This is a genomic window from Streptomyces sp. SID5464 (genome assembly GCF_009862985.1).
GTDB lineage: Bacteria > Actinomycetota > Actinomycetes > Streptomycetales > Streptomycetaceae > Streptomyces > Streptomyces chartreusis_D.
The window spans coordinates 14,104-65,528 of record NZ_WWIQ01000076.1 but is presented as its reverse complement, the minus strand read 5'-3'; the positions used below and the strand labels follow the sequence as shown (position 1 = coordinate 65,528).

At 70.5% G+C, this 51,425-nt stretch carries 36 protein-coding genes, 2 tRNA genes and 2 pseudogenes; 8 read left to right on the top strand and 32 right to left on the bottom strand.

From position 1 onward, the window contains the following. The first annotated feature begins 258 nt into the window (after window positions 1-258). Entirely contained in the window at window positions 259-2,331 is a 2,073-nt protein-coding gene (locus GTY47_RS37720; protein WP_010041956.1) for a hypothetical protein, read from the top strand. Window positions 2,332-2,398: 67 nt separating this feature from the next. On the opposite strand, the gene GTY47_RS37715 is transcribed toward GTY47_RS37720, so the two are convergent. The 13 genes and pseudogenes from GTY47_RS37715 to GTY47_RS37655 all read right to left on the bottom strand — a co-directional run. Then, window positions 2,399-3,607: a glycosyltransferase family 2 protein gene (locus tag GTY47_RS37715; protein ID WP_029181310.1), complete on the bottom strand. Its 1,209-nt coding sequence runs from the start codon at window positions 3,605-3,607 to the stop codon at window positions 2,399-2,401. 201 nt (window positions 3,608-3,808) lie between these two features. After that, complete coding sequence (locus GTY47_RS37710) at window positions 3,809-5,920, bottom strand: CDP-glycerol glycerophosphotransferase family protein (RefSeq protein ID WP_231911179.1); 2,112 nt, start codon at window positions 5,918-5,920, stop codon at window positions 3,809-3,811. Between the two features lie 172 nt (window positions 5,921-6,092). Beyond that, window positions 6,093-7,589, bottom strand: coding sequence for a bifunctional cytidylyltransferase/SDR family oxidoreductase (locus GTY47_RS37705; RefSeq protein WP_010041950.1), 1,497 nt, complete (start codon window positions 7,587-7,589; stop codon window positions 6,093-6,095). A gap of 602 nt (window positions 7,590-8,191) precedes the next feature. Then, the gene (locus tag GTY47_RS37700; RefSeq protein WP_010041948.1) at window positions 8,192-9,742 is read right to left on the bottom strand and encodes an alkaline phosphatase D family protein; all 1,551 of its coding nucleotides are present in this window, start codon (window positions 9,740-9,742) and stop codon (window positions 8,192-8,194) included. 179 nt (window positions 9,743-9,921) lie between these two features. Continuing rightward, window positions 9,922-11,406 carry an FG-GAP-like repeat-containing protein gene (locus GTY47_RS37695; protein WP_010041945.1) on the bottom strand — a complete coding sequence of 495 codons (1,485 nt, stop codon included), beginning with the start codon at window positions 11,404-11,406 and terminating at the stop codon, window positions 9,922-9,924. A gap of 155 nt (window positions 11,407-11,561) precedes the next feature. Beyond that, complete coding sequence (gene obgE / locus GTY47_RS37690; RefSeq protein WP_010041942.1) at window positions 11,562-12,998, bottom strand: GTPase ObgE; 1,437 nt, start codon at window positions 12,996-12,998, stop codon at window positions 11,562-11,564. Between the two features lie 126 nt (window positions 12,999-13,124). Further along, complete coding sequence (gene rpmA, locus GTY47_RS37685; protein ID WP_010041940.1) at window positions 13,125-13,379, bottom strand: 50S ribosomal protein L27; 255 nt, start codon at window positions 13,377-13,379, stop codon at window positions 13,125-13,127. Between the two features lie 14 nt (window positions 13,380-13,393). Continuing rightward, a complete protein-coding gene (rplU, locus tag GTY47_RS37680) occupies window positions 13,394-13,714 on the bottom strand; it encodes a 50S ribosomal protein L21 (protein WP_010041937.1) in 321 nt (106 codons plus the stop codon). Between the two features lie 267 nt (window positions 13,715-13,981). Continuing rightward, window positions 13,982-18,130 carry an Rne/Rng family ribonuclease gene (locus GTY47_RS37675; protein WP_010041935.1) on the bottom strand — a complete coding sequence of 1,383 codons (4,149 nt, stop codon included), beginning with the start codon at window positions 18,128-18,130 and terminating at the stop codon, window positions 13,982-13,984. Between the two features lie 254 nt (window positions 18,131-18,384). Beyond that, entirely contained in the window at window positions 18,385-19,167 is a 783-nt protein-coding gene (locus tag GTY47_RS37670) for a TIGR03936 family radical SAM-associated protein (protein ID WP_010041932.1), read from the bottom strand. Window positions 19,168-19,215: 48 nt separating this feature from the next. After that, window positions 19,216-20,403: a hypothetical protein gene (locus GTY47_RS37665; RefSeq protein ID WP_010041929.1), complete on the bottom strand. Its 1,188-nt coding sequence runs from the start codon at window positions 20,401-20,403 to the stop codon at window positions 19,216-19,218. Between the two features lie 96 nt (window positions 20,404-20,499). Further along, window positions 20,500-20,967 (bottom strand): GNAT family N-acetyltransferase, encoded by a 468-nt coding sequence (locus GTY47_RS37660; protein WP_010041927.1) that lies wholly within the window; start codon window positions 20,965-20,967, stop codon window positions 20,500-20,502. Then, window positions 20,967-21,098: pseudogene (locus GTY47_RS37655) on the bottom strand (helix-turn-helix domain-containing protein); the annotation flags it as partial. The pseudogene GTY47_RS37655 and the gene GTY47_RS37660, both read right to left, overlap by 1 nt. Window positions 21,099-21,270: 172 nt before the next feature. Between GTY47_RS37655 and GTY47_RS37650 the strand changes: the two are divergent. The 3 genes and pseudogenes from GTY47_RS37650 to GTY47_RS37640 all read left to right on the top strand — a co-directional run. Continuing rightward, window positions 21,271-21,528 carry a hypothetical protein gene (locus GTY47_RS37650; RefSeq protein WP_029181308.1) on the top strand — a complete coding sequence of 86 codons (258 nt, stop codon included), beginning with the start codon at window positions 21,271-21,273 and terminating at the stop codon, window positions 21,526-21,528. 47 nt (window positions 21,529-21,575) lie between these two features. After that, window positions 21,576-23,231 carry a tetratricopeptide repeat protein gene (locus GTY47_RS37645; protein WP_158688420.1) on the top strand — a complete coding sequence of 552 codons (1,656 nt, stop codon included), beginning with the start codon at window positions 21,576-21,578 and terminating at the stop codon, window positions 23,229-23,231. Window positions 23,232-23,270: 39 nt separating this feature from the next. Further along, window positions 23,271-24,077: pseudogene (locus GTY47_RS37640) on the top strand (tetratricopeptide repeat protein); the annotation flags it as partial. Between the two features lie 24 nt (window positions 24,078-24,101). On the opposite strand, the gene GTY47_RS37635 reads toward GTY47_RS37640, so the two are convergent. From GTY47_RS37635 to GTY47_RS37585, 11 genes are all read right to left on the bottom strand, one after another. Continuing rightward, window positions 24,102-26,066, bottom strand: a complete 1,965-nt coding sequence (locus tag GTY47_RS37635; protein ID WP_010041921.1) for a TIGR03960 family B12-binding radical SAM protein — start codon at window positions 26,064-26,066, stop codon at window positions 24,102-24,104. An 87-nt stretch (window positions 26,067-26,153) separates the two neighbouring features. Then, entirely contained in the window at window positions 26,154-27,674 is a 1,521-nt protein-coding gene (locus GTY47_RS37630) for a CYTH and CHAD domain-containing protein (RefSeq protein ID WP_010041920.1), read from the bottom strand. A gap of 55 nt (window positions 27,675-27,729) precedes the next feature. Then, the gene (rodA, locus tag GTY47_RS37625) at window positions 27,730-28,932 is read right to left on the bottom strand and encodes a rod shape-determining protein RodA (protein WP_010041918.1); all 1,203 of its coding nucleotides are present in this window, start codon (window positions 28,930-28,932) and stop codon (window positions 27,730-27,732) included. Then, window positions 28,929-31,175: a penicillin-binding protein 2 gene (gene mrdA, locus GTY47_RS37620; protein WP_010041916.1), complete on the bottom strand. Its 2,247-nt coding sequence runs from the start codon at window positions 31,173-31,175 to the stop codon at window positions 28,929-28,931. The genes rodA and mrdA overlap by 4 nt, the downstream gene beginning before the upstream one ends. Window positions 31,176-31,341: 166 nt before the next feature. After that, on the bottom strand, window positions 31,342-32,013 hold the full coding sequence (gene mreD, locus GTY47_RS37615; protein WP_010041914.1) for a rod shape-determining protein MreD: 672 nt from the start codon (window positions 32,011-32,013) through the stop codon (window positions 31,342-31,344). A gap of 13 nt (window positions 32,014-32,026) precedes the next feature. Next, window positions 32,027-32,974: a rod shape-determining protein MreC gene (gene mreC, locus GTY47_RS37610; protein WP_010041910.1), complete on the bottom strand. Its 948-nt coding sequence runs from the start codon at window positions 32,972-32,974 to the stop codon at window positions 32,027-32,029. A 144-nt stretch (window positions 32,975-33,118) separates the two neighbouring features. Next, complete coding sequence (locus GTY47_RS37605) at window positions 33,119-34,138, bottom strand: rod shape-determining protein (protein WP_004001297.1); 1,020 nt, start codon at window positions 34,136-34,138, stop codon at window positions 33,119-33,121. Window positions 34,139-34,403: 265 nt separating this feature from the next. Continuing rightward, the gene (ndk, locus tag GTY47_RS37600) at window positions 34,404-34,817 is read right to left on the bottom strand and encodes a nucleoside-diphosphate kinase (protein WP_010041905.1); all 414 of its coding nucleotides are present in this window, start codon (window positions 34,815-34,817) and stop codon (window positions 34,404-34,406) included. A gap of 64 nt (window positions 34,818-34,881) precedes the next feature. Beyond that, window positions 34,882-35,238: a DUF4233 domain-containing protein gene (locus GTY47_RS37595; protein WP_010041902.1), complete on the bottom strand. Its 357-nt coding sequence runs from the start codon at window positions 35,236-35,238 to the stop codon at window positions 34,882-34,884. Between the two features lie 5 nt (window positions 35,239-35,243). Further along, window positions 35,244-36,767, bottom strand: coding sequence for a folylpolyglutamate synthase/dihydrofolate synthase family protein (locus tag GTY47_RS37590; RefSeq protein WP_010041901.1), 1,524 nt, complete (start codon window positions 36,765-36,767; stop codon window positions 35,244-35,246). 166 nt (window positions 36,768-36,933) lie between these two features. Beyond that, entirely contained in the window at window positions 36,934-39,558 is a 2,625-nt protein-coding gene (locus GTY47_RS37585) for a valine--tRNA ligase (protein ID WP_010041900.1), read from the bottom strand. A 138-nt stretch (window positions 39,559-39,696) separates the two neighbouring features. Here GTY47_RS37585 and GTY47_RS37580 point away from each other — a divergent pair, with 138 nt between their 5' ends. After that, window positions 39,697-40,656 (top strand): hypothetical protein, encoded by a 960-nt coding sequence (locus tag GTY47_RS37580; RefSeq protein WP_010041899.1) that lies wholly within the window; start codon window positions 39,697-39,699, stop codon window positions 40,654-40,656. 59 nt (window positions 40,657-40,715) lie between these two features. Here GTY47_RS37580 and clpX read toward each other — a convergent pair whose 3' ends face one another. From clpX to GTY47_RS37555, 5 genes are all read right to left on the bottom strand, one after another. Then, window positions 40,716-42,002, bottom strand: coding sequence for an ATP-dependent Clp protease ATP-binding subunit ClpX (gene clpX, locus GTY47_RS37575; RefSeq protein WP_010041898.1), 1,287 nt, complete (start codon window positions 42,000-42,002; stop codon window positions 40,716-40,718). Window positions 42,003-42,183: 181 nt separating this feature from the next. Further along, the gene (locus GTY47_RS37570) at window positions 42,184-42,891 is read right to left on the bottom strand and encodes an ATP-dependent Clp protease proteolytic subunit (RefSeq protein ID WP_010041897.1); all 708 of its coding nucleotides are present in this window, start codon (window positions 42,889-42,891) and stop codon (window positions 42,184-42,186) included. 110 nt (window positions 42,892-43,001) lie between these two features. Beyond that, window positions 43,002-43,607 carry an ATP-dependent Clp protease proteolytic subunit gene (locus GTY47_RS37565; RefSeq protein WP_010041894.1) on the bottom strand — a complete coding sequence of 202 codons (606 nt, stop codon included), beginning with the start codon at window positions 43,605-43,607 and terminating at the stop codon, window positions 43,002-43,004. Between the two features lie 335 nt (window positions 43,608-43,942). Next, window positions 43,943-45,331: a trigger factor gene (tig, locus tag GTY47_RS37560; protein WP_010041891.1), complete on the bottom strand. Its 1,389-nt coding sequence runs from the start codon at window positions 45,329-45,331 to the stop codon at window positions 43,943-43,945. Between the two features lie 193 nt (window positions 45,332-45,524). Continuing rightward, a tRNA-Pro gene (locus GTY47_RS37555) sits at window positions 45,525-45,601 on the bottom strand. Between the two features lie 165 nt (window positions 45,602-45,766). On the opposite strand from GTY47_RS37555, the gene GTY47_RS37550 reads away from it, so the two are divergent. Continuing rightward, a tRNA-Gly gene (locus GTY47_RS37550) sits at window positions 45,767-45,840 on the top strand. An 82-nt stretch (window positions 45,841-45,922) separates the two neighbouring features. Then, complete coding sequence (locus GTY47_RS37545) at window positions 45,923-46,390, top strand: ASCH domain-containing protein (protein WP_010041889.1); 468 nt, start codon at window positions 45,923-45,925, stop codon at window positions 46,388-46,390. On the opposite strand, the gene GTY47_RS37540 is transcribed toward GTY47_RS37545, so the two are convergent. The 3 genes from GTY47_RS37540 to GTY47_RS37530 form a co-directional block, all read right to left on the bottom strand. After that, window positions 46,378-46,782, bottom strand: coding sequence for a hypothetical protein (locus GTY47_RS37540; RefSeq protein WP_010041888.1), 405 nt, complete (start codon window positions 46,780-46,782; stop codon window positions 46,378-46,380). The two genes, GTY47_RS37545 and GTY47_RS37540, sit on opposite strands and share 13 nt — an antisense overlap. 68 nt (window positions 46,783-46,850) lie before the next feature. Then, window positions 46,851-49,223: a serine/threonine-protein kinase gene (locus GTY47_RS37535; RefSeq protein WP_010041887.1), complete on the bottom strand. Its 2,373-nt coding sequence runs from the start codon at window positions 49,221-49,223 to the stop codon at window positions 46,851-46,853. A gap of 86 nt (window positions 49,224-49,309) precedes the next feature. Next, window positions 49,310-49,504 (bottom strand): hypothetical protein, encoded by a 195-nt coding sequence (locus tag GTY47_RS37530; protein ID WP_010041885.1) that lies wholly within the window; start codon window positions 49,502-49,504, stop codon window positions 49,310-49,312. 622 nt (window positions 49,505-50,126) lie between these two features. On the opposite strand from GTY47_RS37530, the gene GTY47_RS37525 reads away from it, so the two are divergent. Continuing rightward, window positions 50,127-51,308: an acyltransferase family protein gene (locus tag GTY47_RS37525; protein WP_040903426.1), complete on the top strand. Its 1,182-nt coding sequence runs from the start codon at window positions 50,127-50,129 to the stop codon at window positions 51,306-51,308. Window positions 51,309-51,425: the final 117 nt, after the last annotated feature.

The following is a 51,425-nucleotide window of genomic DNA, read 5'->3' as shown; positions in this document are numbered from 1 at the left end:
GCCACCGCCCGGCAGACCACGCAGGCCGCGACCGAACACCCCCCCCCCGGCGTCCACCGCACACGCCCCCGGAACACACCCGCGGCACACCGCGCACGCCCCCGGAGTCCGCCTGCGGCACACGCGCACGCCACCCCCGAACACATGCACCGCGCACCCCGCACGCCACCCCGGGACACGCGCGTGTCGTCGGGAGGTCGCCGCGCGTTAACCCGGACGGCCGACCTGCGCCGACCCGACGCTCCTGGAGTGACCGCAGTGCCCCTACCTCTCCCCCGCCCACCGGCCCTGCTGAAGGGGCTGGTCACCATCGTCCTGGCCGCCGCGTTCGCCGCTCAGGCGGTCGCGGCGCTGCTGCCCCACGTACCCCTGCTGCTCGCCGCGACCACCGTCTCCCTGGCCACCGAGGGCGCCTTGTACCGGTGGCAGCGCGGGGTGCTGTCGCTGTTCGCCAAGTCGCACGCGGACATCACCGTGCGGCACGTCCTGCGGGACCTGCTGCTGGTCGTCGGCCTGCTGCGGCTCGGCGAGCAGGACCGGGAGACGGTGTACGCCCCGCTGGTGGCCGGACTGCTCGCCTTCTACGTGCTGCACTGCGCGATCCAGGCGCTCTCCGTGCTGGTGCGCCGCACCCGCACGCTGCCGGTGGTGACCCGCAACATCGACGCCTCGGCCCTGCGGCTGTCCCCGGCCCCGTCCGGGCTGCTGCGCCGCCCCGGCCACCGGCTGCTGGTGTTCGGCCTGCCGGCGACGGCCGGACTGCTGGCCGCCGCGCCGCGCGACGAGCCGGTGTTCGCCGCCGCGGGCATCGCGCTGTCCCTGCTGCTCGCGCTGACCGGCCTCGGCGCACTGCTCCTCCGGCTGCTGCCGGGACGCCGCCCGGCCGGCGAGCAGGAGGTGCTCGCCTGGTTCGACGCGTGGCTGGCCGAGTACCGGCCGACCGTGGGCCTGTACTTCTCCGGCGGTGCCTCCTCGGCCTACCAGGCGAACATGTGGCTGGAGCCGCTCGCCAAGCTCGACGGGAAGCCGGTCATCGTGCTGCGCGAGCGGTTCATGGTGCAGAAGATCGCGGCGACGGACATCCCGATCGTCTGCCTGCCGAAGGTGTCCACGCTGATGCGGCTGGAGCACTCCACGCTCCAGGTCCTCATCCACCCGTCGAACTCCGGCAAGACCTCCCAGGTACTGCGCATCCCCACGATCAGGCACACCTTCGTCAACCACGGCGAGAGCGACAAGCTGTCCTCCTGCAACCCGTACGCGAAGGCGTACGACGAGGTCTGGGTGGCCGGGCCCGCCGCGCGCGAACGGTACGCGCTGGCCGAGGTCGGCGTCGAGGACAAGGACGTGGTGGAGACGGGCCGTCCGCAACTGGACGCCGTACGGCCGTACGCCGGACCGCCGCGGAGGACGAACACGACCGTGCTGTACGCGCCGACCTGGGAGGGCTGGGACGGCAACCCCGGCAACACGTCGGTGATCGCGGCCGGTGAGAACCTGGTGCGGGCGCTGCTCGCGGATCCAGGTGTGCGGCTGCTGTACAAGCCGCATCCGCTGACGGGGTCGGTGGACCCGCGCGCGGGCGCGGCCGATCTGCGCATCCGGGAGCTGATCCGGGCGGCCAACCGGGAGCGCACGGGGGCCCGTCGCCCCACGGCCGGTGCCGAGCTGACCCGTCTCACCGAGGAGCTGGACCGCCTCACCACGGCCGACTTCCGGGCCGGGGCCGACACGCTGGAGCGGATGCTCGTGCAGTCGGCGCCGGAGCCGGGCCGGGCGGAGGCGGTGGCACGGGCGACGGCGGCCTGGGAGGAGGCCTACTGGGCTTCGCTGCCGGAGGGCGAGCACCAGATCATCACGGACGCCCGGCCCGCGCTGTACTCCTGCTTCAACGTGGCCGACCTGCTGATCAGTGACGTGTCGAGCGTGATCAGCGACTTCCTGGCGAGCGAGAAGCCGTACGCGGTGGCGAACACCAGTGGGCTGCCCGAGGAGGCCTTCCGTACGGCGTTCCCGACGGTGGCGGCGGCGACCGTGCTGACGCCGGACGCGGCCGGGGTGCCGGGCCTGCTGGAGACGGTCCGGTGCCCGGAGAAGGACGTGCTGGCCGAGGCCCGCGCCGAGTTGAAGCTGCGCCTGCTGGGCCCGGCCGATCCGCCGTCGCAGGAGCGCTTCAACGCGGCCGTGCAGGCCCTGTGCGCTCAGGCCCGGGACCACCGGGCACGGGTGGCGGAGCGCCTGGCGGCGGAGCGGCCGACCGCGGAACTGCCCGGCCAGCGCACGGAGCCGGCGAGCGACGGAGCCGGCCTGCCGACGACCGCACAGCACTAGGGACTTCGCGGACACCCCCCAGCACCGCGGGGCCGTGGGCGATCAGCCCACGGCCCCGCGTTCGCGTTCACGCCGCCGGACGCACCTCACGCGACGTCAGCACCCGCCGCGCCTTGCGCACCGCCCGGCGTACGAACGTGTCGACGCCGCCCTCACGGTAGCCCGGGAAGACGCGGGCCTCGCGCGGCTCGGCGAGGTACACCGAGTCGGGGATGCCCGCGGCGCGGTCGCGGAAGTGCGGATAGGCCAGGTAGACGCGGCGGCCCTTCCGCTCCAGCAGGGCCGCCGCCTGCTTCTTGGCCTTGACGAACTTCACGACGTCCAGCAGCAGGTCGGGACGCTGCTCGGCGACCAGGTGCAGCCGCAGCCGCTCGTGGACCTTGAGGCGCTGGGCGACGCCCTCGGTCCAGTACGCGTCCATCAGAGGCTTGGCCAGCTCGAACTTGTGCCGGCGTATCTCCTCGCTGTCCGTCAGGTACTTGGGCCCGAACTGCGGCAGCAGCGTGACGAGGAAGGGCCGGACCATCAGCTGGTCGCGCCGGCCACCCGCGGGGACGAGCTCGGCGATGAGGTTCATCAGGGCCCGCGCGGAGTCGAAGCGCAGCGTGTAGCTGCCGCTCTTGGTCACGTGCTTGCCGTCGTCACGGCCCACCAGGTAGTAGCAGGTGTGGTCGGCGACCACGGAGACGCCGTCCGCCCGCAGGTACGCCTCCATCGTGAACAGGGCGTCCTCACCGGTGAACAGCGACTCGTCGAACCGCATGCCGTGCCGCTCGAGCAGGGCGCGGCGGAACAGCTTCTGCGCGCTGAGGGTGAACTTGATGTTGGACGAGTACACGTCCGCGCGCTCCACCGTCTTGCCCCACATGGACTTCGGTGCCGAGCGGTTGACGCCCTCGACCTTGCCCAGGACTACGTCCGTCCCGGCGCGGTCGGCCATGTCGACCATCCGCTCCAGGGCCTCGGGGCCCAGCCGGTCGTCGGCGTCGAGGAAGAAGACGTAACGCCCGGTCGCCTTGCCCAGACCGACGTTGCGCGGGCCGCTGGGTCCGCCGGAGTTCTCCTGCCGGATCACCAGGACGTGCATGGGAGCGCGCTCGGCGAACTCCTCCAGGTACTCCCCTGTGCCGTCCGTCGATCCGTCATCCACCGCGATGACCTCGATGCGCTCCGGATCGAGTGTCTGCGCCTCGACGGAGGCGAGGCACTCGATCAGATACGGCATCGCTTCGTACGCCCCGATGATCACGCTCACATCAGGCTGCGCAACGGTCACGTTTCCCCCTAGTCAATGGGATATTCCCCCCGTATCGCCTCATTCGCTACTTGGTAGACGAGTGATCGGGGCAAGCGGTTGCCCCAAACACACGTATTAGTGAGTCACATCACATGCTGAACCGACAGGAAGCGGGAACGAGAAAGAGTTCGGCCCCCGAGGAGCGCTCCTCGGGGGCCGAACTCTGAAGCGGCCGGCGGCTCAGCCCGTGCCGACGCCGTCCGTGTCACCGGCGGAGGACACCCGCTGCCCGGGCACGGCGTTCGCCAGTTCTCCCTCGGCGGTGGCGGCCGCGATCCGTGACTCCTGGCCGACATTGCGCGTCTCGGCCTTGAGCGCGAGGTTCGCGACGGCGGTGTTGAACTGGTCGATGGAGGCCGGCTCGTCCGGGCCCAGCAGGTACTGCTTGAGCTCCTTGCGGTCCTCGGCCAGCGGGTCGGCGGCCGGGTCGCGGACGGCGCTCAGCAGCTCGCCCAGCTCGTCCGCGCTGTTGGACAGGATCACCGCGGCACGCACGGCCGTGTTGTTCCGCTTGAACTCCTCGACGCCCACCTCCGCGGAGTCGGTGACCGCGTACGGCTTGCCGCTCGCGATGAAGTCGGAGACCACGCTGGAGATGTCGGAGACCATCGCGTCGGAGACGTTGAAGCAGTCGTACAACCGCGGCTCGGCGCCGGTGATGACGCGGTGCTCCCAGGTGGGGAAGGAACGCCAGTAGGCGGCGTTCCACTCGGCGCGCAGCCGGGCGACCTCCTCGTGCCGGGCGACGTCGACCTGCCCGTCACGGGTGGCCTCGGCCTCGTCGCGGCCCTTGTCGCCGCCGGTGCCGGCCAGCTGGGCGATCCGGGCCTCGATCCGGGCCAGCTCGGTCCTGGCCTGCGCCTGGGCGGCGCTGTCGGTGACGAAGCGCGAGTCGGTTGCGCGCTCGGCGGCGGCCTTCCGGACCAGGGCGGTGATGCGCTCGTGGGCGGCCTTGGCCTCCTTGCTGCGCGTGCCGGTGAAGGGGTGCGGCTTGTACAGGACGCGCACCGGCGGGTCGGCCGCGACCAGCTTCTTCACGATGTTCTCGCCGGCCAGCAGGATCGAGGTGTTGCCGGGGTTGTCGTCCCAGCCCTCCCAGGTGGGGGCGTACAGCACGGTCGGGATCCGGCCCTCGGGCACGCCCTGCCAGGTCTGGATCGGGGCGAGCTGCGGGCGGCCGACCTCGACGATGTCGTCGTCGCGGACACCGACGTCGGCGATGGCGTAGCGGTCGCGGCCCGCGCGGCCGGCCGTCCACACCTCGTCGTAGACCTTGCTGAACGGGTTGACGCTGGCGAGCTTGTCGCTGTCGCCGTGGCCGATGAAGACGTGCTTCATGGTGGGCACGCGCAGCATGTGGATGTTCTTGCCGACGTTCGCCGCGTAGAGCGCGACCCGCACCGTGGACAGGTCCATGTTCATCAGGTGCACCCCTCCGGGCACGCAGATGACGGGGACCGTGGTCGGCGCGAGGTTGTTCAGGATGGCCCGCTCACGCAGGATGATCAGCGGCTTGGAGTCCAGGTTCTCCATGGTGTCCAGCCACATGTTCACCTGGTACGCGGAGTCCTTGGAACCGGAGAAGTACAGGACCGTCTCCGGCTTGTACTCGCCCAGCCAGTTGTCGACGGCGGCCAGCACCTTCTCGGCGTTCGGCGGGATCTTCCGGCCCCGCACGTACGGCATGAGCGCCAGCACGTACAGGGAGGCGACGGCCACCGTGATGCCGATGCCGACGAAGCCGACGAGGGCGGACTTCACCTGCGCGGCGAGCAGGATGCCGGCGACCGCGAAGAGGTCGAGGTGCAGCATCTTCTCGGCGGAGCGGTGCAGCAGCCGGCGCGGCGGGGCGTCCGGGATGCGGATGCGCGACTTCAGGTCGATGTTGCGCGTGGCGACCGGCATGCGGCGGCGGTTGCGGATCAGCTGGACCAGCGCGCCGTGCGGGGCCTGGAGACCGTAGAAGGCGATGAAGCAGGCGATCGCCCCGTAGTAGATCAGGTTGTCCGCGAGGGACAGCCGGGCCAGCAGCAGGACGAGGAGCAGCTGCCGGATCAGGAAGCGGATCGACAGGCCCGCCCGCACCTTGCTGAGGCGGTTGATCAGATAGCTGCCCTTGCGGTGCAGATAGTGGTCCGCCAGGTACGTCACGGCGGCCGCTGCCGCGAAGGCGGGGACGCTCGGGACGAGCGCGGCCAGCATGAGGCAGGGGAAGCCCAGCATCATGAGGACCGCCGCGGCCAGCTCGGCCGCGCTGCCCACCCGGGCGACGCGAATAGCGGTGGATATCACGGAGAAACCTGCTCTTGGGAGGGGTGTGCCGGTCTTGGTTCTAGAATGCGGCTGGTCTGTGAATATTCGCGAGACTGTATGGATTCAGGCCCCTGCGAACACTCCTGTTGACGAAGCCGTTAACAGGAGGGCGCAGAGGCCTGAATTACCGAAGTCTATTTGGCGCCAATTATTACACGCCGTCCTGCCGGTCCAGCACGGAGGCCAGTGCCTGCTCGAAGCCGGAGGCGCGGGCCGCACCGGCGGTCGGGTCCTGCTGGCGGACGTCGATGACGTGTCCGGTCAGCTCGGACAGCAGCACGTCGAGCGAGGTGCGGGCCACGGCTTCGGAGGACAGCAGCGAGCCGGCCGGCTCCTGGCCGAAAGCCTTGGTGCGCATCGGGGTGGCCGTGCGCTCCGGGTTGATGCAGTTGACGCGGACGCCGTCACCGGCCCACTCGTCGGACAGGGCCTGGGTGAGGTTCACCATGGCGGCCTTGGTGGAGGAGTACAGGCTGTACTCGGCGCGGCCGCGGGTGTAGCTGCTGGAGGTGTAGAGGAGCAGCTGGCCCTTGGTCTCGGACAGGTACTTGTACGACGAACGGGCGATCTGCACCGGGGCCAGGTAGTTGACCTTCAGCGCCTCTTCGATGGTGGCGTTGTCGGTCTCGGCGAGCTTGCCGATGCGCAGCACGCCGGCGGTGTTGACCACGTAGTCGATGCGGCCGGTCTCGGCGTAGGCCTTGGACAGGGCGTCGTCGACCTCCTCCGGGTTCTCCACGTGGGTGCCGGTGGTGGAGCGGCCCAGCGCGTAGACCTTGGCGCCGTAGGACTCGGCGAGTTCGGCGATGTCCTTGCCGATGCCGTAGGAGCCGCCGAAGACGACGACCGTCTTGCCGGTCAGCAGCTCGCGGTAGGCGTCCTCGGAGACCTGCTCGGGCGCGGCGGTGGAGGCCAGCTGGAAGAGCTTGTCGGCGATGAAGACGTCGACGGGCTGGGTGACCTTCATGTTGTACTCGTCACCCGCGACGACGTGGATCGGCACGTCCGGCAGGTACTTGAGCACGACGGAGCAGTCGTCGGTGGCCTGGAAGTTGGGGTCGCCGGCGGCGACCTCGTAGGCCCGCCTGATCGTGGACAGCTTGAAGGCCTGCGGGGTCTGGCCGCGGCGCAGCCGGGAGCGGTCCGGGATCTCGGTGATGAACTCGCCGTCCTCGCCGTGCGTGCGCGTGACGATGATGGTGTCGGCGGAGGGGATGGCCACGTCGACGGCCTGGTAGCGCTCCAGCGCGGCGACGCAGTCGTCGATGACGCGCTGCGACAGCAGGGGGCGCACGGCGTCGTGGAAGAGGACGTTGGCGTCCTCGCCCTCGGCCAGGCCCTCGCCCAGGGCCGAGATGGCGCGCTCCGTGGTCTCGTTCCGCGTGGCGCCGCCCTCGATGATCTTCGAGACCTTCTTGAATCCGGCCTTCGCGACGATCTTCTCGACGTCGGGCACGTAGCCGGGTGCCATCAGCACGATGATGTCGTCGATCGAGTCCGCGTTCTCGAAGGTGGTCAGCGTGTGCTCGATGACTGCCTTGCCGGCGATCTTCAGCAGCTGCTTGGGGATCGACAGACCCACCCGCTGACCGGTGCCACCGGCCAGGATCACTGCGGTGGTACGGGGCTTGGCTATGTGCTGGGACACAGGTGACCTACCTTGGGGCGACAGGGAACTTGGAAATGGTCCCACTTGTGGTTACCGCAGTGCAAGGTGAGCGACCTCTGCCGCATATGTGCGCGCAACCTGTCATTCACCTCCCACTCCTGGTGATTGGTGAGACGGTTCCGCGCCCCTCGGGGAAATGCGCTGTGAGTAACTCCACAGATGCTCAGCGACGTCGGAGCCGCTTGAGACGGCGGTGACCGAGGACCTTCACGAGTTCCTTGGACGATGTCTGGTGCACGGTACGCGCTTTGACGGTGCCGCCCGCACCGTCGCCCCGTCGCCGGTCGCGGCGGCTGTCGAGCGGCCCACCGCCGTCCGCGGATCTTCACGCCCCCGGGCGTGGGGCTGCACGCGTTCTTCATATGCGTGGGCGCGCCGTCCCGGGCAAGCCGCGAATGCGACTCGTCCGTCAGCTCATTGCCGCGCGGAATTCCTGGTTAAGATTCCGCAGCATTTCGATCTCGGCGAGAACAATACGCCGACAGCCCGGGTCGGACTTCTCACAAGGATCACACGTCTCGTACGGCGAGGAGCCCGGCGCTCCGAGGAGTGCCGGGCTCACGTGTGTGTCAGGGGCCGGGTCAGACCACCTCGACGCCCGGCCGGCCCGCCTCGACCCGCAGCCTGGCCAGCGTGCTCGGCGTCGCCGACGGCTGCCGAACGGTGTCGACCACCCTCACCTGCGCGTCGATGCCGCCGCGGCCGATGTCGAAGAGGTGGTAGCCGCGGTGTGCGTCGAGCAGCTTCCAGTGCGGGTTGTCCGGGCGCCGCGGGTCCCACTCCTTGCGGAAGGCCGCCTGGTCCTGGTCGCCGTTGCTGGAGATGGAGGTGCCGACGAACTCGGCGCCGACGACCGCGGAGTCCGGGTCGGCGTAGTCCTCCTTGAGGTCGCTGATCATCGTCAGGTGCCGGTCGCCGGACAGCACGACGGGGTTGCGGACCTGCTTGAACTCCTGGAGGAAGCGGTTGCGTTCGGCCTGGTAGCCGTCCCAGGCGTCGTAGAACCAGAGCTTGCCCTCGCCGACCTTGAGGTCCGTCTCGGCCATCATGATCTGCGAGGCGATCAGGTTCCAGCGGGCCGGGGAGTCCTGGAGCCCGTTCAGCAGCCACTGCTTCTGCCGGGCGCCCAGCATGGTCAGCGACGGGTCCTGGGCACCGGCCTGACTGGTGGCCTGGTCGCTGCGGTACTGCCGGGTGTCCAGGACGTTGAGGCGGGCCAGCCGGCCGAACTCCAGGCGGCGGTACATCCGGATGTGCGGACCCGAAGGGACGGCGGTGGCGCGGACCGGCATGTGCTCGTAGAACGCCTGGTAGGCCGCGGTCAGCCGGGCCACGAACGCGTCGTGCGGCTGCTTGTCCGGGTCCTGCGGGATCTCGCCGGCGAAGTCGTTGTCCACCTCGTGGTCGTCGAAGGTCACCACGAAGGGCGCGTTCGCGTGCATCGCCGCGAGGTCCGCGTCGGTGCGGTACTGGGCGTACCGGTTGCGGTACTGGGCGAGGCTGAACGGCTCACCGGTCCCCTCGTGGCGTCGTACGCCCGTCGCCGACGGCGTGGACTCGTAGATGTAGTCGCCGACGAACACCACGACGTCCGGGTCCTGGTCGAGCATGTCGGCGTACGGCGTGAAATAGCCGTGCTGCCAGTTCTGGCAGGAGGCCAGCGCCATGCGCAGGGAGCCACCGGAGCTGTAGGGGTGGGGCGCGGTACGGGTGCGGCCGGTGGGCGAGAGCTGCCCGCTGGTGCGGAAGCGGTACCAGTACGTACGGTCCGGGCGCAGCCCGCGTACGTCCACGTGAACGCTGTGCCCGTACTCGGGCCGGGCCTGGGCGGTGCCCTGGCGGACGAGCTTTCTGAACCGGTGGTCCTCCGCGAGCTGCCACTCCACGGGCACCACCCGGTCGGGCATGCCTCCGCCGTTCAGCGGGTCCGGGGCGAGCCGGGTCCACAGCACGATGCCGTCCGGCAGCGGGTCCCCGGAGGCGACGCCGAGGCTGAACACGCCGTCGGGCAGCGGCGTCTCGGCCCCGCGGGCGGTGGCCGGAAGCCACAGCTGGGCGGAGGCCGCGGCACCGAGGACCGCGGCACCGGCGGTCAGAAAGCGGCGTCGGTCGGGGGATACTGCTCCGGTCATCGGCTGACTCCCTTACCTCGCTGGCCACTTGGACACTGGGAAGCTTCACGCTCGCGGGCGGTCCGCCCGCTGAACGCCGGGGTTCACGTACATGACAACTAAGCAGACAAAAGGAGACCCACCGCCAGCATCGGAACAAGCCGTTGCCGGGGCGGGTCTGACAGATGATCAGTCAGGGATCACCGGGCGAAGCCCGCGCCGAGGGCGGAGCCGTCCGCGACGGTGCCGAGGGTGCCCGCGCCGAAGCTGACCGAGCCGGTGGCGGCGGGAGCGTCGACCGGGTTGGGGAACGCCCAGACTCCCCCGTCCCGGTTCTCGCCGGTGGCGCCGGCGAACAGCTCGGGCCGGCCGTCGCCGTTGACGTCGAGCAGCTCGGTCTCGGCGCCGAAGAAGTCGTTCTGCTCCGCCGTCCCCGGGACGTTCGCGGTGTTCTGGTTCATGGCCAGGGCGCCGTCGCCGGTCAGCCCGGACTTCCCGCCGCGCAGGACGGTGATCTGCCCAGCCGCGTACACGTCCCTGATGCTCTCGGTCCCGCTTCCGGTGGAGACGTCGGCGTAGCCGTCGCCGTCGACGTCCCCGACGGAGATGCCCCCGCCGAAGCCGTCGCCCCACTCCGGGCTGCCGGGCACACCGGGCGTGCCCTGCGTGATGATCGTCGTACGGGAGGTGTCGGGGCCGTCGGCCGAGCCGTACACGACACCGATCTGGCCGCCCTTCAGCAACGGGTCGTCGAGCGGGACTTCACCCGAGCCGTCGAGCGGACGGCCGATGACGAGGTCGCCGTACCCGTCCTTGTCCACGTCGCCGATGCCGAGGCTCTCGCCACCGCGCATCCGCGTGCCGTCGGGGTTCTCCAGCGGGGCGGGGGCGCTCAGCCCGTCCGGGGTGCCGCGCAGATGGACCGCGCGGCGGTGCTTGGCGTCCGGGTCGTGCAGGTCGTCGTCGCTGTGGTCGTGGATGAGCGCGACCAGGTCCGTGATGCCGTCGTGGTCGACGTCACCGGCACTCACGTCGTCCGTGACGTACTCGGCCTCCAGGGCGAGGCGGTGGCTGCTCGCGGCGCCGGCGGTACGGTCGAACGGCCCGTACAGCAGGCGGTTGCCGGTGGCGAGGTCCAGGTGACCGTCACCGTTGAAGTCGCCGAGCACCGGGTGGAGCGGGTCGACGCGGTCCTCCTCCGTGCCGGTGGCCACGGCGGTACCGCCGGACAGGCCCTGCGGCCCGCCCCACAGCACGGCGAGGGTTCCGGCGCTGATGACGTCCCCGACGTCCTCGCCCTGCGCGCCCACGACCAGGTCGGCGTAGCCGTCGCCGTCCAGGTCACCGGCGGCCAGCCCGTCGCCGTAGTGGTCCTCGGCCTCGGCGGCACCGGGTATGCCCGGGGTGTCCTGGCTGATGACCTGCTTGTGGGCGAGGTCGATGCCCTTCGCCGAGCCGTACACGACGGCCACGTATCCGGCGCGCGCCTTGCCGCTCACCTTGCCGCGCGGGGCGGCGACGGCCAGGTCCTGGTAGCCGTCGCCGTTGAAGTCGTCGCGGAGCTTCGCCGTGGCGGCCGGGCCCTCGGAGGCGGCGTCGGCGGCGTGCGCGACCGCCGGGGCGGTGACGGCCGCGACGACCGCGATGGCCGCCGCGACTCCTCGGCTGATCCTGCGCTTGCTCATGGGACGGGGCACGTGAACTCCGGTGATCCGCTGGGCAGTTGGAGCACGGAGAGGAACAAGATCCTCATCCGGACTGCCCAGTACGACTCACCGGTGTACGACTAGGTTGCCTCGGGATCCGCCCAGAGTCTGCTCTTGGTCAGCCCGGATCGGACTCAGAACGGCTCGAAGTCGTCGAACTCCCGCTGCGCGTCGTCCCGCTCGGCCTGCCGGTCCCTGCGGCGCTGCGCGGCCGGCCGCGCCTCTTCCAACCGGTGGTCCTCACCGCGCCGGCCGAGCATCTCCGCCCCGGCCATCACGGACGGCTCCCAGTCGAAGACCACGGCGTTCTCCTCGGGACCGATGGCGACACCGTCGCCGCTCCGGGCCCCCGCCTTCATCAGTTCCTCTTCGACCCCGAGCCGGTTGAGCCGGTCCGCCAGGTAGCCGACCGCCTCGTCGTTGTTGAAGTCGGTCTGCCGCACCCAGCGCTCGGGCTTCTCGCCCCGTACCCGGAACAGGCCGTCGGCCTCGCGCGTCACCGTGAAGCCGGTGTCGTCCACGGCCTTGGGCCGGATCACGATCCGCGTGGCCTCTTCCTTCGGCTTCGCGGCCCGCGCCTTCGCCACGAGCTCGCCGAGCGCGTACGACAGCTCCTTCAGCCCCATGTGCGCCACGGCCGACACCTCGAACACGCGGTACCCGCGCTCCTCCAGGTCGGGCCGCACCATCTCGGCCAGGCCCTTGCCGTCCGGTACGTCGATCTTGTTCAGCACGACGATCCGCGGACGGTTGTCCAGCCCGCCGTACTGCCGCAGCTCCTCCTCGATGGCGTCGAGGTCGGAGGCCGGGTCGCGGTCCGACTCCAGCGTGGCGGTGTCCAGGACGTGCACGAGCACACTGCACCGCTCCACGTGCCGCAGGAACTCCAGGCCCAGGCCCTTGCCCTGGCTGGCTCCCGGGATCAGCCCGGGCACGTCGGCGACCGTGTACACCGTCGAGCCGGCCGTGACGACACCGAGGTTCGGCACGAGCGTGGTGAACGGGTAGTCGGCGATCTTCGGCTTGGCGGCGCTCAGTACCGAGATCAGGGACGACTTGCCGGCGCTCGGGTATCCGACGAGCGCCACGTCGGCGACCGTCTTCAGCTCCAGGACGACTTCCCGCACGTCTCCCGGCTCGCCGAGCAGCGCGAACCCGGGCGCCTTGCGCCGCGCGGACGCCAGCGCCGCGTTGCCGAGCCCGCCCCGGCCGCCCTGCGCGGCGATGTACGACGTGCCGTGGCCGACCAGGTCGGCGAGGACGTTGCCCGCCTTGTCGAGCACCACCGTGCCGTCCGGCACCGGCAGGACGAGGTCCTGTCCGTCCTTGCCGAAGCGGTTGCCGCCCTCGCCGGGCTTGCCGTTCGTGGCCTTGCGGTGCGGGGAGTGGTGGTAGTCGAGGAGCGTGGTGACGGACTGGTCGACGGTGAGGATCACGTCCCCGCCGCGACCGCCGTTGCCGCCGTCGGGCCCGCCCAGCGGCTTGAACTTCTCACGGTGGACGGAGGCACAGCCGTGACCTCCGTTACCCGCGGCGACATGCAGTTCGACGCGGTCCACGAAGGTGGTCATTGTGTGTGCCTCCAGTGATGTACGGCCGTTGTGTACGGGTTGTACGGGGTTGTTCTCTGCGTAACACGCGAAAGGCGGACCCGCTTCCCGTGAGGGAAGTGAGGTCCGCCTCGCGAAAGCTTCCGGTCAGGCGACCGGAACGATGTTCACGACCTTGCGGCCACGGTGGGTGCCGAACTGCACCGAACCGGCCTGGAGCGCGAACAGCGTGTCGTCGCCGCCACGGCCGACACCGGCGCCCGGGTGGAAGTGGGTGCCGCGCTGACGGACCAGGATCTCACCCGCGTTGACGACCTGACCGCCGAAGCGCTTCACGCCGAGCCGCTGGGCGTTGGAGTCGCGACCGTTCCGGGTGGACGATGCGCCCTTCTTGTGTGCCATTTCTCCTCAGTCCCTTACTTCGCAGCCGCGGGGATCTCAGTGACCTTGATCGCCGTGTACTGCTGGCGGTGGCCCTGGCGACGGCGGTAACCGGTCTTGTTCTTGTAGCGCAGAATGTCGATCTTCTGGCCCTTGTGGTGGTCCACGACCTCGGCCTGGACCTTGATGCCGGCCAGCACCCACGGGTCGCTGGTCACGGAGTCGCCGTCGACAACGAGCAGGGTCGAGAGCTCGACCGTGTCGCCAACCTGGGCAGTGGAAATCTTGTCAACCTCAACGATGTCGCCGACAGCAACCTTGTGCTGGCGACCACCGCTGCGCACGATGGCGTACACGCGGACTCACTCTCTCGCTCGGGAAACGGCACCCCCGCAGGCCAGCCGTCCGACACAGCGAGCGGCCTCTCCTGGGCGCCCGGCGCCCGGAGGATGAGGTTTACGGGGATGTGACGCGTCATTCGACACGCCGACGGTCAAGGTTACGGGGCCGCGGCCAAGAGGGTCAAACCGAGCCGGGCCCGCCGCCTGTGCGACCGGTCACGCCGGTCGCGTCCGCCGGGGCGTACGCGGGTTCGCGCACGCCCCGGCGGACGTCGAGGCGGGTCAGTCCTCGTCGGTGGAGGCCGAGACGGAGGAGCGGGACTGCTCCGCCGCGACGGTCTTCTTCGACGTGGTCTTCTTGGCGGCGGTCTTGGTCGTCTTCGCCGCCGCCTTCTTCGCCGTCGTCTTCTTGGCCGCGGTCTTCTTCGCCGCGGTCTTCTTGGCGGCGGCCTTCTTCGCCGTGGCCTTCTTGGCCGTCTTGCGGGCCGTCTTCTTGGCCGGAGCCGACTCCTCGGCGGCCTCCTCCGTGGCGGCGCCGTCGGCCGCGGCGGCCTCCGGGGCTGCCTCGGACGCGGCCGACGGGACGACCACGACGGCCGCCTCCTCGGAGGCGGTGGACACGGTGGGCTTGCGCACGGCGCGGCGCCGCGGACGGGCCGGGGCGGCGCTCTCGGCGGGCACCTCCGCAGCCGCCTCGGCAGCCGCCTCGGGCTGTTCGGCCTGCTCGGGCGCCTGCGTGGCCTCGGACGCCGCGGGCGCGGTCTCGGAGACCGTCACCACGGCCGCCTCCGCCCCCGCCGGAGAACCGGCCGGCGCGGACACCTTGCGCGTCGCCCGCCGACGGCCACGGCCCTTGGGCGCGGCCTCCTCGGCGGCCGGGGCCTCGACGACCGGGTCCTCGACGGCCATCGGCTCGGCGTGCGCTTCGGCGGCCGGCTCCTGCTGCACCGGACGGGCGACCTCCTCGGCGACGGTCACGTCCTGAGCCGTCGGCACCTCGGCCTCGGCCTGCTCGGCCTTCCTGTCCTGCTCGGCCTTCGGCTCCGCCGTCTCACCGCGCGGCGCACCCGCCGGAGCGGACGCCCGCCGGCTCGTCCGGCGCCGGGTCCGCCCGCGCGTGGCCGCGGCCTCCGCCTCGGCGGCGCTGCTGTACAGCTCCTCGTCGGGCTCGAAGGCCGGCTCTGGCAGCGCGATCGGCTCGGCGATCTCGGCACCGATCTCGGCCTCGGTCTCCGCCTCCTGCTCGGCGGTCTCGACGGCCGCCTCGTGCACGTGCGGCTGCTCGGCGGCACCGGCACGCGCACGCTTCTTGCGCTTGCCGCCGCCTCCGCCGGAGGTGGTCGGCTGCTCCATGTGCACGATGACACCGCGTCCGTTGCAGTGGACGCAGGTCTCGGAGAAGGACTCCAGGAGCCCCTGCCCGACCCGCTTGCGGGTCATCTGCACGAGCCCCAGCGAGGTCACCTCGGCCACCTGGTGCTTCGTACGGTCCCGGCCCAGGCATTCGAGCAGGCGCCGCAGCACCAGGTCCCGGTTGGACTCCAGCACCATGTCGATGAAGTCGATGACGATGATGCCGCCGAGGTCGCGCAGCCGCAGCTGACGCACGATCTCCTCGGCCGCCTCCAGGTTGTTCCTGGTGACGGTCTCCTCGAGGTTGCCGCCCTGACCGGTGAACTTGCCGGTGTTGACGTCGACGACGACCATCGCCTCGGTCCGGTCGATCACCAGCGAACCGCCGCTGGGCAGCCAGACCTTGCGGTCCAGCGCCTTGGCGAGCTGCTCGTCGATCCGGTACGTGGCGAAGACGTCGACCTCGGAGGTCCACTTCTGGAGCCGCTCGGCGAGGTCCGGCGCGACGTGCGACACGTAGCCGTGGATGGTCTGCCACGCCTCGTCGCCGCTGACGACGACCTTGGAGAAGTCCTCGTTGAAGATGTCGCGCACGACCCGGACGGTCATGTCCGGCTCGCCGTACAGCAGCGTCGGCGCGTTGCCGCCGTTCTTGGCCTTCTTCTGGATGTCCTCCCACTGCCCCTGGAGCCGCTCGACGTCCCGGCGCAGCTCGTCCTCGCTCGCGCCCTCGGCGGCGGTGCGCACGATGACGCCCGCGTCCTCGGGGACGATCTTCTTGAGGATCGTCTTCAGCCGCGCCCGCTCGGTGTCGGGGAGCTTGCGGCTGATGCCGGTCATGGAGCCCTCGGGCACGTACACGAGGTAGCGGCCGGGGAGGGAGACCTGGCTGGTCAGGCGGGCGCCCTTGTGCCCGATGGGGTCCTTCGTCACCTGGACGAGCACCGACTGCCCGGACTTCAGGGCGGACTCGATGCGCCGCGGCCCGTTGGCCATGCCGAGCGCCTCGAAGTTGACCTCACCGGCGTACAGCACCGCGTTGCGGCCCTTGCCGATGTCGATGAAGGCGGCCTCCATCGACGGCAGCACGTTCTGCACCTTGCCGAGGTAGACGTTGCCGACGTACGAGGTCGACTGCTCCTTGTTGACGTAGTGCTCGACGAGCACGTTGTCCTCGAGGACACCGATCTGCGTACGGTCGCCGTGCTGCCGGACGACCATCACACGCTCGACGGCCTCGCGCCGGGCCAGGAACTCGGCCTCGGTGATGATCGGGACGCGCCGGCGGCCCTGCTCGCGGCCCTCCCGGCGGCGCTGCTTCTTGGCCTCCAGACGGGTCGAGCCCTTGATGGACTGCACCTCGTCGGACGGCTCGGCCTTGGGGCGGGGCTCACGGACCTTGACGACCGTGCGCTCCGGGTCGTCGTCGGACGGCTCGGCCTCGGGCGCGGTGTCACCGGCACGGCGACGACGGCGACGACGCCGGCGGCTGCTGCTGGAGCCGCCGCCGGACGACTCCTCGCGGTCGGCGGCCTCGTCGGACTCGTCCTGGTCCTCCTCGGCCTGCTCCGCGGTGTCCTCGGCGTCCTGCTCGGACTCGGCGTCCATGCCCTCGCCGGCCTCGGTGTCGGTCTCGGCGGAGTCACCACGCCGACGGCGGCGGCCGCCCCGGCGACGGCGACGGCGCGAGCCGGTGCCCTCGGAGTCGTCCTGGTCGTCGCCCTCGGCGGACTCCTCGGGCTCCTCCGCCTCGTCGACGGCGCTCTCGGCGGCGGGGGCCTCGGTGGCGGGGGCCTCGGTGACCTGGGCCTCGGGCTCGTCAGCGGAACCCCGGCGACGACGCCGGCGGCGCGACCCGCCGGGCTGCTCCTCCCGCACCTCCGCCGGCGCGGACTCCTCCGTCTCCTCGGGCTCCTCGGCCCCGGCCGCCTCGGCGGCGGCCGCGGCAGCGGCCCGCTCCGGCGTCTGGAACTGGGGCTCGGTGAACACGGGCGCCTGGAAGAGGGCGACGGCGGGCCGCGCGGGCCGCGCCGACGTCTCGCTCTCACCGGCGGCGGCCTGCGCGGACTTCGAGGCCCGGGAGCCCCGTGAGGACTGCGCGGGCTCGGCGAAACCACTGGCGGCCCGGCGGACGGCCCGGCGACGGCGCCGCGGAGCGGCATCCTCGGCGGGCTCGGCGGGCTCGGGCGCCTGGGCGGCGCGAGCGGCGGCGTCGGCGGCGGCCTCGGGGGCTCCGTCGGACTCAGCGGCGGGGGAATCGGTCACAGGTGCCTTCGCCTCCTCGGCGGGCGTGCCGGCGGGGGCCTCGGCGGGCCCACCGGACACGGCGGCGGCCTCGGCGGGCGCGTCGGTCGTGGTGACGGAGCCGGACCGGCCCGCGTCGGCGGTTCCTTCCGCCGCCTCCGCGGCGGCAGGCGCTGCGGTGGGCGCGGTCACCCGTCGCGTGGCACGCCGCCGGGTCTTCCGCGGAGCAGCCTCCTCGGCGGCCTCCGCGGTCTCGGGGGCGCTCGGCTCGGCCTGTGCGGCGGCGGCAGCAGGCGCCACCGCCTCCACGGCCTCGGCCGGAGCCGCGGCGGGCGAGGTCACCGTGCGCGTCGCACGACGCCGGGTGCGCCGGGGAGCGGCATCCTCGGACACCTCGGCGGACGGGGCGGCCTCAACCTGCTCCGGCGCCTCGGAGGCGGCGGGAGCACCGGCGGTCACCGGCACCACGGTCTCGGCGGCCTCGGCGCCCGCCGGGGCCCCGGCGGGCGCGGCGGCACGGCGAACCACACGACGCCGCTTGGGAGCGGCAGGCGCGGCCTCCTCGGCGGCCTGCTCCTGCGCCGGCGCGACGGTCTCCTCGGCGGCGGTCTCCTCGGCCTCGTCGGCCGCTACTGCGTCGTCCGCGAGGTCGTCGGGCTCCGCGGCCGGTATGGCCGGCGTGACGGTCTCCACCGGAGCGTCGGAGGAGGTGCCGACCGGCGGACCCGCCGGTCGGGACGCGGCACGGCGCCGCCGGCGGGGCGGCAGGGTGTCGCTGGGGGTGTTCTGTTCGGAGTCCGTGGAGGACTCTGTGGGTTCGGTCGGTTCGAGCATGCGGGCTTTTCTCCCGTCAGGCTCCCGGGCGCCGCGCCTGGTCCGGCTGTGCCGGTGACGTCCGCGGCTCGCGCTGTGCGCGTCGCCGCCGTCCGGGGCGCGGGCGCCGCACGGGAGCTCTCTGTGTCCTGTCTCGCCGGTTCCGTACGCCCAATGCGTACGGCCTGGCGAAAGTCTTCTGGTCGGTGCGCTGCCCGACCCAGGTGGCTCCCGAGTCCGAGGGCGGCGCTACGACGTCCGTCCCTTCGCGGAACCTACGCCGGCGCCGTCGCGGCGGCAGGCGGTTCGGCCGTTGAGTGGGCCTCCGCTGCCTCGCGGTCGGGCGCGAGCGGGTCGGTCACCGTGCCGGTCTCTTCATCGAACAGCCCCTGCGCCAGCCTGGTCACCGCTGCGGGGACCGGCGGCGCCAGGTCGGCCACGGCGCGGAGACCGGACAGGACGTCGTCGGGTCGTACGGCAGGCGTCACGTGCCGAACAACCAGCCGCAGTATCGCACAGGGCTGGTCGGTCGGCCTATCAGCCTGCGAACTGTGCGTTTCTGTGAGATCGGGGATCTCCAGGCTCACGACGGCGGAGCGGGCGTCGAAGGTGCGCACCCCGTTCTTGGCGAGGCGCTGGACCTCGACGGTCTCGGCCGCGTTGAAGGCGTCCGCCGCCCGGCGGGCTTCCTCCTGCGGCACGCCGTCCAGCCGCAGCTCCCACACGGAAGCCGTCAGCCGGTCGGCGAGGCCCGGGGTGCGGGCCTCGACCGCCTCGATGATGTCGAGCCCGGCGGGCAGCGACTCGTCGAGAAGGATCCTGAGCTGCTCCGGGTCGCGCTGCGCGGTGAGCGCGATCTCCAGGTACTCCGCCTCACTGCCCGTGCCGGTGGGTGCGGCATTGGCGTACGACACCTTCGGGTGCGGTGTGAAGCCCGCCGAGTAGGCCATCGGCACCTCGGCACGGCGCAACGCACGCTCGAAGGCGCGCTGGAAGTCACGGTGGCTGGTGAACCGGAGGCGGCCGCGCTTGGTGTAGCGCAGTCGGATGCGCTGCACCGCGGGTGCGGGCGGCGGGCCTTCGGGCTGTCGCTTGCCCAGTGTCGTTCAGTCCTTCGTGAGAGCGGTCGTACTGCTACCAAGAGTACGTGCCTCGCGGCCCGAAGGTTCCCCGAGGTCGACGGGCTGCGGCTGCACCGGCTCGCCGAAGAGCATCCGCCGGAAGTCGGCGCGCGCCTGCCGTACGGACTCCCGGGCCGAGGCCAGCGCCTGCCGCGTGGCCCGTCCCACACTCCGGGCGGCCTCGGCGGCGGGTCGCAGGACGGCGTCCCGAACGACGTGCCCGACGGGCGTCAGCACGCTCCGGTACACCCACCGCACCGGCTCGACGAAGATCCACCTCAAGAGCGTCGCGAGGAACCGCCCGACGGCGAGCGAGATGTGCCCGGCGATCCGCCACGCATGCCCGAGGGCGTCCGCGACCTCCCGCCCGATGACGGCGAGGACCCGTCCGACCGGCGTGAGGATCCAGCGCCACACGGCGAGCGCCGGAAGGACGAGCAGGATCCGGGCGATCCAGTACAGAGCCGTCCCGATGCCGGTGACGGCCGTGCTCACCAGCCACACCAGTCCCTTGGCACACCAGGCGATCGCGCGCCCGACGGGCGCGAGCAGCCACGTGTACAGCCACACGGCGGGGACGACGACGAGGTACCGGGCGAGCCACGCCACGACCGCGTACACACCGGCCCCGAGCGCGGCGAGCACGGCGCCGAGCCCCTTCAGCACCCACAGCACGGCGCGCCCGACCGGCGTGAGCAGATACGAGTACACCCAGCCGAACACGGCCCCGATGCCCTTGGCGGCCCGGGTGACGGCCCAGGCGACCGCGTGTCCCACCGGTGTCAGCACGTGCCGGTAGAGCCACACCAGCGGCACGACGAGGAGCACGTTCCCGAGCCACCCGAGCGCCTTGGCCACCGGCACGACGACATACCGCCACAGCCCCACGAACGGCCAGACGAACACCGCCCGCCCGAGCCACAGCAGCGCCCGGCCCAGCGGCCGGAGCAGCACGTCGTTCAGGAACCGTCCGGCCACGACGAGCGCGTCCCACACCATCCGCACGGGGACGACCAGCACGAGCACGACGATCCGCACCGGAATCCGGATCGCTACGGCGAGACACCCCTCGGGCGCCGCCTCACGGACCGGCGGCGCGGCCGGTTCGGACACCCCTTTCCGCAGATCGACTCGCGTCTCGGAGCCCTCGCGGGCCGGCTTCTCCAGATCCATACCGTCGTAGACGCCTCAGCGCCCCGTCCGGATCCAGCACCGCACAGCCCGCCCCGTTCTTCAGCAGATCCCCACCTGGCCTCAAGATCATACGGCTCAGGCGCCCACGACCCGGGCGTGCAGCAGCCGGGCCGACTCCTGGAACCCGCACCGGGCGTACGCGGGAATCGCCTGCGGGCTCGAGTGCACGGTCACCCGCTCCAGGCCGAGCTCCCGGGCCCCGTCCAGAACGGCCCGGATGAGCGCGCCGCCCAGCCCGCCGTCGCGCGCCTCGGGCACGACGTACACGCACTGGAGGTCGCCGGAGGCCCGCCGGGGCGCCCGCGGCGTGGGCACCCGCTGCACCACCGCCAGCCAGGCCATACCGATGACGACGTCGTCGCGCACGACCACCATGCACCGGTGCGACCCGGCGTTGTCCCGGGCCCATTCGACGAAGTGCCGTACGAACTCCCCGCGTTCGCCGAGGGACTCGCCCCCGTTCTCGATGAGCCACTCCCACCGGAGCCGGGCGACAGCCGCCAGTTCGCCGGACCGGGCCGGGCGGATACTGATGTTCTCCATCAGGGCATTGTCCCGTCGGCGGCCCCGCCCGCCTCCCACCGCAGCAAATCCCCCGGCTGACATTCGAGCACCTCGCAGAGGGCGGCGAGTGTCGAGAAGCGGACCGCCTTCGCGCGGCCGTTCTTGAGCACCACCCCCGGAGCGACGGCCCCGCCCGGCGCGAGGACGACCCCGAGCGCGAACATCAGGCACGCGTCCCATACGGACGTGCCTTGGTGCGAAGATGAATGACCGATTTCATGCGCGAGGGGGCGTCACATGAGCCGGACAGGGCGTTGGCTGTTGGCCATAGCGATCGCGTTGGTGGTTTTCGCACTGTGCGTGTGGCTCGGGGACCTGCTTCTGCCCTGGGACCGCGCGACCCGGATCGGGACGGGTGCGGGAGCCGGTGCCGTGGTCGCGGGCGTCCTGGGCGCCTGGGCGTCCTCGCTCATCGGCTCCGCGGGCCGGACCCCGGCGCCGGCCGCGAACGGCCCCACGGCATCGGGTGAGCGGGCCGTGGCCACACAGGACAACTCCGGGGTCATCGTCACCGGAGACAACGGCACCGTGCAGCGATGACGACGGACGGCTTCCCTTCCGCTTCAGGCGTCCGGTCCACCGCCGCGGTGACCAACAGGGGAATCATCGCGAGCGGGGACCACGCACGGATCGAACAGCACAACCTGAACCTGCCGCAGGGCGCGCTGCAGGCAGCCGTGCCGGAAGCGGCGATCACCCGCTTGAACAACCTGCCGGCGCTGAACAGCCGCGTGTTCAAGGGCCGGGACGACGCCCTGGCCTTCTTGCGGGCACTGCCCTCGACCGGCACCGGCATCGTCGCGCAGAGCGTGCGCGGCATGGGTGGTGTCGGCAAGAGCACCCTCGCCCTGCATCACGCCCGCGACTGCCTGGCAGCGGGGCACGGCCCCGTGTGGTGGCTGGACGCGTCCAGCGCGGGGGAAATGACGGCCGGACTGGCAGCCCTGGCCACCGCGGTGAACCCGGTCAACACCGTGCTTCCGATCGACGAGGCGGCCGAGTGGGCCGTGGCGTGGTTGCAGGGGCGCAGCGGATGGCTGCTGATCCTGGACAACGCCGAGGATCCTGCCGACCTGCGTCCCTACCTCGGCCGGCTGAGCACGGGCCAGGTACTGATCACCACCCGCCGCGACCTGCCGTGGCAGGACGTGGGAACACCCCTGCTCCTGGACACCCTCGCACCCCGGAGCTCCCTCGCCGTCCTGCAGGAGATCACCGGACGCCACGACGACGGCGACGTCGCCTCGCTCATCGAGCTGGCTGACGAACTCGGGCACCTCCCGCTCGCCTTGCAGCAGGCCGGCGCCTACCTGGCCCAGACCCGCACCAGCGCCGGCACCTATCTCGCCCAGCTGCGCACCGACCCCGCCGGAGTCCTGGCGACCGCCCCTCCCGGTGACGCCCAGCACCGCACCATCGCCCAACTGTGGAGCGTCACCCTGGAGGCCCTGCGAACCACCGATCCCAACGCCGTGGAGCTGTTGCGGATCCTGGCCTACTGCGCCCCCGACCCCTTGCCCCGCGATCTCCTGGTGCCCGCGCTGTCCGCACCGCAGGCGGTCGACCACGCCCTGGGCGTTCTCGCCGCATACAGCCTGATCACGCTCAGCGAGACGGACGTCGCCGTTCACCGCCTCGTGCAGACCGTCGTCCGCACGACCACCCCACACCCCAGCCCGGACCCGCGCTCCGGCAGACTCCGGCGTCTGCTCCGCAGAAGCCGCCCCGACGCCCCGCTGCACCCGAGTCAAACGGCCCTCGTGCTCGTCTCCCTGGGCCTGCCGTCCGGGGAACCCGAAGACGTCACGACCTGGCCGGACTGGCAGACGCTGCTGCCCCATATCCGGACCACGAGTGCCCAACAGCCCGCCACGGGTGCGACGTCGCCGCTGCTCACCACCGTGCTGGGAAGAGCAGCCTTCTACCTCAGGGCCCGTGGCCAGTCGTCCGAGGCACTGCCGCTGGAGGAACGCGCCCTGCGGGCCACCGAGGCCGACCTGGGGCCCGATCACCCGGAGACGGCGATCCGGCTCAACAACCTCGCCCTCACCCTCGGCGACGTGGGCCAACACGCCCGGGCACTCCCGCTCTTCGAGCGGGCCCTGCGGATCGCCCAGGCCGCACTGGGCCCGGACCACAACGACACCGCCACGTGCTTGAGCAACCTCGCCCGGACGTTCGATGAGCTGGGCAGACACATCGAAGCCCTGCCGCTGGCCGAGCAGGCGCTTCAGATCAGCTAAGCAACCCTCGGCGCCGACGACCCGGACACCGCCAACCGCCTCGGAAACCTCGCCATCACCTTGAACAACCTGGGGCGGCACCAGGAGGCCCTACCCCTGGAGCAGAAGGCGCTACGGATCACCGAGGCCCTGCTGGGCTCCGACCACCCCCACACCGCGATCCGCCTCGGCAATCTCGCCGCCACCTTCAGCCATCTCGGACAGCACACCGAAGCCCTGCCCCTGGACGAACGCGCGCTCCGCATCACCACAGCGGCCCTGGGTCCCGACCACCCGCACACCGCCTCCCGCCTCAACAGCCTCGTCACCACGCTGTGCAGCCTGGACCGCCACGAGGAAGCCCTGCCGTTCGCTCAGCAAGCGGTCCGGATCACCGAAGCGGCCCTCGGCCCCGACCACCCGGACACCGCCAACCGACTGGGCAACCTGGCAGCCGTCTTCAGCGATCTCGGGCAGCACACCGAAGCCCTGGCCCTGGAGGAGCGGGCACTGAGGATCACCGAAGCGACCCTCGGCCCCGACCACCCGGACACCGCCAGTCGACTGGGCAACCTCGCCACCACGCTGAGCGAACTGGGGCGCCGGGCCGAGGCCCTGCGGCTCGAGGAACGAGCACTGCGGATCACCGAGAGCACCCTCGGCCCCGACCACCCGTACACGGCCCGGTGCCTGAACAACATGGCCCAGTCCCTGGGCGCGGACGGGCGGCACGCCGAAGCCCTGCCGCTGGCGGAGCGGGCCCTGCGGATCACACAGGCCGCACTCGGCCCGGACCACCCGCACACCGCCACGTGCCTGGCCAACCTGACCGGCCTGCGCGACGAAGCCCCCGGAACGCAGCGGTGACGCGGCCCTGAAGGCCGCGCCCCCTCAGTGCCCGTGCCCGCTGGGAGCCGGCGCCGCGTTCTTGACCGTCAGGGGGAGGAGCTTCTTCCCCGTCGGGCCGATCTGGATCTGGGTGTCCATCTGCGGACACACGCCGCAGTCGAAGCACGGCGTCCAGCGGCAGTCCTCGACCTCCGTCTCGTCGAGGGCGTCCTGCCAGTCCTCCCAGAGCCAGTCCTTGTCGAGGCCGGAGTCCAGGTGGTCCCAGGGGAGGACCTCCTCGTACGTGCGCTCACGCGTCGTGTACCAGTCGACGTCGACGCCGAAGGGGGCCAGCGCCTTCTCGGCGCACCGCATCCAGCGGTCGTACGAGAAGTGCTCGCGCCAGCCGTCGAAGCGGCCGCCGTCGTCGTAGACCGCGCGGATGACGGCGCCGATCCGGCGGTCGCCGCGGGACAGCAGGCCCTCGACGATGCCGGGCTTGCCGTCGTGGTAGCGGAAGCCGATGGAGCGGCCGTACTTCTTGTCGCCGCGGATCTTGTTCCGCAGCTTCTCCAGGCGGGCGTCCGTCTCCTCCGCCGACAGCTGCGGCGCCCACTGGAAGGGGGTGTGGGGCTTGGGGACGAAGCCGCCGATCGAGACCGTGCAGCGGATGTCGTTGGACTTCGACACCTCGCGGCCCTTGGCGATGACCTTGGTCGCCATGTCGGCGATCTGGAGGACGTCGTCGTCGGTCTCCGTCGGCAGGCCGCACATGAAGTACAGCTTCACCTGACGCCAGCCGTTGCCGTACGCCGTCGCGACGGTCCTGATCAGGTCGTCTTCCGAGACCATCTTGTTGATGACCTTGCGGATGCGCTCCGAGCCGCCCTCCGGGGCGAAAGTGAGGCCGGAGCGGCGGCCGTTGCGCGTGAGCTCGTTCGCCAGGTCGATGTTGAAGGCGTCCACGCGGGTGGACGGGAGGGAGAGGCCGATCTTGTCGTCCTCGTAGCGGTCCGCGAGGCCCTTGGCGATGTCGCCGATCTCCGAGTGGTCCGCCGAGGACAGGGACAGCAGGCCCACCTCCTCGAAGCCGGTCGCCTTCAGGCCCTGCTCGACCATGTCGCCGATGCCCGTGATGGAGCGCTCGCGGACCGGGCGGGTGATCATGCCGGCCTGGCAGAACCGGCAGCCGCGGGTGCAGCCGCGGAAGATCTCCACCGACATGCGCTCGTGGACCGTCTCGGCGAGCGGGACCAGGGGCTGCTTGGGGTACGGCCACTCGTCGAGGTCCATCACCGTGTGCTTGGAGACCCGCCACGGGACACCGCTGCGCTTCGGTACGACGCGGGCGATACGGCCGTCCGGCAGGTACTCGACGTCGTAGAAGCCGGGCACGTACACCCCGCCCGTCTTGGCCAGGCGGAAGAGGAGTTCCTCGCGGCCGCCGGGGCGGCCCTCCGCCTTCCAGGCGCGGATGATCGCGGTGACCTCCAGGACGGCCTGCTCGCCGTCGCCGATCACCGCGCAGTCGATGAAGTCCGCGATCGGCTCGGGGTTGAACGCGGCGTGGCCGCCGGCCATGACGATCGGGTCGTCCAGGCCGCGGTCCTTGGCCTCCAGGGGGATCCCGGAGAGGTCCAGGGCCGCCAGCATGTTGGTGTAGCCCAGCTCCGTTGAGAAGGACAGGCCCAGCACGTCGAAGGCCTTCACGGGCCGGTGGCTGTCCACCGTGAACTGCGGGACGCCGTGCTCCCGCATCAGCTCCTCCAGGTCCGGCCACACGCTGTAGGTGCGCTCGGCGAGGACGCCCTGCTGCTCGTTGAGCACCTCGTAGAGGATCTGGACGCCCTGGTTGGGCAGGCCGACCTCGTAGGCGTCCGGATACATGAGCGCCCAGCGGACGTCACAGGAGTCCCAGTCCTTGACTGTGGAGTTGAGTTCTCCGCCGACGTACTGGATCGGCTTCTGCACATGCGGGAGCAGAGCTTCGAGCTGCGGGAACACCGACGCAGCGACTTCGGCAGGCATGTCGCGCACCTTCGTGAGCTGGACTGAACGGACAGGGTGACCATCCAGACTAACGCGACCCGGCCGTACCTTTGTACGCGCGGAAGATCAGAGGCCCGCCGCCCCGTCCTTGATCCCGGCCCAGAATCCGGGCAGCTCGGTCTCCACGCGCACCGCCCGCTGCTCCTCGCGCTCGTGGAGCAGGCCGTAGGTGAAGGTGTTCTCCCCGGCCGCGTGGGCGACCGCCGACAGCTCGCGCAGGGCCTGCCGGGCCATCACGCTGTCCTGGTGCTCGCCGAGCAGGATCTGGAGCGCCTTCATGGACTTGACCAGGTCCGTGGCCGGCTTGCCGAGCGCCGGTCGGGCCGCCTCCGCGGCGTAGCGGGCGCGCTTGGTCTTCTTGCGGGCCTCGTGGATCGCGACGTCGCGCTCGGTACCGGGCTCCAGTTCCACGGCCCGCTCGACCAGCCCGGCGACCTTGCGGAAGTCCTTCGTGACGGCCTTGGCGATCTTCTTGTGGGGCTTCTTGCCGGCCGCCTTCCGCAGGGGCGGGTCGGCGATCAGCGCGTCCAAGGTGTCGAGCAGCGCGAGGTAGCGGCGGGAGTCCAGGACGCCGATGAGCCGGCCGCGGGCCCCGTCGTGCTCGGCGCTCGCCCAGGTGTGCAGCCGCTCCGCGACCGGCCCGCGGACCAGGGTGGCCGGCACCTCGTCGAGGGCCGCCGTCAGCCGTCCGGTCAGCACCTCGCGGTCCCGGTCCAGGCCCAGCTCACCGGCCAGCCACTTCAGCTCGTCGCCGACCGGGTCGGTGACGGTCCGGTCGAGGAGCTCGCCGTACGACGTGAAGGTGCTGCGCAGCCTGCGGGTGGCCACGCGCATGCGGTGCACGGAGTCCTCGGCGTCCCTACGCACGGCCGGGTCGAGTTCGACGACGGCGTCCCGCTGGGCGCGCGCGTACGCCAGGACGTGGTCTCCGGCGGTCACCGGTTCTCCGGCGGGGGCGGACGCCCGCTGCTGGTGCGGCGCCGTCTCCGCCAGGGCCCGCGCCAGCTTGGACGCCGAGGCCGACGGCCGCACGCCCGCCTTGCGCAGCCGCTTCTCCACCTTGTCGAGGAAGGCCGGGTCCTGCCCGTCGGCGAGCTCCACCTCGATCTCCGTCCACTGCGCTTCACCGCCGCCGGCCGTGAGCCGGTCGGCCCGTACGGCGTCGACGCTGACCTCGGCGAGCAGCCGCCCGTCGGCGTCGACGAGGTGGCGTACGTCGCGGTCGGAGCGCAGCCGGACGACGGGCAGCAGTTCGCCGCCGCGGACGCGGGAGCGGACGAGCCCGGCGAGGTCGTCCGGGAGGGTGTCGGAGAGCGGGGCGTGGATCTCGTCGCGGACGCCGGGGGCGACGGGGAACTTCAGATGCCAGCCCGCGTCCGAGCCGCCGGTGCGGCGGCGCAGGGTGACGGACGACGCGGCGAGGCGTTCGTCGCCGGTGTCGTAGTAGGTGGCGTCGAGGTGGGCGACGCCCTTGTCGAGCACGGCCGCGACCCCGGCGACTCCGGTCAGGTCGGGAAGCCCGCTGTCCTCGGACTCGTACTTCCGCTCGATCTCGCGCTTGGTGTCCGCCGTGAACCGATCCGCCATGAACCGAATCTAGTCGGCACGGCGGCGGGGCGGCAGGGGGCCGCCCCGCCGGTGTTCACGCCGACATCGGGCGCTGTACCCGGATGGACTGCAGCAGACCGACCGCTATCCACACGGCGAACATCGACGAACCGCCGTACGAGACGAACGGCAGCGGCAGGCCGGTGACCGGCATGATGCCGAGCGTCATCCCGACGTTCTCGAAGGTCTGGAAGGCGAACCAGGCGACGATGCCGGCGGCCACGATCGTGCCGTACAGGTCGGTGGTCTCCCGGGCGATGCGGCAGGCCCGCCACAGGACGATGCCGAGCAGCACGATGATCAGGCCGCCGCCGATGAAGCCCAGCTCCTCCCCCGCCACCGTGAAGACGAAGTCCGTCTGCTGCTCGGGCACGAACTGGCCGGTGGTCTGCGAGCCGTGGAAGAGGCCGGAGCCGGTCAGGCCGCCGGAGCCGATGGCGATGCGGGCCTGGTTGGTGTTGTAGCCGACGCCGGCCGGGTCGAGCTCGGGGTTGGCGAAGGCAGCGAAGCGGGCGATCTGGTAGTCGTCGAGCACCCCGATCTGCCAGACGGTGATCGCGCCGATCGCGCCCGCGCCGAGCAGTCCGAACACCCAGCGGTTGGAGGCACCGGAGGCGAGCAGCACACCGAGCACGATGATGACCATGACCATGACCGACCCGAGGTCGGGCATGAGCATCACGATCAGCATGGGTACGGCGGCCAGCCCCAGTGCCTGCATGACCGTGCGGTGGTCGGGGTACTGCCTGTCGCCGGCGTCGACTCTGGCCGCCAGCAGCATCGCCATGCCGAGGATGATCGTGACCTTCACGAACTCCGACGGCTGGAGGGAGAAGCCGCCGGGGAGCTTGATCCAGGAGTGGGCGCCGTTGATCGTGGAGCCCAGCGGCGTGAGCACCAAGAGGATCAGCAGGACCGAGAGGCCGTACAGGACCGGCACGGCCGTGCGCAGGCCGCGGTGGCCGAGCCAGATCGTGCCGGCCATCAGGGCGAGGCCGATGCCGGTGTTGAGCAGGTGCCGGATGAGGAAGTAGTAGGGATCGCCCTGGTTGAGCTCCGTCCGGTTGCGCGTCGCCGAGTAGACGAGGAGCGTGCCGAGCAGCGACAGGGCCATCGCGGACAGCAGGATCGGCCAGTCGAGCCGCCGCGCCACCGAGTCGCGGGCGAGGAGCCGGGTCCAGCCGGAGCGCTCGGGGCCGTAGCCGGAGACCTGGAAGCTGTTCACACCGCCGGTCATGTCGGCAACCTCCGGCTTCCCCGCCGGCGCCGGCGCCTTCGGGTGTCACGGTTCTCCGGCGTCGGCGGGGCCGTCGTCGCCGGCTGGAGCGGGTCGGCCGGGGCGTTCGGGTCCTTCTTCTTCGCCTGCTGGTCCTTGGCCGGGTCCTTGGGGATCTTCGGGGAGGCGATGGTGCCGTCGGTCTTGACCTTCGGCAGGGCCTTCTCCGGGGTGGGCAGCAGGGCCTTCTTGGAGTCGATGTCGCCGTCCTCGGAGACGCCGTACAGCGCGTTGTAGATGTTGCGGACGGCGGGGCCCGAGGCGCCGGAGCCCGTACCACCCTGGGAGATCGTCATGACGATCGAGTAGTCCTTGGTGTACGTGGCGAACCAGGAGGTGGTCTGCTTGCCGTAGACCTCCGCCGTACCCGTCTTGGCGTGCATAGGGATCTTGTCCTGCGGCCAGCCGCCGAACCGCCAGGCGGCCGTACCGCGGGTGGCGACTCCCGCGAGGGCATCGTCTATCCGGTCGCGCGTCTGCTGCGTCATCGGCAGCTTGCCGTGCGACCGGGGCTTGATCGGCGTGACGGTCTTGCCGTCGGCGCTGATGACGGCCTTGCCGACGGAGGGGTTGTAGAGGGTGCCGCCGTTGGAGATGGCCGAGTAGATGGTGGCCATCTGGATGGGCGTGACGAGGGTGTCGCCCTGGCCGATGGAGTAGTTGACGGAGTCACCGGCGCGCATGCGGTTGCCTTCGAGGCAGTTCTCGTAGGCGATCTTCTCGGCGTAGCTGCCGTTCCGCTTGCCGGTGCGGCACCAGGCGTCCTTGTTGGCCTTCCAGTAGTTCAGCTTCCACTGGCGGTCGGGGACGCGGCCGGTGACCTCGTTGGGCAGGTCGATGCCGGTCTCCTTGCCGAGGCCGAACTGGTGGGCGGTCTTGTAGAACCAGTCGTTGGGGTGCTTCTTCGGCTTGGCGCCGCCGTCCTTCTTCCATTCCTCGTGCGAGAGCCGGTAGAAGACCGTGTCGCAGGAGACCTCCAGGGCGCGGCCGAGGCTGATCGGGCCGTACCCCTTGGACTCGAAGTTCTTGAAGACCTGGCCGCCGAGGTTGTAAGAGCTGGAGCACTGGTAGGGGCCGTCGAAGGAGTAGCCCGCGTTGATCGCGGCGGCCGTCGGGATGACCTTGAAGATCGAGCCGGGCGCGGACTGGCCCTGGATCGCGCGGTTGAGCAGCGGGTAGTTGGACTTCTTGCCGGTGAGCCTGGCGTAGTCCTTGGCGGAGATGCCGCCCACCCAGGCGTTCGGGTCGTACGTCGGGTTGGAGGCCATGGCGACGACGCGGCCGGTCTTGGCCTCCATGACGACGACGGCGCCGGAGTCCGCCTTGTAGTTGGTGCCGGTGTTCCGGTCGTGCTGCTTGCGGGCCTCCTTCATGGCCTCGTTCAGCTGGTACTCGGCGATCCGCTGGACGCGGGCGTCGATGCTGGTGACGAGGTTGTCGCCGGGGTGGGCCGGGTCGGCCTCGGCCTGGCCGATGACGCGGCCGAGGTTGTCGACCTCGTAGCGCGTGACGCCGGCCTTGCCGCGCAGTTGCTTGTCGTACTGGCGCTCCAGGCCGGAGCGGCCGACCTGGTCGGAGCGCAGGTAGGGCGAGTTGGTGTTCTGGGCCTGCTTGATCTCCTCGTCGGTGACCGGCGAGAGGTAGCCGAGCACCTGGGCGGTGTTGGCCTTGCCCGGGCTCGGGTAGCGGCGCACGGCCTCCGGCTCGGCGGTGATGCCGGGGAAGTCCTCGGCGCGCTCGCGGATCTGGAGGGCCTGCTTGGGGGTGGCCTCGTCGGTGATGGGGATGGGCTGGTACGGCGAGCCGTTCCAGCAGGGCTGGGGTGTCTCGGCGTCGCACAGCCGGACCTTCTCCATGACCTCCTTGGGGGTCATGCCCAGCACGCCGGCGAGCTTGGTGAGGACGTCCTTGCCGTCGTCCGGCATCTTCAGCAGGTCGGTGCGGGAGGCGGAGACGACCAGTCGTGTCTCGTTGTCGGCGAGGGCCACGCCGCGCGCGTCCAGGATGGAGCCGCGGACGGCCGGCTGGACGACCTGCTGGACGTGGTTCCCCGACGCCTCCTTGGCGTAGGCCGCGCCCTCACGGATCTGGAGGTACCACAGGCGTCCGCCGAGGGTGAGCAGGAGGGACAGGACGAGGACCTGGATGACGACGAGCCGGATCTGGACCCGTGGGTTCCGCCCGGTCTCGGGGATGTTGGTCACTGCGGCTGCCTCCCCCTCTCAGTGCGCGTACGGATGTGCGAGTACAGAGCCGGGCCCGGATGCCGAGATGTGTCCGGGCAGGTGTGTGCGGATACGAGTGAGGAACGACGGGCCCACGAGCCGGCGTTCCTACCGGACCGGTCCGTTCGGGTGAACTTCGCTGCGCTCACAGCCGCTTGACCCCCTTGATGCGCCCGGCCCGCGCCATCCGTGCCCGGGCCGCCTTCACCCGCAGCCCGTTCCGCTGGCTGCCGATCCTCAGGCCGGTGCCTCCGGAGAGCCAGCCGGAGGAGATGTCGGTGGCCTTGGCGGCGGAGCCGGTCTCGGCGAGCGGATCGTTCTCGGCGCGCCTGGCCAGCGCCATCACCCCGGGCACCACGAACGGGGCGAGCAGCAGGTCGTACAGGGCGGCCGTGAACAGCAGGCTGCCCAGGCCCACATGCCGGGCGGCGGTGTCACCGACGAGGGCACCGACCCCGGCGTACAGCAGGGTGGAGCCGAGGGCGGCGGCGACCACCACGACCATGGGGCCGGTCGCGGACTTCAGCCGGCCCGTCTCCGGTTTCACCAGGCCCGCGAGGTAGCCGATGACGCACAGCACGAGGGCGTAGCGCCCGGCGGCGTGATCGGCGGGCGGGGCCAGATCGGCCAGCAGGCCGGCGCCGAAACCGACGAGGGCACCACCCACATGGCCGTACACCAGGGCGAGGCCGAGGACGGTGAGGAGCATCAGGTCGGGCACGGCGCCCGGCAGATGGAGGCGGGCGAGGACGCTCACCTGGATCACCAGGGCGACGACGACCAGGGCGGAGGAGAGCAGGATCCGGTTGACGCGCATGGGGTGACAGCTCCTACTGCTCTTGCTGGTTCTGGCCGTCTGACGGTGCCTCGGCGGACGGCGTCACGGTCACCGTCACCGTCGGCCTGGGGGTCGGCTTCGGCTTGGGCGGGAGCACCGTGTCGCGCGGGTCCTTCTTCGGGGCCTCGACGACGACACCGACGATGTCGAGCTTGCTGAAGGCGGCGTACGGCGTGACGTAGAGCGTGCGGGTCAGCCCGCCGCCGGACGGGTCGACGCGGGAGACCACGCCGACGGGCACGCCCGGCACGAACGGCCGGTCGGCCTGCGAGCCGAAGGTGACCAGGCGGTCGCCCTTCTTCACCTCCGCCTTGCCGTTGAGGAGTTCCACGCGCAGCGGGCGGTCGCCCTGCCCGGAGGCGAAGCCGAGCTCGTCGCTGGCCTCCATCCGGGTGCCGACCGTGAAGTCGGGGTCGCTGGCGAGCAGGACCGTGGCGGTTTCGGGCCCGACGGTGGTGACCCGGCCGACGAGCCCGTCCCCGTTCAGGACGGTCATGTCGCGTTTGATGCCGTCGTCCGCGCCGACGTCGATGGTGATCGTCCAGGAGAAGCCCTGGGCGGCTCCGATGGCGATGACCTCGGCGCCCTTGATGCCGTACTGGCCCTGGCCGGCGATCTTCAGCATCTTGTCGAGCTGCTTGAGGCGGCTGCGACTGCGGTCGTCGCTGCCGAGCCGCGCCTTCAGGGCCGCGTTCTCCTCCTCCAGTACGGCGAGCCGGTCGTGCCGCTCGCCGGATTCCCGGATGGCGGAGACCGCGTTGCCGACCGGGTCGACCGCGGCCGACACACCACTCTCGATCGGGCCGAAGACCGTCGCCGCGGCCTGCCGGGCACCGTCGACGGGGGAATCCTCCCCACCGCGAATGTCCACCGTGATCAACGCGAACGCGATGGCGATCAGCAGCACCAGGAGCAGCCGGCTCTCTCGTGTGTCCCTCACGTGCGGCGGCCGTGCCCTTCCTCATAGGAATTCGGGAAGCCCCAGGGAAACCCGAGGGGCTGCATTGTGGGAGCTTGTGCCTCTATATCAACGATCCGCCGTACGAGAGGAGATCGTCCCGTACGGCGGAATCGAAGAGTTACGTCATCTGCGCGGCTGGGCGTCCAGAACCTGCTGGAGCGCCTCGAACTCCTCGACGCACTTGCCGGACCCGAGCGCCACGCTGTCCAGCGGATCCTCGGCGATATGGATCGGCATACCGGTCTCCCGGCGCAACCGCTCGTCCAGGCCCCGCAGCAGCGCTCCGCCGCCGGTCAGAACGATTCCTCGGTCCATGATGTCGCCGGACAGCTCCGGCGGGCATTTGTCGAGGGTCGTCTTGACGGCGTCGACGATCGCGTTGACCGGCTCCTCGATCGCCTTGCGGACTTCGGCCGCGGAGATGACGACGGTCTTCGGCAGCCCGGAGACCAGGTCCCGGCCGCGGATTTCGGTGTGCTCGTCGGAGTCCAGGTCGTACGCCGAACCGATCGTGATCTTGATCTGCTCGGCCGTCCGCTCACCCAGCAGAAGGGAGTATTCCTTCTTGATGTGCTGGATGATCGCGTTGTCCAGTTCGTCGCCCGCGACACGGATGGACTGGGCGGTGACGATGCCGCCGAGGGAGATGACCGCGACCTCCGTGGTGCCGCCGCCGATGTCGACCACCATGTTGCCCGTGGCCTCGTGGACCGGCAGGCCGGAGCCGATGGCCGCGGCCATGGGCTCCTCGATGATGTGCACCTGGCGGGCGCCGGCCTGGGACGACGCCTCGATGACGGCGCGGCGCTCGACGCCCGTGATGCCCGAGGGCACACAGACGACGACCCGCGGACGAGCCAGATACCGCCGCTTGTGGATCTTCAGGATGAAGTAGCGGAGCATCCGCTCGGTGATCTCGAAGTCGGCGATCACACCGTCCTTCAGCGGACGAACGGCAACGATGTTGCCCGGCGTGCGCCCGATCATCTTCTTCGCTTCGGCACCGACCGCGAGGATGCCACCGGTGTTGGTGTTGATCGCGACGACGGACGGCTCGTTGAGTACGATCCCGCGACCCCTGACGTACACCAGCGTGTTGGCGGTCCCGAGGTCGACAGCCATGTCACGGCCGATGAACGACATTGAGTTCCCCATCAGGATTCGTCTGGCCTTCCCACTAGCTTTTGAGGGCTTTTCAGGTAGGCAAAGGTGGGTGCTGTGACGTGAAGGCTTCCATCGTAGACGCGCCTTCGCGAACACTGCGGGAGGGTCTCCGCCATTGTCAGCAGATGCTGTGCGGGTTCGCTTGTGGAGACGGGCGTTCGGGGACCATCGTTCCCTCGATCGCCACGCATATGCCAGAAAAGTCCGGGAGCCGTGGCCCCCAGACTTCCCTCGCCGTTTCGATTCAGGCGCGACCCGGGAAGAAGATCTTCACCTCACGCTCGGCGGACTCCTCCGAGTCGGAGGCGTGGATCAGGTTCTCCCGGACGATGACGCCGTAGTCGCCACGGATGGAGCCCGGGGCCGCGGCGATCGGGTCGGTCGGGCCGGCGAGCGCGCGCAGCCCCTCGATGACCCGCTCACCCTCGACGATCATCACCACGACCGGGCCGGAGGCCATGAACTCCACCAGCGGCTCGTAGAAGGGCTTGCCCTTGTGCTCGCCGTAGTGCTGCTCCAGCGTGTCCTGGTCCAGGGTGCGCAGCTCCAGCGCGGTGATCGCCCAGCCCGCCTTGCGCTCGATGCGGCTGATGATCTCGCCGGTCAGGCCGCGACGGACGGCGTCGGGCTTGAGGAGGACGAGGGTGCGCTGGCTCACGACGGGCTCCTTTGAGTCAAGGTTTAGCGGTGGGACGAGATTACCCGGCGTGTCGGGGCGCCTGTTACGCAGCGTCAGGTGTGGAGGAGTCGGCCTGGGCCGCGAATCTCGCCTTCGCCTCGTCCACCTTCCGCCCGTAGTGCACGGACGCCCACCACAGGGCCGCGAAGACCACGCCCAGGAAGAACATCATCGGCACGGCGAAGCCCGACGCGATGAGCGCGATCTGCAACGCCCAGCCGAGCGCGACCCCGCCCGGGCGCGTCACCAGGCCGCACAGCACCAGGCACAGGAACATCGCGACACCGCTGACCGTCCACACGGTGGTCATGGACAGGTCGGGATCCTTCATGGCGACCAGGCCGGCGAAGCCGATGATGAAGAACTCGCCGATCAGGGTCGAAGAACACAGCGTACGCACGGAACTCAGCCCCTCCCCAGGAGCAGTCGGGCCTCGCCGACGGTGATGACGGAACCGGTGACGAGCACACCGCCACCCGCGAACTCGCCCTCCTCCTCGGCCAGCGTGATCGCGGCCTCCAGCGCGTCGGGCAGCCGCGGCTCGACCTGGACGCGCTCCTCGCCGAACACCTCGACGGCGATGCCGGCCAGCTCGTCGGCGTCCATCGCGCGGTGGCTGGAGTTCTGCGTGACCACGATCTCGGCGAACACCGGCTCGAAGGCCTCCAGCAGCCCCCGTACGTTCTTGTCGCCGCTCGCGCCGACGACACCGATGAGCCGGCTGAACTGGAAGGCTTCACCGATCGCCTCGGCCGCCGCTCGGGCGCCCGCCGGGTTGTGGGCGGCGTCGAGCACGACCGTCGGGGAACGCCGCACGACCTCCAGCCGGCCCGGCGAGGCGACGGCCGCGAAGGCCTTGCGGACCGTGTCGAAGTCGAGCGGCTCGGCCCGCTGCGCGCCGACGCCGAAGAACGCCTCGACGGCGGCGAGCGCGACGGCCGCGTTGTGCGCCTGGTGCGCGCCGTGCAGCGGCAGGTACACCTCCGGGTACTCGCCGCCCAGCCCGCGCAGCGTCAGCAGCTGCCCGCCGACGGCCACCTGCCGCTCCACGACACCGAACTCCAGGCCCTCCCGGGCCACGGTCGCGTCCACCTCGACGGCCTTCTTCAGCAGCACCTGCGCGGCGTCGACCGGCTGCTGCGCCATGATGACCGTCGCGCCCTGCTTGATGATGCCGGCCTTCTCCGTGGCGATCTCGGAGTGCGTGGTGCCGAGCCGGTCGGTGTGGTCGAGGTCTATGGGCGTGACGACGGCGACGTCACCGTCGATCACGTTCGTGGCGTCCCAGGAGCCGCCCATGCCGACCTCGACGACGGCGACGTCGGCGGGCGCGTCGGCGAACGCCGCGTACGCCATGCCGGTGAGCACCTCGAAGAAGGACAGCCGGTAGTCCTGCTGCGCGTCGACCATCTCGACGTACGGCTTGATGTCCTGGTACGTCTCGATGAACCGCTCGGCGGAGATCGGGGCGCCGTCCAGGCTGATGCGCTCGGTGATCGACTGCACGTGCGGCGAGGTGTAGCGGCCGGTGCGCAGCTCGAAGGCGCCGAGCAGGGCCTCGATCATGCGGGCCGTGGAGGTCTTGCCGTTGGTCCCCGTGATGTGGATCGACGGGTACGACCGCTGCGGCTCCCCCAGCACGTCCATCAGCGCGGCGATCCGGCTGACGGAGGGCTCCAGCTTGGTCTCGCCCCAGCGCGTGGCGAGCTCCGCCTCGACCTCGCGCAGGGCCTTGTCGACCTCGGGGTCGGCGGGCCGGGTCGGGATGTCGGCGTCGGGCGGTCCGCCCTGGGTGCGCAGGGTTCGGCTGCCGGCTTCGATGACGGCGAGGTCGGGATCGCGGGTGGTCTCCTCCGCGATGATCTCGTCGAAGCTGTCGAGGGGGTCGGGCTGGTCGTCGGCGTTGTGGTCTGGAGGGAGCTCGCTCACGGGGCCCAGTCTACGGAGCGGCTGTGACATCGGTCGGGGGTGGTTTGTGTCGTCCTTTCCGTGCGGGTTGTGTGTGGCTTGTCGCGCAGTTCCCCGCGCCCCTGAAAGAGACGCGTGAAGGCCCCGGCGCCGACAAGCACCGGGGCCTTCACGACCGTACGAACCCCTACCCCTGCGGCAGCCTCTCCAGCTGCGCCTGGATCCGGGCGATGTCCTCCTCCGCCTTGGCGAGGCGGGTGCGGATCTTGTCCACGACGTGGTCGGGGGCCTTCGCCAGGAACGCCTCGTTGCCGAGCTTGGCGTTCGCCTGCGCCTTCTCCTTCTCCGCCGCCGCGAGGTCCTTCGCGAGACGCTTGCGCTCCGCCGCCACGTCGATCGTGCCGGACAGGTCGAGGGCGACCTCCGCGCCCGCGACCGGGAGGGTCGCCGTGGCCGTGAAGGCGTCGCCCTCCGGCTGGAGCCGGAGCAGCTGGCGGATGGCGGCCTCGTGCGTCGCGAACGGCGTGCCGTCCAGCGTCAGCCGGGCCGGAACCCGCTGGCCGGGCTGCAGGCCCTGGTCGGCGCGGAAGCGGCGGACCTCGGTGATGACCGACTGCAGGCTCTCGATCTCACGCTCGGCGCCGGCGTCCCGGAAGCCGCTGTCCTTCGGCCAGTCGGCGATGACGACCGACTCGCCGCCGGTGAGGGTGGTCCACAGGGTCTCGGTGACGAAGGGGACCACCGGGTGCAGCAGCTTCAGCGTGACGTCGAGGACCTCACCGAGGACGCGCTTGCTGACCTCGGCCGCCTCGCCGCCCGCCTGGAACGTCGTCTTGGACAGCTCGACGTACCAGTCGAAGACCTCGTCCCACGCGAAGTGGAACAGGGAGTCGGACAGCTTCGCGAACTGGTAGTCGTCGTAGAACGCGTCGACTTCCGCGACGACCGTGTTCAGACGGGAGAGGATCCAGCGGTCCGTCGCGGACATCTTCGACGGATCCGGCAGCGGGCCGTCCACCGTCGCGCCGTTCATCATCGCGAAGCGCGTCGCGTTCCAGATCTTGTTGGCGAAGTTGCGGGAGCCCTGCACCCAGTCCTCGCCGATCGGGACGTCGACGCCCGGGTTCGCGCCACGGGCCAGAGTGAACCTGAGCGCGTCCGAGCCGTACTTGTCCATCCAGTCCAGCGGATTGACCGCGTTGCCGAAGGACTTCGACATCTTCTTGCCGAACTGGTCGCGGACCATGCCGTGCAGGGCGATGGTGTGGAACGGCGGGGTGCCGTCCATCGCGTACAGGCCGAACATCATCATCCGGGCGACCCAGAAGAAGAGGATGTCGTAGCCGGTGACCAGGACGGAGTTCGGGTAGAACTTCGCGAGCGACTCGGTCTGCTCGGGCCAGCCGAGCGTGGAGAACGGCCACAGGCCGGAGGAGAACCAGGTGTCGAGGACGTCGGTGTCCTGACGCCAGCCCTCGCCGCTCGGCGGCTCCTCGTCGGGGCCGACGCAGACGACCTCGCCGTTCGGGCCGTACCAGACCGGGATGCGGTGGCCCCACCACAACTGCCGCGAGATGCACCAGTCGTGGAGGTTGTCGACCCAGTCGAAGTAGCGCTTCTCCATCTCCTGCGGGTGGATCTTGACGCGCCCGTCACGGACGGCGTCACCGGCCGCCTTCGCCAGCGGGCCGACCTTGACCCACCACTGCATGGACAGCCGCGGCTCGATGGTGGTCTTGCAGCGCGAGCAGTGGCCGACGGAGTGGACGTACGGCCGCTTCTCCGCGACGATCCGGCCCTCGGCGCGCAGCGCGGCGACGATGGCGGAGCGGGCCTCCAGGCGGTCCTGGCCCTGGAAGGGGCCGTGAGCGGTGATCACGGCATGCTCGTCCATGATCGTCAGGGCCGGGAGGTCGTGGCGCTGGCCGATCTCGAAGTCGTTCGGGTCGTGCGCCGGGGTGACCTTGACGGCACCCGTGCCGAACTCCGGGTCGACGTGCTCGTCCGCGACGACCGGGATGGAGCGGTCGGTCAGCGGCAGCTTGACCAGCTTGCCGACCAGGTGCTTGTACCGCTCGTCCTCGGGGTGAACGGCGACGGCCGTGTCACCGAGCATCGTCTCGGCGCGGGTGGTGGCGACGACGATGGTGTCGTCCCCGTCGCCGTACTTCATGGAGACGAGCTCGCCGTCGTCGTCCTGGTACTCGACCTCGATGTCCGAGATGGCGGTCAGGCACCGGGGGCACCAGTTGATGATGCGCTCGGCGCGGTAGATCAGCTCGTCGTCGTAGAGCCGCTTGAAGATGGTCTGGACGGCCTGGGAGAGGCCCTCGTCCATCGTGAAGCGCTCGCGCGACCAGGCGACGCCGTCACCGAGGCGCCGCATCTGGCCGCTGATCTGCCCGCCGGACTCGCCCTTCCACTGCCAGACCCGCTCGACGAAGGCCTCACGGCCCAGGTCGTGCCGGGACTTGCCCTCCTTGGCGAGCTCGCGCTCGACGACGTTCTGCGTGGCGATACCGGCGTGGTCCATGCCGGGCTGCCACAGCGTCTCGTACCCCTGCATCCGCTTACGGCGGGTCAGGGCGTCGATGAGCGTGTGCTCGAAGGCGTGCCCGAGGTGCAGGCTGCCCGTGACGTTCGGCGGCGGGATGACGATCGTGTACGGCGGCTTGTCGCTCTTCTCGTCCGCCTCGAAGTAACCCCGCTCCACCCAGCGCTCGTACAGCGGCCCCTCTACGTCGGCCGGCGCGTACTGGGTCGGCAGGTCGGTGCTGGGCGCTGGTGGCTGCTGCTGAGCGTTCTCGGTCACGGGGGTCAGTTTAGAGGTGTCACTCCCCCGTCCCGAAACGCGTTTGCTTTGTAACGGTGGGGGCCCCGATGCCATGCACACGACGGGTCTGCGCCAGGATGTCTCGAACGCATAAGCATCTGGAGGGGAACCCAGAACATGAGCTACAACCAGCCGGGCCCGTACGGCGGGCAGCCCCAGCAGCCCGGACCGTACGGCCAGCCCGGTCCGTACGGCCAGCCGCCGCAGGCACCCCAGCCCGGCTACGGCTACCCCCAGCAGGCCCCTCCGCCCCAGCCCGGGTACGGCTACCCGCAGCAGCCCCCGCAGGGCGTCCCGCCCCAGCCGAACCCCTACGGCCAGCAGCCCCCGTACGGCCAGCAGCCGCCCTACGGCCAGGCCCCGTACGGCGTCCCCCAGCCCCCGGCCCCGGGCGGCGGCAAGAAGAAGACGGGCATCGTCATCGGCGCGGTGGCGGTCGTCGCGGCGATCGGCGTGGGCGCGTACTTCGTGATCGGCGGGGGCGGAGGCGCGGGGTCCCTGGAGGACGACGGACCGCACAAGCTCACGACGCCGGCGACGGTGCTCAGCGACTACAAGCGCATCACCAAGGACGGGCAGACCGCCGGCGACGACTCGACGTCGGAGCTGGAGAAGAGCGGCGTCAAGAACGCCAAGTCCGCGGCGGGCCAGTACTCCACGGTGGACCTGAGCGACTACGACCCCGACGATCCGTCGTCCGCGGCGAAGATGGCGACGGCCAAGACGCTGTCGGTGGCCGGTGCCTACGGTGAGATCTCCGACCCTGAGGCGACTCTGGACCTGTTCTTCGCCAACTTCAAGAAGTCGGCCGAGAAGGAGTCCGCCACCGGGTCCGGCAAGCCCGAGCTGGTCGGCGAGCCCGAGGCGGCGGACCTCGACGGTGCGGTCATGAAGTGCCAGTCGGTCAAGGGGCAGGACCGGCTGACGAAGAAGGAGAAGACCAACTGGTTCTGCGCGTGGGCCGACTACAGCACGATCGCCGTCGTGTCGCCGGGTGACGCGGCGCAGGGCGTCACCAAGGACGTGGCGATCGACATCACGACCAAGGCCCGCAAGGAAGTCCGCGTCAAGGCCTGACGCGGCAACGACGAAGGCGCCCGGCAGAAGTGCCGGGCGCCCACGCGTGCAGTGGGTGACTACGCCGTCTTCTGCTCGCCCGGCCCGCGCCCCCGCGCGTCGCGCGGAATCAGCGTCGGGTTCACGTTCGACTGGACGACGTCCGCCGTGATGACGACCCGGGCCACGTCCTTGCGGGACGGGACCTCGTACATCACGCCCTGGAGGACCTCCTCCATGATGGCGCGCAGCCCTCGCGCGCCCGTCTGGCGGAGGATGGCCTGGTCCGCGATGGCTTCGAGGGCCTCGCGCTCGAAGTCCAGCTCCACGCCGTCGAGTTCGAAGAGGCGCTGGTACTGCTTGACGAGCGCGTTGCGCGGCTCGACGAGGATCTGGAGCAGGGCCTCACGGTCGAGGTTGTGGACCGAGGTGATGACGGGGAGGCGGCCGATGAACTCGGGGATCATGCCGAACTTGACCAGGTCCTCCGGCATGACCTCCTGGAACTGGTCCTTGGACTCCATCTCGCGCTTGGAGCGGATCTGCGCCCCGAAGCCGATCCCCTTGGCGCCGGCGCGGGACTCGATGATCTTCTCCAGGCCGGCGAAGGCACCGCCCACGATGAACAGCACGTTCGTCGTGTCGATCTGGATGAACTCCTGGTGGGGGTGTTTGCGGCCGCCCTGCGGCGGGACCGAGGCCGTGGTGCCCTCCAGGATCTTCAGCAGGGCCTGCTGGACGCCCTCGCCCGAGACGTCGCGCGTGATCGAGGGGTTTTCACTCTTCCTCGCGACCTTGTCGATCTCGTCGATGTAGATGATCCCGGTCTCGGCCTTCTTGACGTCGTAGTCGGCGGCCTGGATCAGCTTGAGGAGGATGTTCTCGACGTCCTCGCCGACGTAGCCGGCCTCCGTCAGGGCCGTGGCGTCCGCGATCGCGAAGGGGACGTTGAGCATCCGCGCGAGGGTCTGCGCGAGGAGGGTCTTGCCGGAGCCCGTGGGGCCGAGGAGGAGGATGTTGGACTTCGCCAACTCGATGGCGTCGTCGCGGCCGTTCGCCCCGCCGTTCTCGCCGGCCTGGACCCGCTTGTAGTGGTTGTAGACCGCGACGGAGAGGGCCTTCTTGGCGGCCTCCTGGCCGACCACGTAGCCCTCGAGGAACTCGTAGATCTCGCGGGGCTTCGGGAGCTCCTCCCAGCGGACCTCGCTGGTCTCGGCCAGCTCCTCCTCGATGATCTCGTTGCAGAGGTCGATGCACTCGTCGCAGATGTACACACCGGGCCCTGCGATGAGCTTCTTGACCTGCTTCTGGCTCTTGCCGCAGAACGAGCACTTGAGCAGATCGCCGCCGTCACCGATGCGTGCCACGGTGTGCTTCCCCTTCGCCTGGGAGACTCCTGGACGCCGACGTCCAGCGGACTCCTGGTGCTGCCTTATGTCCGACGGTACCTTGCCGGGCCCCCCGTTCGGGCCCCCCTTGGCGCGGTTCACTTTGACGTGGACCGTGCCAAACCGTGCCAAGGGGCGGCAGACGATACAGCCTCTCGCCTCAGCGCAGGCTCGAGTTGTCCATCTTCCGGGTGGTGATGATCTGGTCGATCAGCCCGTAGTTCAGCGCGTCCTCGGCCGTGAGGATCTTGTCGCGCTCGATGTCCTCGCGGATCTTGTCGATCGACTGGGTGGAGTGCTTGGCCAGCATCTCCTCCAGCTGCGTGCGCATCCGGAGGATCTCGTTGGCGGCGATCTCCAGGTCGGACACCTGGCCGCGGCCGGTCTCGCTGTACGGCTGGTGGATCAGCACGCGGGCGTTCGGCAGGGCCATGCGCTTGCCCGGGGTGCCGGCGGCCAGCAGGACGGCGGCGGCGGAGGCCGCCTGGCCCATGCAGACCGTCTGGATGTCCGGCTTCACGTACTGCATCGTGTCGTAGATCGCAGTGAGCGCCGTGAAGGAGCCGCCGGGGCTGTTGATGTAGACCGAGATGTCACGGTCGGGGTCCATCGACTCCAGGCACAGCAGCTGCGCCATGACGTCGTTGGCGGAGGCGTCGTCGATCTGGACGCCGAGGAAGATCACGCGCTCCTCGAAGAGCTTCGCGTACGGGTCGTACTCGCGGATGCCCTGGGAGGTGCGCTCGACGAAGCGCGGGATGACGTAGCGGGACTCGGCCTGCGGGCCGGTGTACTCGCCCTGAGCGGCGCGCATGTCCTGCACGGCGTGCATACGGTCGTAGATCCCGCTGCCGGGGAACTGGTTCACGGTGTCTCCTGAAAAGGGCTGAGGCGGTCGGCTGGGGCTGTCTGGGGGTCGCTGGGGCCCGGGAGGGCTCCGTGGGCCTCACGGGGCGCCACAGGCCCCGTGGGACCCTCTCAGGCCCCGGTGCCGCCGCCGCCCGGCATGCCGGCGGCCGTGGGCATGACGTCGTCGATGAGGCCGTACTCCTTGGCCTCGAACGCGTCGAACCAGCGGTCGCGGTCCGAGTCGCGGGTGATCTGCTCGACCGTCTGGCCCGTGTGCTGGGCGGTGAGCTCGGCCATGCGCTTCTTGGTGTGCAGCAGCCGCTCGGCGTGGATCTTGATGTCGGAGGCGGAGCCCGCCAGGCCGGCGGAGGGCTGGTGGATCAGGATCTCGGCGTTCGGCAGCGCGAAGCGCTTGCCGGGGGTGCCCGCGCTGAGCAGGAACTGTCCCATCGAGGCCGCGAGGCCCATGGCGATCGTCACCACGTCGTTCTTGATGTACTGCATGGTGTCGTAGATCGCCATACCGGCCGTGATCGAACCGCCGGGGCTGTTGATGTACAGGTAGATGTCCTTGTCCGGTTCGGCGGCAAGGAGCAGCAGCTGTGCGGTGATCTTGTTCGCGATGTCGTCGTCGACCGGCTGGCCGAGGAAGATGATCCGCTCGTTGAGCAGCCGGTTGTAGACCTGGTCGCCGAGGCCACCACCGATGGAAGGCTCGCCGGCGGCTGAAGGCATCAGATTCGTCACGTATCCACCTGCTCGTCTTACGACGGCGCCGGGCCGTCTCACGTGTTCCCTGCGGGGCGGGAGCCGTTCGGAGACTCCACTGCCCTGGTATTCATGGACCCTAACGCGCGGGTCCCTTCGGGGAATCCCGGAGATGGGAGTGTTCGCCGGGGGCGTAGCGCTGCGCGGGATCGCCGGGGGTGGTTTCCGTCCGTGTGCGACCGCGGGCCCGTCGTGATCGATCGCGCAGTTCCCCGCGCCCCTGGGCCGCGACGCCAACGGGCCCCGAGAGGCACTGTGTGTCTCGGGGCCCGTCCTTACGGCGTTACGCGGTGCCCGGGGGCTCAGCCCTCGGTCTTCTCCTCGGCGGACTCGGCCGGGGTCTCCTCGGCGGCGGCCTCGGTGGCCTCGGACTCCTCGTCCTCGTCGTCGAGGTCGATGATCTCGCCGTTGGTGTCCTTGACCGTGGCCTTCTCGACCACGACGGCCAGGGCCTTGCCGCGGGCGACCTCGCCGACCAGGAGCGGAACCTGGCCGCCCTCGACGACGGCCTGGGCGAACTGGTCGGGGGACATGCCGGAGGAGGCCGCACGCCGCATGAGGTGCTCGGTGAGCTCCTCCTGGTTGACGTTGAGCTTCTCCTGCTTGACGAGCTCGTCGAGGACGAACTGGGTCTTGATGCCCTTGACCGCGGCCTCGCGGGTCTCGGTCTCGAACTCCTCCTCGCTCTTGCCCTGGATCTCCAGGTACTTCGCGAGGTCGAGACCCATCTGGCCGAGCTGGTGGTGCTCGAGGTTGTGCTTGCGCGTGTTGACCTCGTCCTCGAGCAGCTTCTCGGGGACCGGGACCTCGACCAGCTCGAGCAGCTTCTCCAGGACGCGCTCCTGGGCCTGCGTGGCCTGGTCGTACTGCTTCATGTTCTCGAGGCGCTTGCGGCTGTCGGCGCGCAGCTCCTCGATGGTGTCGAACTCGGAGGCGAGCTGCGCGAACTCGTCGTCCAGCTCGGGCAGTTCACGCTTGGCGACCTGGGTGACCTTGACGGTGACCTCGGCCTCCTTGCCGGCGGCGGAGCCGCCCTTGAGCTCGGAGGTGAAGGTGGCCTCGCCACCGGCCTCCAGGCCCTTCACGGCGTCGTCGATGCCGTCCAGCAGCTCGCCGGAGCCGATGGTGTAGGAGACGCCGTTCGCGACGCCGTCCTCGAGGACCTCGCCCTCGACCTTGGCCTCCAGGTCGATCGTCACGACGTCGCCGTCCTCGGCGGCACGCTCGACCGGGGCGGTGGAGGCGAAGCGCTCGCGGAGCTCCTCGACCGCCTTGTCGACGTCCTCCTCGGTGACCTCGACGGCGTCGACCTCGACCTCGATGCCGGAGTAGTCCGGGATCTCGATCGCGGGGCGGATGTCGACCTCGGCGGTGAAGTTCAGCGTCTCGCCGTCCTTCAGCTCCGTGATGTCGACCTCGGGCTGGCCCAGGGGGCTCAGCTCGGCCTCGTTGACCGCGTCGGTGTAGAACTTCGGCAGCGCGTCGTTGACGGCCTCCTCCAGCACCGCACCGCGGCCGAACCGCTGGTCGATGACCCGGGCCGGGACCTTGCCCTTGCGGAAGCCCTTCACCGTGACCTGCTGGTTGATCTTCTTGTACGCCGCGTCGAGGCTGTCCTTGAGCTCCTCGAAGGGCACCTCGACAGTGAGCCGAACCCGAGTCGGGTTCAGGGTCTCCACGGCGCTCTTCACGGTTCGGTCTCCTTGTGGCTGACTTCTTGGGTTCTGCCGGTGCCAGAGCGGCCCGGCGGATTTCGCCGCCCGGAGGACTTCAGACGATGAGACACACGGGCGTGCAGCTTGCATAGTAACGGCAGCGACTACACCGCCCAAAAGGCGATCACGGGAGTGATCAGGAGACGATCACGCGAGGTGACCGGATGGCTGGTCGGGGTGGCGGGATTTGAACCCACGGCCTTCCGCTCCCAAAGCGGACGCGCTACCAAGCTGCGCCACACCCCGTCTGGTGCGACACGTAGGGTACATGCCGCCAGGCGGTGTGGCCGCCGCATTTCCACAGGGCCGGTGCCGCGTCGGCCACGGCGGGAATGCGGTGTGCGACGGACGGGCCCGACCCGCTACGATGCCTTCAGTGCCGCGGTCACTCCGACCTGCGGCGCGCGCTGTGCGGGCGTAGCTCAATGGTAGAGCCCTAGTCTTCCAAACTAGCTACGCGGGTTCGATTCCCGTCGCCCGCTCCATACGGCTCAGGGCCAGGTCAGAGGATCATTCCTCCGCCTGGCCCTGATCGTTTGCCAGGGGGCGTGTCGTTACGGTGACCGCATGACGCCCGACTCCATCGCACCCGCAGACATCGCGTCGATGCCCAGGATCGAGTTCGCTTTCCCCGGCCCGCTGCGCGACCAGCTCGTCGCAGCCATCCTCAACGGTTCGAAGACCTCCACGACCGGACTCGTCGTCGACTACGAGCATGAGGGAGAGCCGCTGCCGGAAGTCGGGAACCGTTCGGTGGTCGTCGACTCGGACCAGCGTCCGGTAGCGGTTGTCGAGGTGACCAGCGTGCGTGTCGTCCCCCTCGCGCAGGTGGATCTCGCGCACGTGACGGATGAGGGGGAAGGGCACACGAGCGTAGCCGAGTGGCGCGAAGGCCACGAGCGGTTCTGGCACAGCGAGGAGATGCGTGCGGCCTTGGGGGACCCCGGCTTCACCGTCGACGACACGACGCCGGCGGTTCTGGAACGTTTCCGCCTGGTCGCCGACCTTCGCCCCTCCGACGATCAGGTCAGGTAGAAGCCGGCGTCCTCTTCGGACGGCGTCAGGGGCGCGTACTGCCTCAGTTCGCCGCCCCGGATCATCCACAGGCGGAAGAACGATTCCTCCTGGTCCATGACGAGGAGCTGCACCACGTTCGGCTCCCGCCACGGCGTCTCGGCGACCCGCTTCCTGAGCGCGTCGAGGTCGCAGTGGTTGAGAGCACCCGCCCACACCCGGCACTCGGGCCACTTCCAGCCACCCCATCCGGGGTCCTGGTCGGTGAGGAGGTTGAGGTCGCCGACGCCGACGCCGGAGGCGTCCGGCCGGCCGCGATGCGGAGCCTCGTCGCTCAGCCAGGCGCTCAGCGCCTCGACGTTGGCCCGGTCGGCGTCGGCGGCCGAGATCATCACATTGGCAACCCAGCTCATGGCGCTCGTTCTATCTCGCCGGCGCTCGACCGGTCGAGCGATTTCGGGCTGAGCCGACGGCCGGGGGTTCACAGGTCGCGTACGTCGACCGTGTAGACCGAGCGCTCTCCGTACGGGATGTACAGGGCGTCGCCGACCAGGGTGAGGGGTGCGCCGGTGGTGTTGTCGGGCTCGCCGCTGTCGTCGCGGCCGGTGCGGGTGCCTTCCACCTTGCCGGTGCCGACGCTCAGGGCCGCCACCCGGCCGCTGGGGGACGCGAAGTACACGTGCGTGGCGGAGGCGGTCGGGGGCCCTTGCTGCTCGACGGTGGAGTTGCTGACCCAGCGGGTCCGGCCCGTGCGGGGGGAGACCGCGCTGACGCCGCCGCTGCCGCGGGTGAGGTAGACGGTCCCGCGGACGAGGTACGCGGCAGATGCGTCGGACAGTGTGCCGGAGAGCCGCAGGGTCGTGAGGGCGCGCGAGGAGAGGTCGATCCGGGTCAGGCCGGAACCGGGCGCATGGGCGTCCGCCAGCACCAGCCGGTTCCCGTCCCGGCCGAGCATGTCCAGGGCGCCCTTCGCCTCGACCGTCCAGCGCGGCTCGCCGGTGGCCGCGCCGAGCTGGGAGACGCTGGTGCGGGCGGTGCCGTTCGTCCGGTCCCCGTCGGTGCAGATCAGGTAGGCCCGGCGGTCCGCGGCGCGCAGTCGGCAGCCCTCTCGGGCCTGCGGCTGCGGGCGCTTCCAGAGGACCTTGCCGGTGTCGGCGGCCAGCAGCGCGTACTGGTCGCCCTGGCCGCCGTAGAAGGTGACGACACCTTCCGGGACGGCCACGGCGCTTCCCTGCTCCCGGTCGGGGGCGCTCGCCATCTGGCCGTCGGCCGTCTCGGTCCGCCACAGGACCTCGCCGGTGCCGGCGGCCAGGGCGGCGACGCTGTAGGTGAACAGCGGGCCGGCGCCGTCGGCCATCTGCCGTTCGTCCGCCTGGTAGGCGTAGACGCGGTCCCGGCTCGTGCCGATGATCCCGCCCGGGGAGTTGGACACGCCGTCCGGCGCCGTGGGGTCGACGAACCGGGTCCATGTGGGGCCACCGTCGGCCAGATCGAAGCGGGTCGCCATGATCTGGGCTCCGGCGCACACCAGGGACGTGTCCACGGCCGCGCAGCGCCGGAAGGAGGAGTCACCCGGGAGCATCCGGCCCCCCTCCGGGCCCTTCGCCCGGGCGGCCCAGGGCTTCCAGCCCTCGGGAAGATCGGCGGGCGCCGCCTCGGACGAGGGGGCGCGGTCGCCGTCGGGGATGAGGGCCATGGTGGTGGTGACGAGCGCGGCGAGCACGACGGCCGCGGCGGCCGAGACCAGCATCAGGCCGTGCCTGCGGCGCCTGCGGACGCGCTCGGCGTCGGGCGCCGGTGCCGCGGCCGGATCGTGCGGCGGTTCGTGCTGCTCGGCCGGGGTCCTGTCGAGGCGGCGATGCGGGGCCTCGCCCGGCTCGGTGTCCGTCCGGTCGGACACGAGCGGGGGGCGCACGGCTTCCGCCCGGTCCGTGCGCGCGGCGTCGGGCCATACCGTCCCGGCGGGCTCGGTCGGCCGTGCGCCCGGCCCCGGTCGCAGGGTCCGGGGTGACCCGGTGGCGGGCAGGGGGTGGCCGGCGGGGGCGCTGCCCTCGCGGAGCAGGGTGAGCAGGTCTGCCGCGGTCGGGCGGGACTTGTGGTGCTTCTTCAGGCAGAGGCGGATGACGGGGAGCATTTCGTCCGGTACGCCGGAGAGTTCCGGCTCGCCCTCGACGACCCGCAGAGCCGTCTCGTAGGGGCTCGGGCTGTCGAAGGGGCCGCGACGGGTGGCGGCGTAGGCGAGGACCGAGCCGAGGGAGAAGACGTCGGCGGCCGGGCCGACGTCCTGGGGGGACGCGAACTGTTCCGGGGACATGAAGGGCGGTGTGCCCATGACCCGGCCGGTCTGGGTGAGGACGTCGGAGGCGGCGAACTCGGCGGCGCGGGAGATGCCGAAGTCGATGACGCGGGGGCCGTCGTCGGCGAGCATCACGTTGGCCGGCTTCAGGTCGCGGTGGACGACTCCGGCGCGGTGCATGTCGCGCAGCGCCTCGGCGAGCCCTGCGGCGAGTTCGCGCAGGCGGGGCAGGGGGAGCGGGCCGTGCTCGCGGACGTGGGTGCCGAGGTCCGCGCCCGGAATGTAGAGGGTGGCCATCCAGGGGCGCATCGCGTCGGCGTCCGCGTCCACGACAGGGGCCGTGAAGGCGCCGCTGACCTGGCGGGCGGCTGCCACCTCGCGGCGGAACCGGGCGCGGAACTCGTCGTCGTCGGCGTACTGACCGTGGACGACCTTGATCGCGAGGGGCCGGCCGGAGGCCGAACGGGCCAGGTAGACCACACCCATGCCGCCGGAGCCGAGGCGGTCCTCGATGCGGTAGCCACCCACCTCGGCCGGGTCGGAGTCGCGCAGCGCCATCCCCGTACGTTCCCCCCGTCACGCACTGTCCCCTGGTCGGGGAGGAGCGTATCCCCACGCTCCTCGGGCCGGCGGCACCGGCCCGGTCAGAAGCTGATGGAGTTGATGGTCTCCGCTATCGAGTTGAGGAACCGGTTGATGGACGGGGCCATGCCGGTCGAGGCGAGGAAGAAGCCGAAGAGGATCGCCACGATCGCGGGTCCTGCCTTGATGGATCCCCCTCTCAGCAACACCACAAGGATGATCGCCAACAGCAGCACCACAGACAGTGAAATGGCCACAACTGATCACACCCTCGGTCGGTCCGCTCTCCCGGCCCGGGGACGCGACCACGCGCACCCCGCCAGAACCATCGTGCCACCAACCCGGCCGGGCTATGCGGCCCGTGACACATCGACCACCTCACTCGTGTCCGGACCGGGTGCGCCGCTCGGGGCCACGGGCCGAACGGCTGTGACTCGTACGACAATTCGATGGGCCACCCGCACAGGGAATTCGACCGCATCGTTTCCGTGTCCACACAACGCGTTCGCAGCTAATTCGAATTACCCTCGCAAGTTCCTCAACGGCCCTGCGGTCAGGCATCGGAGAGGCACGGAAGTGGACATTCCGCCGGAGTCGCCTGCTGGTCTTATGCACCGCTTAGTCCGGAAGTATCACGACAAGCAGGGTGGGTGTGATGAACACAGTCCGCCGTCCGGTGATGTGTTGGCCATCACTCCGACAAGGACGTCAACTACCTGAAATCCGGGGTACCCACAGTGAATAGCCGGGATTCACATCCGGCGTTTTACGAATAGCCGCTGGGAACGCTAGGGTGCCTCAGATGTTCCACGCTGCCTCGTCCCCCGCAAGCGCAGCGAGGTCCCGGATCGTCTCCCCGAGCTCCTGGTGGGAGGGTCTGTGACGAACTCGCTGCGACCGAACGGCGACCGCAGGGCGCCACTTCCCCCGGCACAGTCCTCTGCCGACGGAGTGCCGAGCCCGCGCTCGCCGCAGAGCCCCCAGAAGAAGCAGAACGGCAAGCAGCGCGACGCGTTCTTCGACAACGCCAAGTACCTCGCGATCGTGCTGGTGGCCATGGGCCACGCCTGGGAACCGCTCAAGGGCGACAGCCGGGTACTCGAGGCCGCGTACCAGGTCGTCTACGCGTTCCACATGCCGGCGTTCATCATCATCTCCGGCTACTTCTCGCGCAGTTTCGACATGCGGCCCGACCGGCTCAAGCGCCTCATCACCGGCGTGGCCGTGCCGTACATCGTCTTCGAGACGGCCTACCCGCTCTTCAAGCGGTTCATCGACAACGACCCGCACCAGGAGATCAGCCTCCTCGACCCCTGGTACCTGACCTGGTTCCTGTGCGCGCTGTTCATCTGGCGGCTCACCACCCCCATCTGGAAGATGGCGCGCTGGCCGCTGCCGCTCGCGCTCGGCCTCGCGATGCTGGCGACCGTCAGCCCGGAGATCGGTGACGACCTCGACCTCCAGCGGGTGCTCCAGTTCCTGCCGTTCTTCGTGCTGGGCCTGGTGATGAAGCCCGAGCACTTCCACATGGTGCGCCGCCGCTCCGTGCGGATCGCCTCGGTGCCCGTGTTCGCCGCCGCGCTTGTCTTCAGCTGGTGGGCCGTGCCGCGCATGAACACCGCGTGGTTCTACCACCGGGACGCCGCGCAGGAGCTGGGCGCGCCGTGGTGGACCGGCCCGGTCATGGTGCTCGCGATGTTCGGCTGCTCCCTGGTGCTGACCGCCTGCTTCTTCGCCTGGGTGCCGCGCCGCCACATGTGGTTCACCGCGCTCGGCGCCGGCACGCTCTACGGCTACCTGCTGCACGGCTTCCTGGTGAAGGCCGGCGACTACCAGGGCTGGTTCGAGCCGACGTGGATGCACCAGCCGCTCGGTGAGATCGCCGTGACCGTCGCCGCGGCGGCCGTCGTGACGGCGCTGTGCACCAAGCCGGTGCGGCGGGTCTTCCGGTTCGCGATGGAGCCGAAGATGGAGTGGGCCTTCAAGCGGGACGCGGCCGAGGTGGCCCGTGAGCGCCAGAGCGCCGAGCGGCGCGAGCGCGAGAAGGCAACCGTGGGCTGACCGCCCGTGAACGCACGCCCAAGGGCCCGTACTCATCGCGAGTACGGGCCCTTGCGCTGTCTCGGTGTCCCGGCCGGGGACTAGGGCCTGTCGTTTGGATCAGGTCGCAGGGAAGTG

Bases quoted from the DNA above. Each gene is read 5' to 3' on its own strand.
- GTY47_RS37700 (WP_010041948.1), bottom strand. From the start codon at position 9,742: ATGACCGGAGCAGTATCCCCCGACCGACGCCGCTTTCTGACCGCCGGT.
- GTY47_RS37695 (WP_010041945.1), bottom strand. From the start codon at position 11,406: ATGAGCAAGCGCAGGATCAGCCGAGGAGTCGCGGCGGCCATCGCGGTC.
- obgE (WP_010041942.1), bottom strand. From the start codon at position 12,998: ATGACCACCTTCGTGGACCGCGTCGAACTGCATGTCGCCGCGGGTAAC.
- rpmA (WP_010041940.1), bottom strand. From the start codon at position 13,379: ATGGCACACAAGAAGGGCGCATCGTCCACCCGGAACGGTCGCGACTCC.
- GTY47_RS37675 (WP_010041935.1), bottom strand. From the start codon at position 18,130: ATGCTCGAACCGACCGAACCCACAGAGTCCTCCACGGACTCCGAACAG.
- GTY47_RS37665 (WP_010041929.1), bottom strand. From the start codon at position 20,403: ATGGATCTGGAGAAGCCGGCCCGCGAGGGCTCCGAGACGCGAGTCGAT.
- GTY47_RS37660 (WP_010041927.1), bottom strand. From the start codon at position 20,967: ATGGAGAACATCAGTATCCGCCCGGCCCGGTCCGGCGAACTGGCGGCT.
- GTY47_RS37635 (WP_010041921.1), bottom strand. From the start codon at position 26,066: ATGCCTGCCGAAGTCGCTGCGTCGGTGTTCCCGCAGCTCGAAGCTCTG.
- GTY47_RS37630 (WP_010041920.1), bottom strand. From the start codon at position 27,674: ATGGCGGATCGGTTCACGGCGGACACCAAGCGCGAGATCGAGCGGAAG.
- rodA (WP_010041918.1), bottom strand. From the start codon at position 28,932: ATGACCGGCGGTGTGAACAGCTTCCAGGTCTCCGGCTACGGCCCCGAG.
- mreD (WP_010041914.1), bottom strand. From the start codon at position 32,013: ATGCGCGTCAACCGGATCCTGCTCTCCTCCGCCCTGGTCGTCGTCGCC.
- GTY47_RS37605 (WP_004001297.1), bottom strand. From the start codon at position 34,138: ATGTCGTTCATCGGCCGTGACATGGCTGTCGACCTCGGGACCGCCAAC.
- GTY47_RS37580 (WP_010041899.1), top strand. From the start codon at position 39,697: ATGAGCTACAACCAGCCGGGCCCGTACGGCGGGCAGCCCCAGCAGCCC.
- GTY47_RS37565 (WP_010041894.1), bottom strand. From the start codon at position 43,607: ATGCCTTCAGCCGCCGGCGAGCCTTCCATCGGTGGTGGCCTCGGCGAC.
- GTY47_RS37545 (WP_010041889.1), top strand. From the start codon at position 45,923: ATGACGCCCGACTCCATCGCACCCGCAGACATCGCGTCGATGCCCAGG.
- GTY47_RS37540 (WP_010041888.1), bottom strand. From the start codon at position 46,782: ATGAGCTGGGTTGCCAATGTGATGATCTCGGCCGCCGACGCCGACCGG.
- GTY47_RS37535 (WP_010041887.1), bottom strand. From the start codon at position 49,223: ATGGCGCTGCGCGACTCCGACCCGGCCGAGGTGGGTGGCTACCGCATC.